58 protein-coding genes, 1 tRNA gene and 1 pseudogene (1 of these 60 running past the window's edge) are annotated in these 54926 nt (G+C 66.1%); 27 read left to right on the forward strand and 33 right to left on the reverse strand.

Annotated elements, in window-relative coordinates; translation table 11 throughout:
- Nucleotides 1–124: 124 nt before the first annotated feature.
- Nucleotides 125–265 (reverse strand): annotated as a pseudogene (locus D3D02_RS12625) (IS5/IS1182 family transposase); the annotation flags it as partial.
- A gap of 148 nt (nucleotides 266–413) precedes the next feature.
- Nucleotides 414–496 (reverse strand) — tRNA-Leu (locus D3D02_RS12630).
- Nucleotides 497–579: 83 nt separating this feature from the next.
- Between D3D02_RS12630 and D3D02_RS12635 the strand changes: the two genes are divergently transcribed.
- Nucleotides 580–888, forward strand: coding sequence for a transcription initiation factor IIB family protein (locus D3D02_RS12635; RefSeq protein ID WP_121570359.1), 309 nt, complete (start codon nucleotides 580–582; stop codon nucleotides 886–888).
- A gap of 24 nt (nucleotides 889–912) precedes the next feature.
- On the opposite strand, the gene D3D02_RS12640 is transcribed toward D3D02_RS12635, so the two are convergent.
- Nucleotides 913–1434, reverse strand: coding sequence for a phosphopantetheine adenylyltransferase (locus D3D02_RS12640; protein WP_121570360.1), 522 nt, complete (start codon nucleotides 1432–1434; stop codon nucleotides 913–915).
- A gap of 95 nt (nucleotides 1435–1529) precedes the next feature.
- A complete protein-coding gene (locus tag D3D02_RS12645) occupies nucleotides 1530–1955 on the reverse strand; it encodes a Tfx family DNA-binding protein (protein WP_121570361.1) in 426 nt (141 codons plus the stop codon).
- A 60-nt stretch (nucleotides 1956–2015) separates the two neighbouring features.
- Here D3D02_RS12645 and D3D02_RS12650 point away from each other — a divergent pair, with 60 nt between their 5' ends.
- The 3 genes from D3D02_RS12650 to D3D02_RS12660 are packed head-to-tail and all read left to right on the forward strand — an operon-like array spanning nucleotide 2016 to nucleotide 4782.
- Nucleotides 2016–2933, forward strand: coding sequence for an extracellular solute-binding protein (locus tag D3D02_RS12650; RefSeq protein WP_121570362.1), 918 nt, complete (start codon nucleotides 2016–2018; stop codon nucleotides 2931–2933).
- Complete coding sequence (locus D3D02_RS12655; protein ID WP_121570363.1) at nucleotides 2908–3717, forward strand: ABC transporter permease; 810 nt, start codon at nucleotides 2908–2910, stop codon at nucleotides 3715–3717. Before D3D02_RS12650 ends, D3D02_RS12655 begins: the two co-directional genes overlap by 26 nt.
- Nucleotides 3718–3720: 3 nt before the next feature.
- Nucleotides 3721–4782: an ABC transporter ATP-binding protein gene (locus D3D02_RS12660; RefSeq protein ID WP_121570364.1), complete on the forward strand. Its 1062-nt coding sequence runs from the start codon at nucleotides 3721–3723 to the stop codon at nucleotides 4780–4782.
- A gap of 47 nt (nucleotides 4783–4829) precedes the next feature.
- Here the strand turns inward: D3D02_RS12660 and D3D02_RS12665 are convergent, their stop codons facing one another.
- The 5 genes from D3D02_RS12665 to D3D02_RS12685 all read right to left on the reverse strand — a co-directional run bounded on the left by D3D02_RS12665 (nucleotide 4830) and on the right by D3D02_RS12685 (nucleotide 11565).
- Entirely contained in the window at nucleotides 4830–5900 is a 1071-nt protein-coding gene (locus D3D02_RS12665) for a tyrosine-type recombinase/integrase (RefSeq protein WP_121570365.1), read from the reverse strand.
- A complete protein-coding gene (locus tag D3D02_RS12670) occupies nucleotides 5890–6360 on the reverse strand; it encodes a DUF5805 domain-containing protein (protein ID WP_121570366.1) in 471 nt (156 codons plus the stop codon). Before D3D02_RS12670 ends, D3D02_RS12665 begins: the two co-directional genes overlap by 11 nt.
- 1443 nt (nucleotides 6361–7803) lie before the next feature.
- The gene (locus tag D3D02_RS12675; protein ID WP_121570367.1) at nucleotides 7804–9291 is read right to left on the reverse strand and encodes an MATE family efflux transporter; all 1488 of its coding nucleotides are present in this window, start codon (nucleotides 9289–9291) and stop codon (nucleotides 7804–7806) included.
- 228 nt (nucleotides 9292–9519) lie between these two features.
- A complete protein-coding gene (locus D3D02_RS12680) occupies nucleotides 9520–10617 on the reverse strand; it encodes a putative sulfate/molybdate transporter (protein WP_121570368.1) in 1098 nt (365 codons plus the stop codon).
- Nucleotides 10618–10878: 261 nt separating this feature from the next.
- Nucleotides 10879–11565 (reverse strand): TOBE domain-containing protein, encoded by a 687-nt coding sequence (locus D3D02_RS12685; RefSeq protein WP_121570369.1) that lies wholly within the window; start codon nucleotides 11563–11565, stop codon nucleotides 10879–10881.
- 146 nt (nucleotides 11566–11711) lie between these two features.
- Between D3D02_RS12685 and D3D02_RS12690 the strand changes: the two genes are divergently transcribed.
- Genes D3D02_RS12690 through D3D02_RS12700 form a run of 3 tightly spaced genes read left to right on the forward strand, consistent with a single transcriptional unit; the run spans nucleotide 11712 to nucleotide 14097 of the window.
- Nucleotides 11712–12617 carry a substrate-binding domain-containing protein gene (locus D3D02_RS12690; RefSeq protein ID WP_199723092.1) on the forward strand — a complete coding sequence of 302 codons (906 nt, stop codon included), beginning with the start codon at nucleotides 11712–11714 and terminating at the stop codon, nucleotides 12615–12617.
- Nucleotides 12618–12619: 2 nt separating this feature from the next.
- Nucleotides 12620–13336 carry an ABC transporter permease gene (locus D3D02_RS12695; protein WP_121570371.1) on the forward strand — a complete coding sequence of 239 codons (717 nt, stop codon included), beginning with the start codon at nucleotides 12620–12622 and terminating at the stop codon, nucleotides 13334–13336.
- Nucleotides 13333–14097, forward strand: a complete 765-nt coding sequence (locus D3D02_RS12700; protein ID WP_121570372.1) for an amino acid ABC transporter ATP-binding protein — start codon at nucleotides 13333–13335, stop codon at nucleotides 14095–14097. The genes D3D02_RS12695 and D3D02_RS12700 overlap by 4 nt, the downstream gene beginning before the upstream one ends.
- Before the next feature lie 69 nt (nucleotides 14098–14166).
- Here the strand turns inward: D3D02_RS12700 and D3D02_RS12705 are convergent, their stop codons facing one another.
- Nucleotides 14167–14871 (reverse strand): SOS response-associated peptidase, encoded by a 705-nt coding sequence (locus D3D02_RS12705; RefSeq protein ID WP_121570373.1) that lies wholly within the window; start codon nucleotides 14869–14871, stop codon nucleotides 14167–14169.
- A gap of 125 nt (nucleotides 14872–14996) precedes the next feature.
- Here D3D02_RS12705 and D3D02_RS12710 point away from each other — a divergent pair, with 125 nt between their 5' ends.
- Nucleotides 14997–15782, forward strand: coding sequence for a ribonuclease H-like domain-containing protein (locus D3D02_RS12710; RefSeq protein WP_121570374.1), 786 nt, complete (start codon nucleotides 14997–14999; stop codon nucleotides 15780–15782).
- 75 nt (nucleotides 15783–15857) lie between these two features.
- Nucleotides 15858–16541, forward strand: coding sequence for a dolichyl-phosphate hexose transferase (locus D3D02_RS12715; protein WP_121570375.1), 684 nt, complete (start codon nucleotides 15858–15860; stop codon nucleotides 16539–16541).
- A gap of 50 nt (nucleotides 16542–16591) precedes the next feature.
- On the opposite strand, the gene D3D02_RS12720 is transcribed toward D3D02_RS12715, so the two are convergent.
- Entirely contained in the window at nucleotides 16592–16795 is a 204-nt protein-coding gene (locus D3D02_RS12720; RefSeq protein WP_121570376.1) for a DUF5800 family protein, read from the reverse strand.
- A 117-nt stretch (nucleotides 16796–16912) separates the two neighbouring features.
- On the opposite strand from D3D02_RS12720, the gene D3D02_RS12725 reads away from it, so the two are divergent.
- Nucleotides 16913–17764 (forward strand): polymer-forming cytoskeletal protein, encoded by an 852-nt coding sequence (locus D3D02_RS12725; RefSeq protein ID WP_121570471.1) that lies wholly within the window; start codon nucleotides 16913–16915, stop codon nucleotides 17762–17764.
- Between the two features lie 152 nt (nucleotides 17765–17916).
- Nucleotides 17917–18840: a DUF4349 domain-containing protein gene (locus D3D02_RS12730; protein ID WP_121570377.1), complete on the forward strand. Its 924-nt coding sequence runs from the start codon at nucleotides 17917–17919 to the stop codon at nucleotides 18838–18840.
- Nucleotides 18841–18867: 27 nt separating this feature from the next.
- Here the strand turns inward: D3D02_RS12730 and D3D02_RS12735 are convergent, their stop codons facing one another.
- From D3D02_RS12735 to D3D02_RS20655, 3 genes are all read right to left on the reverse strand, one after another.
- A complete protein-coding gene (locus D3D02_RS12735) occupies nucleotides 18868–19554 on the reverse strand; it encodes a nucleotide exchange factor GrpE (protein WP_121570378.1) in 687 nt (228 codons plus the stop codon).
- Nucleotides 19555–19638: 84 nt separating this feature from the next.
- Entirely contained in the window at nucleotides 19639–20379 is a 741-nt protein-coding gene (locus tag D3D02_RS12740; protein ID WP_121570379.1) for a proteasome assembly chaperone family protein, read from the reverse strand.
- Between the two features lie 114 nt (nucleotides 20380–20493).
- Nucleotides 20494–20664 carry a hypothetical protein gene (locus D3D02_RS20655; protein ID WP_158599368.1) on the reverse strand — a complete coding sequence of 57 codons (171 nt, stop codon included), beginning with the start codon at nucleotides 20662–20664 and terminating at the stop codon, nucleotides 20494–20496.
- 153 nt (nucleotides 20665–20817) lie between these two features.
- Between D3D02_RS20655 and D3D02_RS12745 the strand changes: the two genes are divergently transcribed.
- Nucleotides 20818–21756 carry an RsmB/NOP family class I SAM-dependent RNA methyltransferase gene (locus D3D02_RS12745; protein WP_121570380.1) on the forward strand — a complete coding sequence of 313 codons (939 nt, stop codon included), beginning with the start codon at nucleotides 20818–20820 and terminating at the stop codon, nucleotides 21754–21756.
- Entirely contained in the window at nucleotides 21753–22289 is a 537-nt protein-coding gene (locus tag D3D02_RS12750) for a hypothetical protein (RefSeq protein ID WP_121570381.1), read from the forward strand. The genes D3D02_RS12745 and D3D02_RS12750 overlap by 4 nt, the downstream gene beginning before the upstream one ends.
- A gap of 56 nt (nucleotides 22290–22345) precedes the next feature.
- Here D3D02_RS12750 and D3D02_RS12755 read toward each other — a convergent pair whose 3' ends face one another.
- Nucleotides 22346–23908: a DUF790 family protein gene (locus D3D02_RS12755; RefSeq protein ID WP_121570382.1), complete on the reverse strand. Its 1563-nt coding sequence runs from the start codon at nucleotides 23906–23908 to the stop codon at nucleotides 22346–22348.
- 161 nt (nucleotides 23909–24069) lie between these two features.
- Between D3D02_RS12755 and D3D02_RS12760 the strand changes: the two genes are divergently transcribed.
- Nucleotides 24070–24471, forward strand: coding sequence for a transcriptional initiation protein Tat (locus D3D02_RS12760; RefSeq protein WP_121570383.1), 402 nt, complete (start codon nucleotides 24070–24072; stop codon nucleotides 24469–24471).
- Nucleotides 24472–24509: 38 nt separating this feature from the next.
- Here D3D02_RS12760 and D3D02_RS12765 read toward each other — a convergent pair whose 3' ends face one another.
- Nucleotides 24510–25859, reverse strand: a complete 1350-nt coding sequence (locus D3D02_RS12765) for a DEAD/DEAH box helicase (RefSeq protein ID WP_121570384.1) — start codon at nucleotides 25857–25859, stop codon at nucleotides 24510–24512.
- Between the two features lie 133 nt (nucleotides 25860–25992).
- Between D3D02_RS12765 and D3D02_RS12770 the strand changes: the two genes are divergently transcribed.
- Nucleotides 25993–26190, forward strand: coding sequence for a hypothetical protein (locus tag D3D02_RS12770; RefSeq protein ID WP_121570385.1), 198 nt, complete (start codon nucleotides 25993–25995; stop codon nucleotides 26188–26190).
- Between the two features lie 43 nt (nucleotides 26191–26233).
- Here the strand turns inward: D3D02_RS12770 and D3D02_RS12775 are convergent, their stop codons facing one another.
- The 3 genes from D3D02_RS12775 to D3D02_RS12785 are packed head-to-tail and all read right to left on the reverse strand — an operon-like array spanning nucleotide 26234 to nucleotide 28961.
- A complete protein-coding gene (locus D3D02_RS12775; protein ID WP_233560655.1) occupies nucleotides 26234–27013 on the reverse strand; it encodes an ABC transporter ATP-binding protein in 780 nt (259 codons plus the stop codon).
- Entirely contained in the window at nucleotides 27010–27894 is an 885-nt protein-coding gene (locus D3D02_RS12780; RefSeq protein ID WP_121570387.1) for an ABC transporter permease, read from the reverse strand. Before D3D02_RS12780 ends, D3D02_RS12775 begins: the two co-directional genes overlap by 4 nt.
- Nucleotides 27891–28961: an ABC transporter substrate-binding protein gene (locus D3D02_RS12785; RefSeq protein ID WP_121570388.1), complete on the reverse strand. Its 1071-nt coding sequence runs from the start codon at nucleotides 28959–28961 to the stop codon at nucleotides 27891–27893. Before D3D02_RS12785 ends, D3D02_RS12780 begins: the two co-directional genes overlap by 4 nt.
- A 254-nt stretch (nucleotides 28962–29215) precedes the next feature.
- Between D3D02_RS12785 and D3D02_RS12790 the strand changes: the two genes are divergently transcribed.
- Nucleotides 29216–30337 (forward strand): pyridoxal phosphate-dependent aminotransferase, encoded by a 1122-nt coding sequence (locus D3D02_RS12790; protein WP_121570389.1) that lies wholly within the window; start codon nucleotides 29216–29218, stop codon nucleotides 30335–30337.
- A 149-nt stretch (nucleotides 30338–30486) separates the two neighbouring features.
- Here the strand turns inward: D3D02_RS12790 and D3D02_RS12795 are convergent, their stop codons facing one another.
- A complete protein-coding gene (locus tag D3D02_RS12795) occupies nucleotides 30487–31662 on the reverse strand; it encodes a redox-regulated ATPase YchF (protein ID WP_121570390.1) in 1176 nt (391 codons plus the stop codon).
- Between the two features lie 249 nt (nucleotides 31663–31911).
- Entirely contained in the window at nucleotides 31912–33204 is a 1293-nt protein-coding gene (gene aglM / locus D3D02_RS12800) for a UDP-glucose 6-dehydrogenase AglM (protein WP_121570391.1), read from the reverse strand.
- A 270-nt stretch (nucleotides 33205–33474) separates the two neighbouring features.
- On the opposite strand from aglM, the gene D3D02_RS12805 reads away from it, so the two are divergent.
- Nucleotides 33475–34386 (forward strand): DUF368 domain-containing protein, encoded by a 912-nt coding sequence (locus D3D02_RS12805; RefSeq protein ID WP_121570472.1) that lies wholly within the window; start codon nucleotides 33475–33477, stop codon nucleotides 34384–34386.
- Between the two features lie 277 nt (nucleotides 34387–34663).
- Here the strand turns inward: D3D02_RS12805 and D3D02_RS12810 are convergent, their stop codons facing one another.
- Both D3D02_RS12810 and D3D02_RS12815 read right to left on the reverse strand, forming a co-directional pair.
- A complete protein-coding gene (locus tag D3D02_RS12810; RefSeq protein WP_121570392.1) occupies nucleotides 34664–34813 on the reverse strand; it encodes a rubrerythrin-like domain-containing protein in 150 nt (49 codons plus the stop codon).
- Nucleotides 34814–34923: 110 nt separating this feature from the next.
- Nucleotides 34924–35478 carry a class I SAM-dependent methyltransferase gene (locus tag D3D02_RS12815; RefSeq protein ID WP_121570393.1) on the reverse strand — a complete coding sequence of 185 codons (555 nt, stop codon included), beginning with the start codon at nucleotides 35476–35478 and terminating at the stop codon, nucleotides 34924–34926.
- A gap of 153 nt (nucleotides 35479–35631) precedes the next feature.
- Here D3D02_RS12815 and D3D02_RS12820 point away from each other — a divergent pair, with 153 nt between their 5' ends.
- Nucleotides 35632–35841: an HEWD family protein gene (locus tag D3D02_RS12820; protein ID WP_121570394.1), complete on the forward strand. Its 210-nt coding sequence runs from the start codon at nucleotides 35632–35634 to the stop codon at nucleotides 35839–35841.
- A gap of 21 nt (nucleotides 35842–35862) precedes the next feature.
- Here D3D02_RS12820 and D3D02_RS12825 read toward each other — a convergent pair whose 3' ends face one another.
- Complete coding sequence (locus D3D02_RS12825; RefSeq protein ID WP_121570395.1) at nucleotides 35863–36543, reverse strand: phosphoglycolate phosphatase; 681 nt, start codon at nucleotides 36541–36543, stop codon at nucleotides 35863–35865.
- A gap of 117 nt (nucleotides 36544–36660) precedes the next feature.
- Between D3D02_RS12825 and glpA the strand changes: the two genes are divergently transcribed.
- The 3 genes from glpA to D3D02_RS12840 are packed head-to-tail and all read left to right on the forward strand — an operon-like array spanning nucleotide 36661 to nucleotide 41029.
- On the forward strand, nucleotides 36661–38442 hold the full coding sequence (gene glpA, locus D3D02_RS12830; RefSeq protein ID WP_121570396.1) for an anaerobic glycerol-3-phosphate dehydrogenase subunit GlpA: 1782 nt from the start codon (nucleotides 36661–36663) through the stop codon (nucleotides 38440–38442).
- Nucleotides 38429–39691, forward strand: coding sequence for a glycerol-3-phosphate dehydrogenase subunit GlpB (gene glpB / locus D3D02_RS12835; RefSeq protein ID WP_121570397.1), 1263 nt, complete (start codon nucleotides 38429–38431; stop codon nucleotides 39689–39691). The genes glpA and glpB overlap by 14 nt, the downstream gene beginning before the upstream one ends.
- A 21-nt stretch (nucleotides 39692–39712) precedes the next feature.
- Entirely contained in the window at nucleotides 39713–41029 is a 1317-nt protein-coding gene (locus D3D02_RS12840; RefSeq protein WP_121570398.1) for an anaerobic glycerol-3-phosphate dehydrogenase subunit C, read from the forward strand.
- 63 nt (nucleotides 41030–41092) lie between these two features.
- Here D3D02_RS12840 and ileS read toward each other — a convergent pair whose 3' ends face one another.
- The 5 genes from ileS to D3D02_RS12865 form a co-directional block, all read right to left on the reverse strand.
- Nucleotides 41093–44224, reverse strand: coding sequence for an isoleucine--tRNA ligase (gene ileS / locus D3D02_RS12845; protein ID WP_121570399.1), 3132 nt, complete (start codon nucleotides 44222–44224; stop codon nucleotides 41093–41095).
- A gap of 83 nt (nucleotides 44225–44307) precedes the next feature.
- Nucleotides 44308–44841 (reverse strand): hypothetical protein, encoded by a 534-nt coding sequence (locus D3D02_RS12850; RefSeq protein WP_121570400.1) that lies wholly within the window; start codon nucleotides 44839–44841, stop codon nucleotides 44308–44310.
- 310 nt (nucleotides 44842–45151) lie between these two features.
- Nucleotides 45152–45610 (reverse strand): hypothetical protein, encoded by a 459-nt coding sequence (locus tag D3D02_RS12855; protein ID WP_121570401.1) that lies wholly within the window; start codon nucleotides 45608–45610, stop codon nucleotides 45152–45154.
- Nucleotides 45611–45764: 154 nt separating this feature from the next.
- Nucleotides 45765–46280, reverse strand: a complete 516-nt coding sequence (locus tag D3D02_RS12860; protein ID WP_121570402.1) for a bifunctional nuclease family protein — start codon at nucleotides 46278–46280, stop codon at nucleotides 45765–45767.
- Between the two features lie 89 nt (nucleotides 46281–46369).
- Nucleotides 46370–46984, reverse strand: coding sequence for a winged helix-turn-helix domain-containing protein (locus D3D02_RS12865; RefSeq protein ID WP_121570473.1), 615 nt, complete (start codon nucleotides 46982–46984; stop codon nucleotides 46370–46372).
- Nucleotides 46985–47088: 104 nt separating this feature from the next.
- Here D3D02_RS12865 and D3D02_RS12870 point away from each other — a divergent pair, with 104 nt between their 5' ends.
- Nucleotides 47089–47682: a GNAT family N-acetyltransferase gene (locus D3D02_RS12870; protein ID WP_121570403.1), complete on the forward strand. Its 594-nt coding sequence runs from the start codon at nucleotides 47089–47091 to the stop codon at nucleotides 47680–47682.
- Nucleotides 47683–47719: 37 nt separating this feature from the next.
- Here D3D02_RS12870 and D3D02_RS12875 read toward each other — a convergent pair whose 3' ends face one another.
- Both D3D02_RS12875 and D3D02_RS12880 read right to left on the reverse strand, forming a co-directional pair.
- Nucleotides 47720–48001 carry a hypothetical protein gene (locus D3D02_RS12875; protein ID WP_121570404.1) on the reverse strand — a complete coding sequence of 94 codons (282 nt, stop codon included), beginning with the start codon at nucleotides 47999–48001 and terminating at the stop codon, nucleotides 47720–47722.
- A 127-nt stretch (nucleotides 48002–48128) separates the two neighbouring features.
- On the reverse strand, nucleotides 48129–48479 hold the full coding sequence (locus D3D02_RS12880; RefSeq protein ID WP_233560652.1) for a hypothetical protein: 351 nt from the start codon (nucleotides 48477–48479) through the stop codon (nucleotides 48129–48131).
- A gap of 123 nt (nucleotides 48480–48602) precedes the next feature.
- Between D3D02_RS12880 and cdd the strand changes: the two genes are divergently transcribed.
- From cdd to D3D02_RS12895, 3 genes are all read left to right on the forward strand, one after another.
- A complete protein-coding gene (gene cdd, locus D3D02_RS12885; RefSeq protein WP_121570405.1) occupies nucleotides 48603–49067 on the forward strand; it encodes a cytidine deaminase in 465 nt (154 codons plus the stop codon).
- A gap of 57 nt (nucleotides 49068–49124) precedes the next feature.
- Complete coding sequence (locus D3D02_RS12890; protein ID WP_121570406.1) at nucleotides 49125–49943, forward strand: nucleoside phosphorylase; 819 nt, start codon at nucleotides 49125–49127, stop codon at nucleotides 49941–49943.
- 73 nt (nucleotides 49944–50016) lie between these two features.
- On the forward strand, nucleotides 50017–51207 hold the full coding sequence (locus D3D02_RS12895; RefSeq protein WP_121570407.1) for an NAD(P)/FAD-dependent oxidoreductase: 1191 nt from the start codon (nucleotides 50017–50019) through the stop codon (nucleotides 51205–51207).
- Nucleotides 51208–51398: 191 nt separating this feature from the next.
- Here the strand turns inward: D3D02_RS12895 and D3D02_RS12900 are convergent, their stop codons facing one another.
- Nucleotides 51399–51932 (reverse strand): Rrf2 family transcriptional regulator, encoded by a 534-nt coding sequence (locus D3D02_RS12900; RefSeq protein WP_121570408.1) that lies wholly within the window; start codon nucleotides 51930–51932, stop codon nucleotides 51399–51401.
- A gap of 192 nt (nucleotides 51933–52124) precedes the next feature.
- Between D3D02_RS12900 and D3D02_RS12905 the strand changes: the two genes are divergently transcribed.
- Nucleotides 52125–53042 (forward strand): NAD(P)-dependent oxidoreductase, encoded by a 918-nt coding sequence (locus tag D3D02_RS12905; RefSeq protein WP_121570409.1) that lies wholly within the window; start codon nucleotides 52125–52127, stop codon nucleotides 53040–53042.
- Between the two features lie 58 nt (nucleotides 53043–53100).
- The gene (rocF, locus tag D3D02_RS12910; protein ID WP_121570410.1) at nucleotides 53101–54006 is read left to right on the forward strand and encodes an arginase; all 906 of its coding nucleotides are present in this window, start codon (nucleotides 53101–53103) and stop codon (nucleotides 54004–54006) included.
- A 74-nt stretch (nucleotides 54007–54080) separates the two neighbouring features.
- On the opposite strand, the gene gyrA is transcribed toward rocF, so the two are convergent.
- Nucleotides 54081–54926: the end of a DNA gyrase subunit A gene (gyrA, locus tag D3D02_RS12915; protein WP_121570411.1), read on the reverse strand. 1710 nt of this gene lie beyond the right edge of the window; 846 of the gene's 2556 nt are visible here — the last part of the coding sequence; its start codon lies beyond the right edge, outside the window — the gene reads right to left on this strand; it ends in the stop codon at nucleotides 54081–54083.

A 54926-nucleotide genomic window follows, 5' to 3' on the forward strand; every position in this document is an offset into this window, starting at 1 on the left:
TTCTGTGCATCTGTAATTGCTTGCTCAAGTTCTTCTTCGGTCAAGTACTTCACCAACTGACCTCGCCGACTACTCTTCATCAAAATAGGAACGCTCTCTCAGGGCTCAACTCTTTCGCAGACCACTCCGAGGGGGCGAACACGTCGTATTCCAGTAGAAACTCGAACTCAAGATGTTCGAACAGCGGTACTGTCTCGGTAGCCGCCGCATTCAAGAAGTCGTCTACCGAAGCTACGTCTTGCAGGGCGTTGGTACTGCTGGACACAGTTTCCAAACCCTGCGGCCTCCCCTGGGAGGTTTTCTATGACACGCTCTTCAATTCGCAATCAGAGTCTCACGGCAGATTCCGTTATAGAACCGTGAAATAAACCACCGTGGTAAGACTTCTATGACACCCTCCTCGAAACTGAATATGCGCGGGACAGGATTCGAACCTGCGGACCCCTATGGGACAGCGTCCTAAGCGCTGCGCCGTTGGCCACTTGGCTACCCGCGCGCAGCCACATCTACACCGAAGGCCCAAATCAACCTGTCGCTCCGCGCGCAGGGTTCTTATGCAGTGGCGACGCACCCCAGTGTATGTACAGCGCCCGAGACCGCGTCGCCAACGAGGAGTGGCTGAATCGGATCGAGCGCGGTGCAGACCGACTGGAGCTCGGATCCGACGCGCGCTCGGTCGCCGCGGATCTGTTCCTCTCGGAGGCCCCCGAAGAAGACCGCTCCAAGCGTGCGATCGCGGCTGCGAGCCTCTATGCGGGCGCGCTGATCGCCGGCGAAGAACGATCGCAATCTCGCATCGCCGACGCGATGGACGTGACCCGGCTCAGCGTCCAACAGCACTGGAAGCCGGTACTCGAGTCTGCGGGGTTCCAACCGCCGTCGTGGTAGCAGAGGACGCAGAAACGCACACAATCAGGCGTCGGATCGCTCGGAGTCCTTGGTGCGCGGTTGCTTCGGGCCGCGGCCGTCCCGCTCCGGCGTGACGTTTCCGTGGCGGTCGATTTCGCCCTTGACGATGCGCGTCGACGAGATGCGCTCGCCGTCCTCGGCGCTGACGTGCTCGACGACCTCGATGTCGAGCGGGTCGTACCCGCGTTCCCGACGGATTTCGTTGATTCGCTCGCCCCCCTCGCGGGTCTCCGGGGACACGATGAGGATGTCGAACTTCTGTTCGGTGGCGATTCCGGTCGGCTCGGTCAGTTTGCGCACTTCGAATTCGCGGTCGTGGGCCGCGGCGAGCGGCTCTAATTCGGCGACGAGATCGTTCTTCCGGTCCTCGAACGACCTGACGTAGCGGTCGACGTGGCGGGTCTTCGGAGCGAGTTCGTCGCTCGTCAACCCGACGGTTACGTCGCCTAACTCGAACGCACGCTCGAAGAGCGCAAGGTGGCCGTCGTGGACTGGATCGAACGTCCCGCCCAGCGCGACGTGCATACGCGGCCGAGGTCCTCCCGGGACTTAAACTGGGCGGGTCTCCGTCGAGTCCCGGCCGCACCCGGCGATACACGCCACTGCACAGAATCCCGGTGTCAGCCGCTTTCGGCGAATACTTTCACCGTTCCGTCGCTCGTGAGTCCCACGTCGATCGGTTCGTCCAGCATATTCTCGCTGGCGACGTCGCCGAGCAGTCCGTAGAGATGCGCGTAGAGTTCGGGTCGGCAGTAGTCGACTTTGAGACCGGCGTCGTCGCCCTGCGCGTAGATCTGATCGACGATGTCCTCGAAGCACGTCCCCGCCGCGACGGTGAACTGCACCGGTGCGCGCAGCGTCTGGACGAGTTCCAGCGTTCGACGCGCCTTCTCGACGTTCGCCTCTGCGGCGCGTTCGATGGCGCTCACGTTCGCGTCCGTGGTCCCCAACGCCTCGGCGACTTCCTGCTGTGTCTTGCCCCGCTCGCGCCGCTCTAACACCTCGACCTGTCGCTCAGTCAGGACTGTCGAGTCCACGTTGGTCATACGAAGTCAAACAGATCTATTTGAGGTAAGTTTATTGGTTAAACATTAGATTTTGGACTGATGGTCGTCGCACCGCCGACTGGTCGGCGCTCGTTTCTCGCAGGGGCCGCGGCACTCCTCACCGGGACCGCCGGGTGCGCCGGCGTCGTCGGCCGCGACCGATCGACTGCGACCCCCGTCTCGATACTCGCTGCTGGGAGCCTGAACAACGCGCTGGAAAACGGGCTCCGTTCGAGCGTCGACACGCCTGTCCAGATCGAAGCCCACGGTTCCGCAGAGGTCGCCCGCCTCGTCGCGGAGGGACAGAAGAATCCGGACGTCGTCTCCGTCGCCGACGTCGCGCTGTTCGACGGCCCGATGCGACCCGACTGGTACGCCGAGTTCGCGACCAACTCCGTCGTCGTCGCTTACAACCCCGACAGCGACGGCGGGGAACGCATCGCTGCCGCCGGAACCGACTCGTGGTACCGTCCGGTACTCGACGGCGACGTCGAACTCGGGCGGACGGACCCGGACCTCGACCCGCTCGGCTACCGGGCCCTCTTCGTCCTCGAACTCGCGACGGAGTACTACGACACTGACCGCGACCTTCGCGATGCGATCCCGAGCCGCGACCAGATCTACCCCGAGACGCAACTCGTCAGCCAGTTCGAGACCGGGTCGATCGACGCCGCGATCGCCTACCGGAATATGGCAGTCGAGCGTGGCTACGACTACGTCGAACTCCCGACAGCGATCGACCTCAGCGATCCCTCTTACGCCGAACAGTACGCGAACGCAACCTACGAACTCCCGAGCGGCAAGGTCGTCGAGGGCGGGCTCATCAGCTACGGTGCGACGCTCCGAAGCCAGGCGTCAGCCGCCGCCGACGTCTTTCAGACCCACACGACCGGACCGTATCTCTCGGAGTTCGGCTTCGTGATCCCCGACGACTTCCCCACCTACACCGGCAATGTTCCCAGCGAAATCGCGAACTGACTCCGGCGTCGGACGGTTCGACTGGCTGTCGATCACGTTCGTGCTCGGCGCGGTCCTGCTCTGTTATTACCTCCTGCCGCTGGTCTCGCTCGTCGTCAGCCAGCCGCCCGACGTGGTGCTGCGCCGCATCACGCAGCCGGACATCGTCTCGGCGACGACGACCTCGATCGTCTCCGCGAGCACGAGCGCCCTCGTCGCGACGGTGTTCGGTCTCCCGCTCGCATACTGGCTCGCGCGCGCTGACGGGCAGATCAAGACGGTGGTGACTGCGCTCGTTGTACTCCCGCTCGTTCTGCCCCCGATCGTCAGCGGGATGGTGTTGCTGACGATCGTCGGCCCGGAGACGCTCGTTGGACGGCTGGCGGCCGCCAACGGACTGCCGCTGACTCGGTCGGTTGTGGGCGTCGTGCTCGCGCAGACGTTCGTGTCGTCGCCGTTCGTCGTCGTCACGGCGAAGGCGGCTTTCGAGAGCGTCGACCGAAGCCTGGAGTATGCCTCGCGGTCGCTCGGCAAGAGCCGCGTTACGACGTTCCGCCGGATCACGCTCCCGCTCGCGTGGCCGGGCATCCTCGCGGGCGTCACGCTGGCGTTCGCGCGCTCGATCGGGGAGTTCGGCGCGACCATTATGCTCGCGTACTACCCGCGGACGATGCCGGTGCAGATCTGGGTCTCGTTCACGACGCTCGGCCTGGACAACGCGTTCCCCGCGGCCGTCGTGCTGGTCGGTATCGCGGTCGCGACGCTCGTCGTCCTCAACGCCCTCGGACAGAACCCCCTGGAGTAATCGATGCTCGAACTGGACGGTCTCACGAAGACGTACGCTGGATTCGAGTTCGGCCCCGTCGACGCGACCGTCGGCGACGAGGTCCTCGCAGTGCTCGGTCCCTCGGGCAGCGGGAAGACGACGCTGCTGTCGGTGATCGCGGGGATCGTCGCCCCCGACTCGGGGTCCGTATCGCTGAACGGCCGAGCATTGAGCGGGCGCTCGCTCGAAGACCGCCGGACGGGGCTGGTCTTTCAGGACGGGGCGCTGTTCCCGCATCTGACCGCCCACGAGAACATCGGGTACGCGGCTACGAGTGACGATCGGATCGACGAACTCGCGACGCTGCTCGAAATACGGGACGTCCTCGACCGCAGGCCGGCGACGCTCTCCGGCGGCGAAAAACAGCGCGTCGCGCTGGCGCGCACTCTGGCGGCCGACCCAGATGCGCTGCTCCTCGACGAACCGCTTTCGAGCCTCGATGCGCCCATCCGCCGTCGACTGCGAAGCGAACTCCACGCGCTGTTCGACTCGCTGGACATCCCGGTCGTGTACGTGACGCACGATCAGCGGACGGCAACAGCACTGGGCGACCGTATCGCGATCTTCCGGAACGGTACGATCGAGCAGATCGGTCCGCCGTCGACCGTACTCCGAGAACCGGAAACGCGGTTCGTCGCGACGTTCACGGGGAACGAGAACCTCTTCGAGGGCGTTGCCACCGGCGACGCGACGGTTCGGGTCGGCGACGTCGAACTCCGGACGAGTGAGCCTGTTCCGGCCGAGTCGGCCGTAACCGTCTGTCTACACCCCTCGCGGATCCGACTCTGTGATCCGAGCGCCCGTCCAGCCGACGGCTCAGCGGTCCCTCCGACGAACGTGATTCGGGGAACCGTCGACGACTGGCTGAACGAAGGGACGGAATACCGTGTCCACGTGAATGCCGCCGAGACGTCGCTCGCGCTGGTGACGACCGCTCGTCCGCCTGCCTTCGATCGCCTAGCGATCGACGCCGGCGCTCCCATCCAAGTGGCGATTCCGCCGCAAGCCGTCCATCTGATCCCAACCGCCGAGGCCGGTTTTTGATATAGCGATATACAGTTTACGTGTGTCCGTTCAGACGACCCCCCAGCTCAGTACAGCGAGTAAATGTGCCGTTCGTAGGTCTCGCGGACCCGATCACCCCAGTTGTGGGTGTAGGTGTCGATGATGTCGCCCCCGACGTCGCCCCGAAGGTACTTGACGATCCCTCGATCGCCGGTTCGATCACGGAGATGCGTCGTGAAGAAGTGCCGAAAGTAGTGTGGGGTGACGTTCTCTTCCGCACCGCCGCCGGATCGGTGCCAGCCGGCGTCGCTCGCGTGTCCTTCGACGAGGTGATGGACCATATCGGGTGTGAGCCGACTCCCCCAACTTCCCGACGTACTGACGAACAACGGTTCTGCAGGCGAGCGCGCCGCCGGACGGATCGCGAGCCAGCGACGCAGCGCGACTTCGAGCTCGTCGTCGACGGGGATCACCGTCGAACGCTTCCGCTTGTTCGACGCCGTGCGCTCCTCGCCGGCGACGACGGCCCCGGCCGCAGGTTCGGCCGCGACGTAGAGCGACGGTCCACGGCCGTCGAGGTGCGGGCGCGACGTTACGATCCCGTTCGATACAGCGTCGATCGGTGTGTCGTCGTCGAGCGCCAGGTCGCGGAGGTCGAGATTACAGAGTTCCCCCACGCGCATTCCGGTCTTGAGAAGCGTCGTGACGACCGCGTGATCGAGGGGATGCGTGACCGTGGCAAGAAAGTCCCGCATATCGGGGAGTGAAATCTCCCGCCGTGAGGGGTTCGTGTCGATCCGCTCGTCCATCTCCTCTATCACGAGCGTCATCGGATTGGACTCGAACGCACCGACCTGCGCGAGGTACGCGTAGAACCGGTGGAGGTAGGAGGCGTACGTCGCGACCGTGCTGTCGGCGACGTCCGACCGCCGGAGCGAGTGGATCCACGCCATACAGTCGCGATGTGTCGCCTCGGCGACCGAGGTCCGTGACCCGCTCGGAGTCGTCGACGGATCGCTCAGGAAAGCCTCGAACCGACGGAGGACGCGCTCGTAGGCGTCTCGGGTCCGTTCTGACTTTCCGTGGTACGTCATATCTTGCAGGAAGTACGCGATCGGATCTTCGAGAGCCTCGCCCCCGGGGGTCTCAGCGCTCATTGTTCTCCTCCGCTGCGCCGGGTGCGAGAGCGTAGCCGCCGCGCCGCCCACTGTATCGCACGGCGTTCGACGCCTGTAACTCCTGGAGCGTCTCGTCGAGACGGCTCTCGATGTCGTCTGTTAGCGCCGCGAGGAGTTCGTCCCACGAGAGGTACTCGGCGGACGAGAGGACCCTGAGGACGCGACGTTCGAAGTCGTCTTCGGTGTCCTGTGTTGTTGGCCCGGTCTCGGAACCTGACCCCTGGGGTTCAGGCCCTCCGTTTGCCTCTTCACCGGGTTCTTCGTATCCGGGGCTGTTGGGGACCTCGAAGTCGCGGCGGCCTGCCTGCACCATCGTCCGAACGAACTCGCTTTGGCTCATCCCCAACTGCTCTGCGTGTTCTTTCCAGCGCTCTTTCTGATAGGTGGGAACGTACGTCATTACCGTCGCCCGCTCGGTGTCGACTTCCTCGGCAGCCATACCATTCCTGCGTTCGCCCCCCACTTCACTTTACTGTAGATACCAGAATAAGAGAGGTTAGATGTGTCTATGAGCGCGTCTTTTCGGGGCTGTAATCAAGTTATTTGTATTACTGCACTTCAAAATCCGCGATATGCTTGTATTTACACACCTAAATTATGACGTTCGTTATGGGTCTTATTTTTCGGGGGGGGGGGTAGGTCGTTTCCAGCAGAGACGGTCCAGCATCTGAAATTCTTGTTCTGTCGATACAACAGAATGCGCCCGAATCAGTCACTCGGATGCGCCGATCGGCCCCCGAAATCTGAATGGGTATCTTCGGCCCGCTACTCCGGGGGATCGCTGCCAAAGATCGGTCTCCCGAGTTCGGTTCGATATACCGACCAGATGCTGATGTGACTGTATCGTGCCATTGCGCTAGTCGAATATTCGAGTCAGCCGAAGTGGTGTTGACCTCGAAACTTTGGATACCTCGTTGCGTGGACGCACATACCCTCTGCGTCGGACGTTCGACAGCGGGACTAGTTCTCGACACGTGGCGAGCACCAAGGACCAACTGTGTCTCGTAGGCCTCTGCACGGGCAATCGCGCTGTCGATTACCGAGCCGCGCAACTGCTGCACCGTTCGTTCGATAGAGACGTGCTACTCGGTAGAAACAATCGATCGCCGTGACTGGTACACCTGGCCTCGACGACGACATACTCCGAGTACGATGGGTTCGAGAACGTCCCGTCATCCTGCTGAACCGTCCACTTCTCCACTCCCTGATAGTCGGACTCTCACTTGCAAAGCGTGAAACGCCGAACAGTGGCCGTGAGGACCTGACCGGACTGTATCGCTTCGTATACGCACCACCTCGATAGCAGACAAGCGGTACGTAACAGCCATCCTGTGAACGAGAGATCGGGTCGTTGTCAGGTATCTTTGATGGCTGTGTGTCGTGTGCTCGATCCTATTCCATACGGCGTCGCCCCGGAGTGGTCGGACGCACCACTGTCCTACGGCGCGCGATTCTGGCCGTCCTATTGGCCTGAAAGGACCTCGTACGTACGCGCGACATACACGGCTCAGGGGGCATTTTCGTACCGACTGCGCCTCTATCAGAGCGAAAGAGAACGAACGAAGTCTGATGCCGACGAAGGTTCCTCCCACGAGTTATTTGCGTCCTGGACTCGGTGCGGTGCAACTACGCTACGCGCAGACCACGCGCTACGCGAGGGGGCCGCTCCTCTGTAGCCTCCCGGGTCCACGCCTGTCTCCACACAGAGAATTGAGTGACTTTCATAACTAGATCTCGCACGATCTGTCCGTATTCTGTGGCCACTGTCAAGTAATAAACAGGATCCGCGTCCGTGTCCGAACGTGTAAACTTCATTCCGCTATATCAATATCGTGTCGACGCCTCCATTCGGCAGATCGGTTCTGGTCGTCTGCTAGATCGGCTAATCGTCGTCTGCTGGGATGTCGCGTCTCGGCTGTCCGCGGTCGACGACGCCGTCGGTCCACGTCCCGCGAAGGAAGTACGCACCCGAGAGCAGCACCATCAGGACGTTCGCCACGGCGATGCCGTACCAGACGCCTGTAGCACCCATATCGAACCAGGCCAAAAGGGCGTACGCCGGCGGGATGCGAAGCAGGATGAGCCCGACGATTCCGAAGATCATCGCCAGCCGGGTGCTTCCACTTCCACGGTAGGCACCTTGGACGACGTAGAACACGCCGAGGAAGACGTACGTCAGGCCAACGATCCGGAGGTACTCCGCGCCTGCAGCGACGACGGCGGCGGCCTCCGCACCAGTGATGAAGATGCCGACGATCGCAGCGGCGTTGAGGTAGACGAGCACAGAGACCCCGACGAGCACGCCAGCAGTGATCCCGGCGCTCGCGAAGACGGCCCGCTTCGCCCGGTCGGGCTGGCTCGCTCCCAGGTTCTGTCCGACGACCGTCTCTGTCCCGCGTGCGAGGCCGAGCGCGGGGAGCACGACGAGAGAGGTGACGCGGGTCCCGATCCCGAAGGCGGCGACGGCCTCAGCGCCCGCGAGCGCGACGAGCGCCGTGACGACCGTCACACCCAGCGACTGCGTACTCATCTCGACGCTCGCGGGCGCGCCGATGCGGAAGATCTTGCTCACCGTCTCGCGTGTCGGGACGAAATCCCGCGGCGTGAGGTGGATGCCGACGCGGCCCGAGAGCAACAGCCCGATCGCGATCACGGCCCCGACGCCCCGGGAAGCGATGGTAGCGATCGCGGCTCCCTGAACCCCGTACCCGGCGAAGCCCGTCGCGCTGTAGAGGTCCGCCTGAAGCGTAGTGAGGCCGGCGATCTCGAACAGGAGGTTGTTCTGGAACCCGAGGATGAGAAACGGGTCGATGACGACGTTGAGCACGACGCCGAGGAGCATCAGATACAGCGGGGTCCGCGTGTCACCCCAACCTTGCAGCAGCGACTGAAAGATGAAGAACCCGAAGACGAACGGGATCCCGAGAAACATCGTCCGCGTGTACGTGACCGAGAGCGCGAATACCTCGGTCCCGCGCGTCGCTCCGATCAACTGGAGCAACCAGGGCGCCAGCGCGTAGCCGATGATCGAGAACACGATAGAGAGGCCGATCACGAACGCGATAGTTTGGCCGGCGACTGCGTTGATACGGTCGAGGTTGCCCGCGCCCTTGTTCTGTGCGACCAGCACCGTCCCGGCGACCGTGAAGCCCGCCGCGAGCGTGATGATGAGAAACACGATCGCCCACGAAAACGAGAGCGCACTGACCGCGTCCTGTCCGAGTCGTCCGACCCAGAAGGTGTCTGCGAGGTTGTACGCCACCTGCAGCAGATTGGTGAGGACGATCGGCAGCGAGAGGACGAAAAGCGGCTTGATCAGGGGGCCGTCCGTGACGTTCACTGCACGGTTCGCTCCGGGACCTCCGCTCATCGTCTCACCAACGCCGTTCGGCGGCGCACCGTCGCACGCTTGCGCATCGATCGCGTACGGTCGGCGAAACCGCTCTTACTGCAGACGGGAGGCGCGAACAGATTCGTTCTTCGCACGTGTCCCCGAGAAAATCGAGACGCGAACTGGCGGACGACACTGAGACGAAATACTCGCTCAGCGAGTATAGCGGTTCCGTTCGGTGAGGAGCTATCGCTCGTGCACTCGAATTCAGTCGTCGTCGCGGAACCGCTTGCGCAACAGATACGCCGCAACCCCGACTACGAACGCGACGCCGACGTTCGTCACGACGCCGAGGACGCCGATGCCGACCGTGAGCGAAAGCGAGTCGGTTTCGAGGCCAGCACGACCGAGTTCGACGGCGATCACCGCGAGGACGACCCCGAGCATCGCCAGGGGGAACGCCGCGACCGCGCCCACGGCGACGACGGCCGCCAGCGCGTAGAGAACCCCGAGGATGAGATTTGCCCCCGCCGTCCGCGCGCCGAAGGCGTACTTGCCCGCGACGCCGCCGCTGCCGTGACACATCGGCATCGCACCCAGCGGAACCGCGAGGAGGTTCATCGCGCCCATACTGCTCGCGAGGTCGTCGGCGGAGACGTCCGCGTCGTAGTAATCCGAGAGCAGAAGCGACGTCGCGACGGCCGCGTTGCCGACGGTCATCGCCAACTGCGCGACAGTCGCGCCGATCGAATCCGACGAGAGTCCCGACGCACTCGGCAGGGCGAGCGCCGCGGTCGGAAGGTGCGGGACCGGGAGCCCGGTCTGTCCCAGTCCGATGCCGATGCCCACCGCGAGTACGGCCAGCGTGCTCGCCCGTCGCTGACCGATCGCGACGCTGATCCCGACGACGGCGAGTGCGAGGAGCGCGTACCAGACGCCGTCGAGGCTCAACCGGACTCCCGTTTCGAGGAGCACGAGCCCGACAGCCAACTGGACGCCACGAATCACTGGCTGGCCGACGTACCGTTCGATACGCGCGAGCGTCCCGGTCGCGCCGACAGCAAGGAGGATGCCCCCGGCGAGGAGCCCGGCGACCGCCAGTTCAGACGTCGTCAGCGAACCGGCGATGACGAGCGCCGCGAGCGCCTTCATCGGCTCGACCGATATCGGGAGCCCGTAATGGAGCCCCCAGACGACCTGAAAGACCGCAAAACCGAGCAAGAGCCGTGAAAGCGAGAGGTCGGTGAGCGCCGCGGCGGCGACGACGACCGGGAGAACCGTAACCGAATCCCCTAACGCCCCCGTGAGTTCGTGTCGGGAGAAATCGAGCCGGTTACTGTACTGCCCCCGGGCGAAGACGTCCATCACTTCGACAGAGTCGCTCGGGAAATATAACGTCTGGGTACGCTATTGTGATGCGAGAGGAGCTACGGACGTCGTTTATTCGATCGTTCTTCTCAGCACTCAAACTGACAGATACGATAGAAGATGAGTCACCGAAGTCCGTTCGGACGAACTCGCCGACGCTACCAATAGTTTCGGGATGAGCAGAACGTAACCGTTTCTGCTTATATCATAGGTAGTGGAATGGCTCGGTCTGAGCAACCAAGACCAGTCAGTCTGCAACTACGTCGAGATACCGCGCGTCGCAGTCGCCTTGAACGAGGCGACCACGTCGCTGCCGGGTTCCAGTCCGAGTTTCGCGCGGCTGTCCTCGGTGACGAGCGCCAAAAGCGGTTCGTCGGCACCGATGTCGATCGCGATGCGAGCGATGCGTTCCCCGGATTCGACGCTCTCGACGGTCCCGAGAAACCGATTCCGAGCGCTCGTGTGCTCGGGAACCGGCGTGTCCTCGGGATCGGTCAACGTCACTGCGTCCGCGCGGAGCGACAGTTGCACGTCGCCGTCGCCCTCGGGGACGAGCGCCCGCACGTTTCCGGCGCCGGTTTCGACGGTCACTAGTTCACCCTCGCGCTCGACGATAGTCCCCGCGAGGACGGTCTCGGCGATGTCGGCAACGCCCTCGAAACCCGTCCGCGTGCGTTCGAAGGCGGCGAGCAACTCTCTGGCCGTGTCCGTGAGTTCGCTCCCACCGCCTCCTGAACCGCCCCGCCGTCGTTCGACGAGCGACCCGAACGCCTCTTCGAGTTCGACGATGCGACGCTGGGCGTGCGCGTACGACCGCCCCAGCGAATCGGCAGCGTTGTTGAGCGACCCTTCCCGATCGATCGCCCGCAACAGGGCGACGTCGCGTGAGTCGAGCGTCACCCCGTCGCTGCCGATGTACGTGTCGAACGAAGGACGGACGTCCATACCGTTCGGTACGTGTTAGCGAGCAAAAGCGTTATGTCTCCCCTGAGAGAACGATGGTTGTATCTATGTCGGAACAACGTTCGACCGCGGACGATGGAAGACGATCTCGGCTCAGTGGGGCGACCTCTCGACGATCGTTCCTCAAGATGGGTGCCGTCGTGGGTGCCACGGGGCTCGCAGGGTGCTCACAGGTCACCGGCGGTGAGCAGAGCCAGCAGGCACAAGCAGACGTATCCGGTGAAACGCTCACGTTGACGACGACGACGAGCACATACGACACGGGGCTCTTGGACGCGATCCATACCGACTTCGAGGAGATGTACGGTGTGACCGTGGACGCGGTCGCCCAGGGGACCGGCGCGGCGCTGGAGTCGGCCCGTAACGGCGACTCCGACGTGGTGATGGTCCACGCACGGGGCCTCGAAGACGAGTTTATGCGCAACGGGTACGGGATCAACCGACGAGACCTGATGTTCAACGACTTCGTCATCGTCGGCCCCGAGAGCGACCCGGCCGGGATCCAGGGAATGGGTTCGGCGACCGACGCGCTCACGACGATCGCCGAGGCGGAGGCGGCGTTCGTCTCCCGCGGGGACAACTCCGGGACGCACACGAAAGAGCTCAATCTCTGGGACGCCGCTGGCACCGATCCCGGTGGCGACTGGTATCAGGAGACGGGCACCGGAATGGGCGAGGCGCTGAACATCGCTAATCAGCAGGGCGCTTACACGCTCTCGGACCGTGGAACCTTCATCTCACAGCGTTCGGAGATCGACCTTACCATCCTCGTGCAGGGACCGATCGAGGGCGGGCCGGAGATCCTCTCGAACCCCTACGGTATTATGGCAGTGAACCCTGGCGTCCACGACAATGCAAACTACGACCTGGCGATGGCCTACATCGGCTGGATTACCAGCCCCGGTGCCCAGAACGCGATCTCCGAATACACGATGAACGGAGAGCAACTGTTCTTCCCGGAAGCCATCTCCGAAGACCCCGACTTCCAACAGTACGTTCCGGAAGGCTGGAGTAGCAACTCGTCCGACGAGTAAGCGTGTCGCTCGAACCGGCGCTACTATCTCCGGCGCTCGTCGACTTTCCCTTCCGGGAGGGATACGTTCGGAGCATCATCTACGTCTCGCTGTACGTGAGCGGGATTGCGGTGGCGTTGAGTACGCTCTTTAGCATCCCTGTCGCCATCGTGATGGGTTTCACCGACTTCCCGGGCAAGCAGTTCGTCAAGTCGGTCATCAACACCGGGATGGGCTTTCCGAGCGTCGTCGTCGGGCTGTTGGTTCTCTTTATCGTCTCCAATCAGGGGCCGCTCGGCTCGCTCGAACTGATATTCACCAAAGAGGCGATGATTATCTCGCAGTTCGTGCTCGCGACGCCGCCGATCACGGCGATCAGCCTCGCGGCCATCACTGGTGTGAGCGAGAACGTCCGCGACGCCGCCCGCGCACTCGGCGGCACGCGTCTCGACGTCGCGCTCGTCGTGATCAAAGAGGCCCGATACGGCATCGCAACGGCTATTCTCGCGGGGTTCGGGCGGGCGATCAGCGAGGTCGGGTCCGTTCTCATCGTCGGCGGCAACATCACGAGCGCGAGCGGCATCTCCCAGACCAGAACACTGACGACCGCGATCCAACTCGAAGCCCGCCAAGGCCAGTACGACACCGCGATGGTCCTCGGCGCGGTCCTCCTGGGGCTCGTCTTGACAGTGAACGCTGTCGTCGTTCGATTCGGCGACGAGGGATCGGTGAACCGATGATCAGGCTCTCGAACGTTTCGCAAGCCTACGGCGAGGAAACCGTCGTCGAAGACGTCACGCTCTCGGTCGACCCGGGCGAAGTCGTCGCGGTTATCGGCCCGTCGGGCGTGGGCAAGACGACACTGCTCCGTATCTTGGCGTTGTTCACCAGACCGACTGCGGGAACAGTCGAACTGGACGGCCAGTCGGTCTGGTCGGCCGACGAAGACGAACGACTGCAGCTCCGACGCCGGGTCGGGACGGTGTTCCAAGAAGCGAGTCTGTTCGACGCCAGCGTGGCCCGAAACGTGGAGTACGGACTCCGAGTGCGTCAACCCTGGGACGATCGGCTTCGCGACACGCTGTGGTCAATCGTCGGCTCGAACGGAACGCCGAAGGCGGTGAAGCGATCCCTCGACGTGGTGGGCCTGAGCGACAAACTCGACCAGCAGGCCCGCTCGCTTTCGGGTGGGGAAGCCCAGCGTGTTTCCTTCGCACGGGCGTTAGCTTACGACCCGTCGTATCTCCTCCTCGACGAGCCGACTTCGGATCTCGATCCTCGGAACACGGGTGTGATCGAGGAGGCGGTTCTGGAAGCCCGCGACCGCGGCATCGGCGTCGTCGTCGCGACCCACGATATGCACCAGGCCGAACGCATCGCCGATCGAGTCGGGGTGTTGCTCGGCGACGGGTTCACCGAGATCGGCCCCACTGAGACGATCTTCGAGAACCCGACAGACGACCGCACCCAGCAGTTCATCTCCGGCGAACTCGTGTACTGACCGCCCGCATCCCTGCTGACCTCCGCCGTCTTCGACGGCGACCTCCACGCGCTCTCCGTTCTGCCCTTCTCAGACTGGCTCGATCAGCGCTGGGGCGTCGTTCGCGGGGCTGTTGACGCGCGTCGAGACCGGATACGCCTCCCACTCGTCGCCCGGAGACGGATCGAGGAGTTCGGCGGCTTCCTCGACGTCGCCGTGGAGCCACGTCGCCTCCTCGTCGGGGTCGAGCACGACGGCCATCCGGTGATGGAGGTCGGCGACGACGTCGTTCGGCTCGGTCGTGACGATCGTGAACGATTCGACGGCGTCGTCGCCGTCGGACTCGGAACCGCTCCCGCCGCCGAAATCTCCCAATCCTGTCTGGGTGTGTGACGGCTCCCAGCGCTCCCACAGCCCCGCCATCGCGAACGGCCGGTCGTCGGCGAACGCGACCCGGTAGGGCTGTTTCGCGTCTCCCTCCTGCACCCACTCGTAGAACCCGTCGGCGGGGACGAGACACCGGCGACGCTCGTAGGCCGCCTCGAAACTGGGTTTCTCTGCGAGCGTCTCCGCGCGCGCGTTGATCAGGTCGTTGCCGACGCCCTCGTCGTCGGCCCACGAGGGGATCAGCCCCCATTTGAACCGCCGAAAGCGATCCGGATCGTCGTTGGTGAGGACCGGCAGGGACTGCCCGGGCGCGCAGTTGTACCGCGGCTCCGCTGGCTCCTCGAACGTCGCGTCGAAGCGCGACGCCAGTTCTTCGGCGGGGGTAAAGAGCGTGTAACGACCGCACATACGCGTCGATGGGTGCGAGCCCTCAAAACGACCCCGGCCGTGTCGCCGCCGTTTCTGCTCCCTCCCCGAGGCACCGACCGCCGGCCCTCGAAGGGTTTAGGCGCCCGCCGCTCTCTCACCCGAGTATGCGTATCGAGAACAGTTTCGTCCCCGCGAGCGGGGTCGGCGCGAAGCGCGAGCGCTCGCTGTGGGAGTCCGGCATCCTCACCTGGGAGGAGTTCGACCCCGCACGCGCGCCGCTCGGCGAGAAGACGGGCGAACGAGTGGAGTCGTTCGTCGCGGAGGCTCTGGAACGACTCGACGACGGCGACGTGCGCTACTTCGGCGAGCAGTTCCCCTCCGGAGAGACCTGGCGGTTCTACGAGAATTTCCGCGACGACGCGCTCTTTTTCGACATCGAGACCACCGGCCTCGACTCCAGTCGGGAGAACGTCACCACCGTCTCGTTCACGCAGGGCGGCGAGACGACGACGCTCGTCCGCGGTGAGGACCTGACTGCTGCGGCGCTTCGCGAGCAGTTCCGCGACGCCCCGCTCGTCGTCTCGTTCAACGGCAAGCAGTTCGACGTCCCCTTCCTCGAAGACAACTTCGCGCTCTCGGTCGACGCGCCCCACCTCGACCTGATGTACTCTTGCCGCCGAATCGACCTGACCGGCGGCCTGAAGTCCATCGAAAAGCAGATCGGTATCGACCGCGACCGTCCGGACCTCTCGGGCCGCGATGCGGTCCGCCTGTGGTACCAGTACGAACGCGACGGCGACGACGACGCCCTCGACACGCTCGTCTCGTACAACCGCGACGACACCGAGAACCTCCAGAACCTCGCCGACGTCGTCGCCCGCCGCCTGCACGCCGACTCGCTCGGGGCTGTTGCGGACGAATCACCCGGAATCCCGGACCCGCTCGCGTAACTCTCTCTTCTCGGGTTCAAACGCTGTTTTTGGCGAACCTAAAAATACAAATACTCCGGACTGATACGATCGGTAATGAGCGAGTACACCTTCGACGATCTCGCGGTCGTGATGGGCACCTACAACGAGGAGGAAGCGATCGACACGGTACTGTCGGACATCGAGGAGATCACCGACGGCCGCGCGGAAGTCGTCTGCGTCGACAGTTCGAGCGACCGAACGCCCGAAATCGCCCGCGAGCACGGCGCGACTGTGATCGAACAGCCGCCGATGGGATACGGCTACGCCGTACGCGAGGCGGTTCTCTCGCCGGACCGTCCGGTCGTCGTCACGACCGACTGCGACGACACCTACCCGATGGAACGCCTCCCGCAGTTTCTGGACCTGATCAACGAGGGCTACGACGTCGTCTCCGGCGACCGCCTGTACTACGGCGCCGAGGCGATGCCCGGCCTCAACCGCCTGGGTAACGCCGCGTTCGCGGTTCTCGCGTCGGTGCTGATGGGCGAGCGCGTCCACGACACCACGACCGGGATGCGGGCGTACCGACGTGAACTCCTCCACGAGATCGAGTGGACCGAGAACACGGGGCTCTCTGCGGAACTGCTGATGCGACCGCTGATGCGCGGCTACGAGATCCGCGAGGAGCCGATCCCGTACCGCGAGCGCGCCGGCGAGACGAAACTCGACCCGTTAGGCGGCGGCGCGGCCATCGCGAAGTCGATCGTGAAGGTGGCGCTCGAAGAACGATTCGGGTGAGAACGAGGCGGCGGAGCGGTCGCGTCGCGGTCGCGGGGAAGTCGACGGACCTACGCTGACTGGAGAATGTCGGCGATCCGTCGGGGCTCGCCGCTCAGAGAGGGACTCTCCTCGACGATCTGAAGCACTTCGTGGTCCGTCACGTCGGGGTAGGACTTCTCGGTCGCCTCCTCGATCAGTTCCTTCTCTAGGCGGAATTCGGTCCCTTCGTAGACGACGTCGACGCCCTCCTCGTCGAACGAGAGTACAGTCATAGCTCCCCGTAATCGGTCCCGGAGTAAAAGCGCATCAGTCCGGCGGTGAGAACACGACCGCTCGTCGGACGATCGTCTGACGCGCCGTTTATTATGCCGGGTGTGTTGATGCGGAGTGTGGCACTCGGTCAGGACCCGTTCGACGCGCTTGAGATCCCCGACGGAACGACCGTCGAGGAGCACGATCTCGTTACCGACGGGGACATCGTGGTCGGCGGGCAGAGCACCGTCGAGTTCGGCGTCAGAGGCCGGAACGTCCTCGCGGGCGAGCGCGTCACCTTCGGCGGCGACATCGAGGCCGAGGGCGACTGCCGCCTCGACGTCTGGTGTGACGTCGCTGGCAACGTCCTCGTCGGCGAAGACGCCTACCTCGGCGAACGCGTCCACGTCAGCGGCCGGCTGATGGTCTCCGGCGACCTGGACATCGGCGACGACGTCGACATCGAGGAAGGGTTCGAGGCCAACGGCTGGATCGTCATCCGGAACCCGGTCCCGACGCTCGTCTTCTACTTCGTCGTCCTCTCGCAGCTCCTCCGTCTCGGTGAGAACGAGGCGGCCGACGAACTCGCGGACGCGCTCTCCGGCGACAGCGAAGACGACCCGCTCGTGATCCCGCGCGGGTCGACCGTCTCCGACGACGCCTGGCAGGCGTCGACGCCGGCGACGATCGGCGACGAGTGCCGGCTCCACGGCAACGTCCGCGCGGAGACGATCACGGTCGGGGAAGACAACAACATCTTCGGGAGCCTGCGCGCCCGCGGGGACATCACCGTCGGCGAGGGAACGCGCGTCCACGGCGACGTGACGACCCGAGACGGCACCGTCACGATCGCCGACGGCGCTCGCGTCCTCGGTGACGTCTCCTGCTCGGATCTCGAACTCCACGACGGCGGCGACGTCGACGGGACGATCCGCGCGTCCGGCGATATGCGACTGATCCGCTCGGACGGCTCTCGCGACGCCGAATAGCCGAACACTCGGCGTTTGGGCCGTCCCTCGCGACTCACATACCGCTTTGCGCAGTCCTTCGAGACCCGAATTCTGACCCACCGCTCGAAACTCAAACACCCCTTTGTGCCACCGGCGCGCCTTTCCGTCGGTCTGTCGTACTCGAACTCGAAATGGTATCGAGACGCACACTCGCGGCGCTCGCGATCGTCGCACTCGTCGCCCTCGCCGGGTGCGGCGCGTCGACCGGTGGCGGCGACGGCGGTGCGAGCGGAGGAGTCGAACAGGCGACGGAGATCGCAGCCGACACGGGCGCGCGGGCGACAGGCACGCCCGCAGCGACCCAAGCGCCAGAGGAGGCCGGCAGCGGCGCGTCGGGTGACGTCGCGATGCCGACCGACCGCGCGATAATCCGCACGGGCACCGTCGTCGTCGAAGTCGACGACTTCGGGGCCGCGCAGTCGAACCTCACAACGACCGTCGAGGGCTACGGCGGCTACGTCAGCGACACCCGGCAGGACCGCAGACAGATCGGCAACGAGACGTGGATCCGCGGCGAGATGGTGCTCCGCGTGCCGAGCGAGGAGTTCGACGCCCTCGTCGCGGACGCCCAGGGACTCGGCGAGGTGCAGTCCGTCGAGGTGAACTCCCGCGACGTGACCGACCAACTCGTCGATATCGAGGCCCGCCTCGAAAATCTCCGCGCCGAGCGCGACCGCCTCCGAGAACTCTACCAGCAGGCGAACGACACCGAAGACGTCCTCGCCGTCCAGCGCGAACTCTCGGACGTGCAGGGTGAGATCGAACGCCTGGAAGCGCGACAGCAGAACCTCCAGCGACAGGTCGCGTACTCGACGCTGACCGTTCGCCTCGAGGAACCTCGCCCGACGCCGAATCGCGTCGCACCCGACCGCTGGTACGATACGCCCGTGCTATCGGCGTTTATGCAGTCGGTCGACGGCGTCGTCATCGTCGCCCGCGCGGTCGTCGTCGGCTTCGCCTTCGCGCTCCCATACCTGATCGCGTTCGCACTGCCGGTCCTCGTCGTCGCCGGCCTCCTCTGGCGGGTCGGGCGCCGCTATCTGGCGACTGGATGATAAGCGACGGACCGCGACAGAACGGGGTTAGGAGTCGCTTTCGCCGGTACTCACGGTGACCTGTGCCTCACGGAGGACCGACCCGGCCATCTCGTAGCCCGGCTGGTAGACGTCGACGACCGTCCCTTCGGGCTGTTCGTCGTCGACGCGCATCATCACTTCGTGGCGCATCGGATCGACTGCAGCGCCGGGTTCGGGATCGATCGTCGTCACGTTCTCGTCTTCGAGGATTCGATCGAACTCTTCGAGCGTCGATTCGATACCCGGCCGGATGTCGGCGTCCTCGTCCTGGTCGAGCGCGCGGACGAGGTTGTCGCGAACGCTGACGACGCGACCGACGAAGTCCTCGGTCGCGCGCTCTCGAATCTCGTCTTCGCGCTTTTTGGCGCGCTTCTTGTAGTTCTTGAAGTCCGCCTTCGAGCGCTTCAGCGCGCTCTCGAGCTCCTCGACTCGCTCGGCTTTCGCTTCGAGGTCGGACTCGGCCTCGGCGACCCGCGACTCCAGCGCCGCGACCTCGTCGGCGAGGTCGTCATCGTAGTCGGCGACGCGCGAGGCGACGTCAGGAATCTCCTCGTCGGCCGCGGCCCCGGCGGCCCCGCTGTCGGGGTCGACTTCGCCGTTCGCGGCGGCGTCCGTGTCGACGGATTCGTGTTCTGCCTCGGCGTTCTCGGCGTCGGACGCGGCCGCACGACTCTCGGGGGACTCGTCGCTCATACCCGGAGGGAGTAGTCGGCGAGCCTTAAACGTGTAGAAAGGTGTCGTCCCAGCGCGCAGACCGCGGCGCAGAACGGCCGGCCGCTACTGGTACATTCCGATCGGGCGCGCCTGCGTGCTCTCCTCGCCGGCTTCCTGCATCCGCTTTGCGAGCCGGTCTTTTGCCTGCCGTATCTGCTCGGCGCGCTCGACGAGGTCGTCGACGGGAACGTCGAGCCCGGTGAGTGGCTCGATCCCCTCCTTGATCAGCACGCGCGCGGCCTCCGGGTCGGGGAACCGCGGATCCGACTCGACGACGAGCCCGACTGCCGTCCGTCCCGACTCGACGGCGTTGCTCAGGAGGACGCCCGTCGGTCCGGAGACGAGGCCGGTCTCGTGGGGGGCTTCGATCCCGACGTCGGCCACGATGCCGACTCCCTCGCCCGTCCCGAGGCCGTAGAGCGACGGAACGCTCCCTTCCTTCTCGCGGGGGATCCCCGAGAGATACAGCGGCGTCACCGAGAGCTCCTCGAACCAGCTCGCGAGACAGTCGGCGAGTTCGCCCGCGGCGTCCGGGCGAACGGGGACGTCGCTCTGGAGGACCAGCAGATCGCGGTCCTCGTCGGCGTAGATGCGGACCGGCGGCTGGAGTTCGGCGTCGTTCTCGCGATAGACGGCGACTTCGGGGATACCGTCGCAGTAGACGTTGGCGTAGTGCGTCATCTCGAACTCCTCGACGAGGTGGTCGGCAGCGATCTTCCCGACGAGTCCGACCCCGGGGAATCCCTCCACCATCGACGGTTCCGACAGCGACACGTCGTCTGTGAGCACGGCGATCCGAGCCATACTCCCCCAGACGACCCGGCCGGTGGTAAAACCGCTGGGCGATTGTGCTCGCGATACCGGAGCCCAGAAGTAATCGCTCTCGTCAGCGTGCTTGCACAAGACGGACGAGGAGAGTCACACCGGCCCTGCTGTCTGTGGCGGTCCCAACTCGTCGTCGGCGCGTTCCTCGACGGCGAGAAGTAACTGCGCGGCCTGCCGAAGCGCGAAGCGGACTTCCCTGTCGTCAGTGTCTTCGATCGCACATTCCACCGTCCTCCGGACTTTTGAAACTGTTCTCTGGTTCATAGTTTCCGTTATTCTCAGATGAACAGTAAATGTGATTCGACAGCACAGCGCACTGAGAACGACGACCAGATATAAATACGGCGAATAATCGCACGCGACCGCGCCGCGGATTGAACCGACACCCACAAGCGAGCGCGGGCAGATGACGAAGGTATGCAACCACTCGAGCGGTACGCGTCGCTCGTCGACGACTTCGACGCGTTCCGCGCGGCGTGTGAACGGCCGCTGCCCTCGGTCGTCCGCGTCAACACGCTGAAAGCGTCGATCGATCGCGCTCGCGAGGCGCTCGACGCCGAGGGCGTCGCCTACGAGGCGACCGACTGGCACCCCGGCGTGCTTCGTCTCGACGAGCGCGGCCCCGGTACGTCCTGGCCGTACTTTCACGGCTGGCTCCACGGCCAAGAGGAAGTCTCGGCGCTGCCCGCGCTCGCACTCGATCCACAACCCGGCGAGGTCGTCTGGGATGCCGCGGCGGCCCCGGGAAGCAAGACGACTCAACTTGCGGACCTGATGGACGACGAAGGCGTCCTCGTCGGCAACGACAACAACCTCGGACGGCTCTCGGCGCTTCGACACAACGCCGAACGACTGGGCATCACGAACCTCGTCGTGACCAATCAGGACGCTCGAAACTTCTCGTTCAAGCCGTTCGGCGACCGAACCGACGACCCAAAGCGCATCGAGGCGTTCGACAAAGCGCTCGTGGACGCTCCCTGCTCGTGTGAAGGCACCATCCGGAAGAACCCCGACGCGCTGGATCGCTGGTCGATGACCCACGTCGAGAGCGTCGCGGGGATCCAGAAGGGGATCCTCCGCCGCGCCATCCAGGCGACGAAACCCGGCGGCACCGTCGTCTACTCCACCTGTACGTTCGCTCCCGAGGAGAACGAGGCCGTGCTGGATCACGTCCTCGACGAGGGCGACTGTGAGATGCGCGAGTGGGACGCCCCGGACGGGTTCGAGACCGATCCCGGCGTCACCGAGTGGGACGGCGAGACGTACGACCCGTCGGTCGGACTGGCGCACCGAGTCTACCCGCATCGCAACGACACGGGCGGGTTCTTCTGCGCCAAACTGGAGGTGACGGCGTGACCGACGCCGACTCCAACGCCGACCCGCCGGAGAACGACGGTCAGCAGTTCGATCGGCTGCCGGCGACGGCCGACGAGCGCGTCGTTCCCGGTCGCCCCACCCGCGAAGAGGTCCTCCAGTGGTGGGACCAACGCTTCGGCGTCCCGCCGAAGACGTGGGACGGACACACGTTCTGGGAGAAAGGTAACGGCAAGATCTGGGCGTTCGCGGCCGACGTGGTCTCACCGATCGCGGTCGAGGGACTCGGCCTGCGGATCCTGCGGGCGCGCCAGGAACACTGGAAGCCCTCGACGAACGCCGTCCAGCGCTTCTGTCGCGACGCGACGGAGAACGTCGTCGTCCTCGACGGCGAGGAGGCCGCCTGCTTCGCCCGCGGCGACGACCAGGACCTCCCCCGCTGGGACGGCGACTGGGGCTACGTCGTCGCCGCCCACGAGATCGCCGGCGACGTCGAGCCGATCGGCGTCGGCCTGTATCTCCACGGCGAACTCCGCTCGACCGTCCCGAAAGGGCGGCGCGAGGACCTCGAATAGGCGAGACGAGCAGTCGCCGGATAGGCGAGCCAAGCTACTGCGACCCCGCCCCGAGACTACTTCTCCTCGATCGTCCCGCCGCCGAGTCCCTCCCACGCGACTCGGTAGCCGAGTCGCGCGAGGACTGCGGATGCGTCGGCGATGCCGTGGGGCTCCAGGACCGATTCCGCGTCCGCGAGCGACATCCCCGCGCTGATCTCCGCGTCGAGCGCCTCCAACACGTCGGGACGGATCAACGTCCGACCCACGCGCTCGTGTTCCGGGAACGAGACCGAATCGAGCGCGTCGACGCTCACACCGCGCTCCGCTGCCAGCGCGTCGAGGTCGATCACGTCGTCGTCGGGAACGAGTTCGTCGGGCAGCTCCGCCGCGGCAGCCGCGACGAGGTCGGACTCGTACTCTCCGAGCGCGTCGACCACGTCTTTGACGCGCACGCGTCCGGAGAACGTGACCACGCGGTGGTCGAGGGCTTCGATCTCCTCGCCGACGCCCAGCGACTCGTCGACCGCCACGAGGAGTTCGACGTCGTCGGCGACGCTCCCGAACTGATCGAGTTTCTTCTCGACGTACTCGGGCGTCCAAAAGCCCATCACCTCGAAGAAGACGCGCAGCGACGGGCTCGCGGATCCGCCGTCGCCGCCCGGCCGGTACTCGAACGCGAAGTCGGGGATCATCGCCCGCGCGCCCGCCGCGAGCGGTTCGGGCTCTCGAAAGAGGTCCCAGTCGAGATCCAGATTCGAAAAGCGGGCGGCGAAGTCGGCTTCCACGCCGCTGTCGTAGGTCGGCTCGGCGACCGGTTCGACGTCCGGGACCGAGACGCCTTCAGGACCGAGCAGCAGCTCGCGCTCCGTCCCGCGATCGTCGATCGTCGCCGCGAGCGACCACTCGGCGGCGGTCGCGACGCTCCGCAACAGGCGCGCGAACACGGTCCCGTAGCGACGCGTTCGACGGAAGAGCGCGTCCGGTCCCGTCACGACGAGTTCGCGCTCGGCGATCGGCTGGTCGGCTCCGTCGCCATCGTCGCCGTTCTCGCGCCGGATCTCGTACAGTAGCCCGAGTCGTTTGACGGCCGAGACGAGCCGTTTCGGGTCGGAACTCCGGATCCGGACCTCGGTCGCGTCGAACAGCGCGGTCTGCGCCAGCGAGAGGTTGTACTGCTCGACGAGCTGATCGGGGCTCCAACGCGAGTCGAACCCCGCGAGCACCTCGTTGACGTCGCGGTCGGCGTACAGCGAGTGCTCGACGGCCTCGACATCGGCCCCGAGTCTGTCTGCGGCCTCGGCCAGCGCCGCCCGTCGGTCGTCGCCGCTCACGACCGCGCCGGCGTCCTCGGAGGCCTCGAAGACGACGCGGCGGACGCGCTCGGGCGGCAGCGGCGCGCGCGTCTCGAACGTCGCCTCGCGTTCGAGCAGCGCGGCGAACCCCCGGACGAGTTTGAAGTCGTCGGCGTCGCGTTCGAGGTCGTCGAGCGCCTCGTCGAGGGCGTGACGCGGCTGTCCGACGTGGCCCTGGAAGACGCCGATGACGCGGGCCGCGAGCGGGCGGTCGCTCTGGCCCACGAACTGCGGGTGATAGCCGCCACCGGCCCGGGAGACCCGGAGGAGGTCCTTTCGCAGCACGCCGAGGGGTTCGAGACGGCGGGACAAGAGCGTGCCGCTGCGGCCATCGTCCCGTGCAGTCTCACGGCGGAGGTGTCGGTCCGTCCCGTCTCACGGCTGTGGCGTCGCCCCGAAGCACTGGAGGAGAAGACTCATACGCGCGGCCGAGCCTTGAGCGGACGATGAAGCGACGACCCGTCCTCCGAACCGGTGCGGGGTTGGTCGCGACGGTCCTCGGCGGCTGTCTCGGTGCCCCGCCGAGGGCGACGGGACCGCGTCACGCTCCCGACGCGCCCGCCGATCAGCCCCGACAGACCCCGTCTCGCCCCGATCTCGCGGTCGGGACGTTCGACTTCGAGGCGACCGACGACGACGCGCTCCGGGTCTTCGGGACGGTCGAGAACCGCAGCGGTGCCCAGCGAACTGCCACCGTCGCCGTCACGGTCCGCGTCGGCAGCGACGACCTCGAACGAGAGACGTCCGTCACCGTCGCCGCCGATGGGACCGCGAAGTGGGCGGTCACGTTCGACGTCGCCTACGACGAGTTCACGAGCAACGGCGACCTCAACGTCACGCTGGAGTAGGCCGCGGCTTCGAGGACAGCACGCAGCACCACTCGGCCCTACCGCCGTCTGTCTGCGACCCGTTCTTCGGCGGTCTCCTCGCTCACGACCTCGTAGAGCAGCGCGCGTCCGCCGTCGCGCTTGGGGCGGAGGACTCGCCCGAGCCGCTGGGTGAACTCCCGTTCGGAACCTGAGCCGGCGAGGACGACGGCGACGTTCGCGTCGGGGACGTCGACGCCCTCGTCGAGGACGTTCGCCGTCACGACCCGCGAGTACGTTCCCTCGCGGAAGCGTTCGAGGATCTCGCGCCGCTCTTTCGTGCCGGTCTCGCTCGTGATCGCCGGGAGGAGATACCGCTCGGAGAGCCGGTAGACGAGGTCGGTGTGTGCGGTGAAGACGATGACCCGGTCGTCGCGGTGGCGATCGAGGAGCCGCCCCAGCGTGTCGACTTTCGCGTCGGCGTTCATCATAATCCGCCGCGCGCGTTGCTTCGCGAGGAGCGCCTCGCGAGCCTTCGGGTCGGTGCCCGAGCGCATCACGAGCTTTCGGTAGTCCGAGCCGCTCCGCAGCGAGAGGTTCGAGCGTTTTAGGTAGTCGACGAACGTACCCTGGGCCTCGTCGTAGGCGTCGCGTTCGGTCGAGCTGAGCGCGACTTCGATCCGCCGGACCTCGTAGTCGGCGAGGTGTTCGCCCGCGAGGTCGTCGACCGACGCCTCGTACACTTTCGGGCCGACGAGATCCGCGACGACCTCGTGGGCGCCGTCGGGCCGCTCGAACGTCGCCGTCAGGCCGAGTCGTGCGGGCGCCGCGAGCAGGCGCGCGGCGTCGCGGTAGCCCTCGCCCCCGAGGTGGTGAACCTCGTCGAAGACGACGAATCCGAAGTCGCCGCCCACGTCTTCGGCGCGGAGATACGCCGAGTCGTACGTCGAGACCGTGATCGCCTCTCGTTCCTGTTGACCGCCGCCGAACTGCCCCACTGGGACACCAAACTCCGTTTCGAGTTCGCGTCGCCACTGGTCGAGGAGGTCGATCGTCGGCACGACCACGAGCGTCGGGACGCCGAGCGCGGCGATGGCGTCGACTGCGAGTACCGTCTTGCCGGCGCCGGTCGGGAGTTCGACGACGCCCCGCTCGTCGTTTTCGCGCCAGGCGTCGATCGCCTCGGTCTGGTACGGTCGGAGGTCGTACGAGTGCGACAGCGACAGCCGTTCGTCCGGGAGCACCCGATCTTCGAACGCGACGTCGCGCTCGCGGAGGGCTGTGCGAAGCTCTGCGTACCGATGGGCGGGCGCACGAGCGACGAGTCCGCGCTCGTCCCACGCGACGCCCGGCAGCGACTCGACGGCCCGATCCGACTCCTCGAGTCCCGACACCCGGACCGTGCCGTCCTCGAACCGCAGCGTGATCACGCTCGTTGGTCCGTCGTGATCGTATATATACTGTCGGCCGCGGCTGTGGTATCCGACTGTTCCGAGACAGCCGCGGCCGGTCCGTCCGCACCGGGACGGCGCGCTTTTCACCGTCGACGCGAGAGAACCCGGTATGACCGACGACTCCAGCGATGTCGAGGAAAACGAAACAGAACAGGCCGAACCGCTCGAGGAGACCGTCGCGCAGTTCCTCCGCGACGTCGACTCGGCGCACGAAGACTACGACCGTGGCTACGTCGACGCCGACGCGACGCTCTCGGTCGTGATGACGCACGTCGAGGAGCTCCGCGACGCGCACGAAAGTCAATAGCCGATCGGCGAAGACCAATAGCCGACCGGCCGCGTACCGCCTCTCAGTCCCCGATCAGCGTCCGGATCCGGTCGACGTAGTCCGCGAACGCGGGCTCGGTCCGTTCGCGCGGGCGGTCGAGATCGACGTCGACAATCTCGTTCACCCGACCCGGATCGGCGGCCATCACGACCACGCGATCCGAGAGCTTCACCGCCTCCTCGACGTCGTGCGTCACGAACAGCACCGTCTTCTCGGTCTCTGACCAGATCCGCAGCAGTTCCTCGTGGAGCATATCGCGGGTCTGGGCGTCGACGCTGCCGAACGGCTCGTCGGCGAGCAGGATCTCGGGGTCGACCGCGAGCGCGCGGGCGATTCCGACGCGCTGTTTCATCCCGCCGGAGAGTTCCTTCGGGTAGGCGTCGGCGAACTCCGCGAGGCCGACGAGACCGAGCATCTCCTCGACGCGGCTACTTCGTTCGGGTTCGGGAACGTCCTGCTCTTCGAGGCCGAACGCGACGTTCTCGCGGACGGTCCGCCACGGGAACAGCCCGTACTCCTGAAAGACCATTCCGCGATCGGTCCCCGGTCCGGTGACGGGGTCGCCGTCGAGTCTGATTTCCCCCTCCGTGGCCGCTTCGAGGCCGGCGATCGTCCGAAAGAGCGTCGTCTTCCCACAGCCCGAGGGGCCGACCAGGCAGACGAACTCCCCGTCGTCGACGGTGAAGTCCACGCCCGAGAGCGCCCGGACGCGCTGACGCTCGGACTCGTAGACCTTCCCTACCCCGTCGACGACGACTTTCGCGTCGTCGGAACGCGGATCAGCCGCGGACGGTTCGCTCAGTCCCGCCACGCCAACACCCTCCGTTCGACCCGGCGGAACGCCCCGTCGCTCACGAGGAACACCAGGCTGATGACGGCCATATACGCCACGCTCACGTCCGTCGCGAGGTTCTGCGCCGCGTTGATGATCTGAAACCCGACGCCCGGCGCGCCGAACAGTTCGGCGGCGACGACGATCATCCAGCACTGTCCGATACTCGTCCGAACGCCGGTCGCGATCGACGGCGTCGCGGCCGGCAGGATCACCTTGCGGATCATCGTCAGGTCGTCGTCGACGCCGAGACTCGCCGCGACCTCGCGGAGGTGCGTCGAGACGCCCTCGACGCCCGCGTAGGCGTTGTAGAAGTTGATCCAGAACGCGCCGATGCCGACGATGAACGCCGCGCCGCCGTGGCCGATTCCGATCCAGACGATGGCGAAGACGATCCACGCCAGCGGCGGGATCGGCCGCAGGAAGCGCGTGACGGGCGTGAGCGCGTCGTCGAGTCGGCCGCTCCATCCCATTCCGACGCCGAGCGCGATGCCGAGGACGCTCCCGACGACGAGACCCGGAAGGTAGTGCAACAGGCTCTGGAGCAGGTTCGCGGTGAGTCGCGTCGCCGGCAGCGACGCGCCGACGAACGGGACCGTGAACGTCGTCGGAGCAGTCAGTTCGACGACGAACGCGGTCGCGACCTCGACCGGCGAGGGGAGTAAATACGTCCGCCCGACAGCGAGCGCGGCCGCCTGCCAGACTGCGAGGAAGACAGTCGTCCCGACTGCGCCGTAGGCGAGGCTCGACACGTCGAACTCCGAGAGATCACCGAGCGAGTCCGCCTCGGCGGCCTCCTCTGGGGCCGCAGCCGGGTCCGACGCCGCGCCGGTTCCCGTTTCGAGGCTCATAGTGAGTCGTACACCCCGAAGTCGAACAGCTGGTCGTTCGAGAGCGCCTCGCTGGTCTTTCCGAGTTCCGCGGCGTACTCAGAGAAGATCTGCGCGCCCTCGGCGATCTTGTGCGGATCCGTGATGAAGTCGGAGGCGGGCGAGTCCATCGCCTGCCGCGCGGTTTCGACCGGCAGCGACGACTCGCCGATGACGGTGCTGGCGTGCTGGGCGGCCGCGTCGGGGTTCTCCGTGGCGAACGTCGTCGCACGCTGGTGCTGCTCGACGAACGCCGCCGCCTGCTCGGGGTTGTCCTCGCGGAGGCGGTCGTGCATCAGTGTGACCGCCGCGGGCTGGCCGGGCATAAAGTCGCCCGCCCACGCGATCGACTGGTACGGCGCGTCCCGGATCTCGGCGACCGTCGGTACCGGCTCCATAATCGAGGTGCCGTCGATCTCGCCAGCGAGAAGCGCCTGTCGGACCGGTCCCGCGCCGCCGAGCGCCGTGATGTTCACGTCGTTCTCGGGATCGACGCCGACGACCTCGGCGAGCCAGTAGCGGAGCAGGATGTCCGGAACCGACCCCGGCGGGAACGTCCCGAAGGTGAACTTTCGCCCCTGCTCTTCCTCGAAGCGTGCGAAGGCCTCCGCGCCCGAGTCGGCAGCCTCCCAGGTGGCCGCGAAGTCGTCGTGCGCCAGGATCTGCATCGCGTTCTGGATGTTCGCGGCGGTGATCTTCGCGGGGATGCCCTTGTCCATCACGATCATCGCCGGCACGACGCCGAACATCATCACGTCGAAGTCGCCGGTGGCGGACGCCTGGACGATGCTCGGCCCGTCGGAGAACACCTCACCGGAGACTGTCGCAGACAGTTCGTCGGTGTACCCCTCCTCGCGCATCACGAAGTACTGCATATCGGGGTAGATCGGCATATACGCGACGCGGATCTCGTCGAGGCCGCTTCCGCCGCCGGTCCCGCCCGCACACCCGGCGACGCTCGCGAGTCCCGCCGCCGAAGCGGCAGCGGTCGTCTGCAGGAAGCGCCGTCGCGAGACCGTCGATCGCTCGTTCGTCGGATCGGTCGTCATCTATCTGTTCCTAGCGCCCTACGTATAATTGAAGCGTGCACGCGGCGAACCTCGCACCCACGCTCGACGCTCGATGAGACCGATTTCGGCGGATTCGGTCGTCGCAACCGCCTCGTCCGTGACGGCAGAGCGAAACGGGTGGCGTCCGAGATACCAGACTATTCTGCCGGTATCGGGCTGGGGCCGTCCCCGGTCGAGTGGAACTCCCGGCCGAGGAAGCAAGACCTAACCCGGTGGCCGACGCGCCAGAGAGTATGACGCACTTTTCGGACCGAGTCGAGCAGGTATCGATCAGTGGAATCCGCGAGGTGTTCGAGGCCGCGAGCGAAGACGCGATCAACCTCGGATTAGGACAGCCGGACTTCTCCGCGCCGGAGCACGCCCGTGAGGCGGCCGCCGACGCCATCCGAAACGGCGAGGCCGACGGCTACACCGAGAACAAGGGGATGCGCTCGCTCCGTGAGGCCATCGCCGACAAGCACGCGCGCGATCAGGGCGTCGACGTCGACCCCAGCGACGTGATCGCCACCGCCGGCGGGTCGGAGGCGCTCCACATCGCCCTCGAGGCTCACGTCGACGCCGGCGACGAAGTCCTCATCCCGGATCCGGGTTTCGTCTCCTACGACGCGCTCACCCGACTCACCGGCGGCACACCCGTCCCCGTGCCGCTGCGCGACGACCTGACGCTCGACCCCGCGGCCGTCGAGGACGCCATCACCGAAGATACCGTCGCGTTCGTCGTCAATAGCCCCGGCAACCCGACCGGTGCAGTCTCGCCACCCGAAGACGTTCGCGAGTTCGCTCGCATCGCCGACGAGCACGACGTGCTCTGTATCTCCGACGAAGTCTACGAGTACACCGTCTTCGACGGCGAGTTCCGGTCGCCCATCGAGTTCGCCGAGAGCGACAACGTCGTCGTCGTCAACTCGGCCTCGAAGCTCTACTCGATGACCGGCTGGCGGCTCGGCTGGGTCACCTCATCTTCCGACCGGATCGAGCGGATGCTCCGAGTCCACCAGTACGCGCAGGCCTGTGCCGCCGCACCGTCGCAGTTCGCCGCCGAAGCGGCCCTCACCGGACCCCAGGAGCAGGTCGACGAGATGACGGAATCGTTCCGGCGGCGACGCGACCTCGTCGTCGACGGCCTCACCGACATCGGCCTGGACGTCCCGACGCCCGGCGGCGCGTTCTACTGTATGCCCGAGGTGCCCGAGGGCTTCGTCGAGGCGTGTCTCGACCGCGACGTCATCGTCGTGCCCGGCGAGGCGTTCGGCGAGCACGGCCGCGGCTACGCGCGACTCTCGTATGCGACCGACGAGGACGATCTGCGCGAGGCGCTCGACGTGATGGCCGAGGCCTACGACGCCGTCGTCTAACCCACCTTTCTTCGCCTCGGGGTCGCTTCCGGCGACTCGCTCGGCTAAAAAACTGGACGAAAAAGGCCGAGCGCGCCGCCTGGGCCGCGCACTCGGTGAACCGCTTTCCTCCTGGCACACCAACGCAATACGGCGACGCCCCCTGACAGCTACGACGCCGTGCTGACGATCTTTATGACGTCGCCCTCTTCGAGCTCGTAGTCCTCGGCGATTCGGCGCTTCGAGCGCGCGTCGACCGCGTGCAGGTACCCCTCGCCGATGTCGGTGTGGACCGCGTACGCGAGGTCCTTCGGCGTCGACCCGCGGGGGAGCAAGAACGCGTCGGGGAGCGTCTCGCCCGTCCCGTCGGTCCACTTCGTCTCGTTCTCGACGGGGTAGGCGGTCACCATATCGAGAACGTCGTAGACGGCGGTGTTGATCGCCTGCTGGACGCCGGTGCCGCCGTGTTCTGACATCACCTCGCGGATCGTTTCGAGGCCCTCTCGTTGGGCGTCGGAGACGTCGCCGACGACTTGGAAGTCGTCGTCGCCGGGGTGATAGCTGACCACCCCCGACTCCGCGGCCGTCCGGAGCGCGAGCTCGCCGTCGGCGGTCGATGGGATCACGGGCTTGTCCTCCTCGCGGAGGCGTTCGACGTTCTCCGGCGGCGCGACGTCGGCCTTGTTGGCGACGAGGACGATGGGCTTCGTCCGTTCGCGGACGTCGCGTGCGAGTCGCTCGCGGTCCTCGTCGGTCCACTGCTGTGGGTCGTCAGGGTACTCGAGCGCCCGCAGCGACGCGGCCACGTCGTACTCGGTGGCGCCGAACCCCGTCAGCATCTCCGTGAGCGCCTCGTCGATGTCGAAGTCCGGCGACCGGGACTTGCGAACTACCGTCTCCCAGTTGCGTTCGATGATCCCCGCGAGCCACTGTTCGAGTTCGGCCTCGACGAAGTCGGCCTCCTCGACGGGGTCGTACGTCCCGATCTCGACCGGTTCGCCCTCGGCGTCGGTGCCGCCGGCCGCGTCGAGGACGGCCAGAATGGCGTCGGCGTCGGTCAGGGTGTCGAGGAACTGATTGCCGAGGCCGCGCCCCTCGTGCGCCCCGGGGACGAGTCCGGCGACGTCGAGCAGTTCCACGGGGACGTAGCGGACGCCGTCCTCGCAGTTGCCGCAGCGCTCCTCACGGTCGAGACAGGGACAGCGCGTCCGAGCGTGGGTCACGCCACGGTTGGGATCGATCGTCGTGAACGGGTAGTTGCCGACGTCGACGTCGGCCATCGTCGCCGCCCGATAGAAAGTAGACTTGCCCGCGTTGGGCTTGCCAGCGAGCGCTAGCGAGAGCATATCGACGAGACGGGCGACGGCGGCAAGTAGGTTTCCGTCCGTCGAGTCGCGTTCCCCGCACCATCACCGCGAGCGGCGACGTTCCTGCGACACCGCCCGCGGCGAGGGTTTATATCCGATGCCGAGGCCACCCCCGCCGTGATCTGACCTTCGCCTCGCGTCGGACAGCGGTCGTTCGGCACGTCGACGCGAGCACAGAGCGACGCTAACGCGGGTGCCGACTGTTCGCCACTCTCCACCAGCAACCGCCTACACCAGCGATTCGTAGACGATGCCGTCGCGGCGCGTAATGATCCGACGACCGTCGACGACGACTGGCGTCGCCATCGCGTCGAACGCCTCGTCGAGGTCGGCGAACTCGGGCCAGTCGGTGACGACGAGCGCCGCGTCTGCTCCGTCGAGCGCCTCCGCCGGCGACCCGGCGTACTCGATCTCGGGGTAGCGCTCCCGGAAGTTCTCGGTCGCGACGGGATCGTAGCCGACGACCTCGGCGTTCGCTTCCAGTAGTGCGTCGACCAGCGGGATCGATCTCGAATTCCGAATGTCGTCGGTGCCGGGTTTAAACGCGAGACCCAGCACCGCCACGCGAGCGCCGTCGGGATCGACGTGGTCCCCGAGTAGATCGAGCAATCGAACGGGCTGGCGATCGTTCACCTCGACGGCGGCTTCGAGCATCGCCGGGTCGTATCCGACGTCGCGAGCGGCGGCGATGATCGCGGCGACGTCTTTGGGGAAGCAACTCCCACCCCAGCCGACGCCCGCGCCGAGGAACGCCGCGCCGATCCGGTGATCGAGGCCGATCGCCGAGAGCACCTCCTCGGAGTCGATGCCGTACTCCTTGCAGATGTTCGCGATGTCGTTCGCCAGGGAGATCTTCGCCGCCAGAAAGCCGTTGTTGGCGTACTTGATCATCTCCGCCTCGGCGACGCCCGTCTCGACGACTGGCGGGTCGCCGGCCTGCGCGACGAGCGGGTCGAACACGCCGCGGAGCGTCTCCGCTGCGCGGTCGGTCTCAGAGCCGAGGACGACCTTGTCGGGCGAGAGGAAGTCCTCGACAGCGCTGCCCTCGCGCAGGAACTCGGGGTTCATTCCGACGTCGAGATCGTCACCGAGCGTCTTGCCCGACTCCTCAACGAGGATCGGCGCGATCACCTCTTCGGTGGTCGTCGGCACGACTGTGCTCTTGGTGACCACGACGTGGTGGTCGTCCTTCTCGGCGAGGGCCGCGCCGAGCGAGCGCGCGCCGGCCTCCATAATCGAGAGGTCGATGTGGCCATCCTCCTCGGAGGGCGTCGGGAGCGCGAGGAAGGTCACGTCAGTGTCGCGGACTGCCGCGTAGTCGGTCGTCGCGCGCAGGCCGTCGCCGGCGTGTGCGGCGACGAGGTCGTCGAGCCCCGGCTCGTGAATCGGGGCCGCGCCGTCGTTGAGCGACGCGACGATTTCCTCGTCGATGTCGACGTTGACCACGTCGTGACCGACCTCGGCGAAGCACGCCGCGATCGTCGTCCCGACGTAGCCGCTGCCGACGATGCTGATTCGCATATCTGTGGGGATAGCGGCCGTCGGTTTCAATTTTCGCGTCTACGGTCGCGATCCCGCTCCGCGCCGCCTACGGGCCGAAGCGAAAGCCCGGAGTAGGGGGCCACCGAAGGGTGCGCTATGTCGAAAGAGCGAGACGGGTCGCGCGCAGCGAGCGAAACGTCCGATGTGGGGACGTCACGCGGAGCTACCGAGACGTCTCGGAGTCCCGCAGAGACGTCACACCAGGTCGCGACGTCGTCTTGGCTCGTCGTCTACCTGAAAGGCGTCTGTATGGGGGCTGCGGACGCCGTCCCAGGCGTCTCCGGCGGGACGATTGCACTCGTGACCGGCATCTACGAGCGGCTGATCGCTGCGATCACCGCTGTCTCGCTCGCGCGGATCCGCGCCGTCCTCCTCGGGGTTCTCCCCGGCCATCGCAACGACGCCGTCGGCGCGCTCCGCGCGGTCGACGCCGGATTCTTGCTCGTACTCGGAGCCGGAATCGCCACTGCGATCGTGACCGTCACCCGCATCGTCCACACCGGAATCGAAACGATGCCCGTGCTCACCTTCGGGTTCTTCTTCGGTCTGATCGCCGCCTCCGCGTGGGTGCTCTTCTCTGAGGTCGCTGTCGACACACCGGCCCGTGCGGCGGCCGCCGTCGCCGGGTTCGTCTTCGCGTTCGTCGTCTCCGGGCGAGCGGCCGCGACGCTCGGTGATGGACTCCCCGTGACCGTCCTCGCCGGTGCGATCGCGGTCAGCGCGATGATCCTCCCGGGCATCTCGGGGTCGCTGTTGCTCGTCATCCTCGGACAGTACGAGTATATGACGGGGACGCTCTCGGCGTTCGTCGACGCGCTGCTCGCGACAGTGACCGGCGGGCCTCTTGCGCCGCTGCGAGAGCACGGCGTCGTCGTCGTCGCCTTCATCGCGGGTGCGTTCGTCGGCCTGTTCACCGTCGCACACGCCGTTCGCTGGGCCTTGAACCGCGCCCGAACTGCGACGCTCGCGTTTCTCGTCGCGCTGATCGTCGGTGCGCTCCGTGCACCGATCGTCCGCACGGGCGAGCAGCTGACCGAACTCGGCCGCACCTGGACACCGACCGCGGTCGCGGCGTTCGTGGCGGCGGCAGTGGTCGGTGCGGTTCTCGTGGTGCTCTTGGAGCACTACACCGGTATCGCCGATATCGACGGCGACATCTGACTGCGGCGGACGCTCGAAGAGGCCACGAAGAGCGAACGGAAACGGGGCCGGATCGTGACTGACGACAGCAAGACACAGGATCCCCGACCGCGTCGGCGGTCGATCGCGGATACGCGAGCCCGATTCGATCCGGCCACCTGGGGGCGTCCGCGCGGTCGGGGGGAGGTTACCACTCGACTATGGGAGAAACGGCGAGCCGATGGTGTGTGGTGTCGCTCGACCAAACACGTGACACCAACCGTTCGGCACCGCCGCCGTCAGGATCCTGTCCAGTCGATCACTCCCGTGGGACCGCGATGTTCACCAGCGATTTGCTCCCACACTTCTCACAGACACCGCCGCTATCAACGCGAGAACCACACGCTCGGCACTCGTATCGACTCTTGTCGGGGTGGTAGGGGTCGACGCGTCCGTTGTATATCACCATATCTGGTACAGAATCACACGCACGGATAACTGTTGTCCTGATATGGCAAAAATGCCTTCTATAGAGTTATAATAAAATAATATATCGGACAGACGTGAAATATCTGGGCGCTATTTCTTAGCTGAGTGGAGGAATGTTTCAATTCTCGACGTCGCATCGACGGTTCGGAAGCCGGAACTCTCGAAGTACTCGACGGCGTCGGCGAGCCCGAAGCGTTCGCTCACCGGTGGGCCATCTTCGCCTGCGCCCGTCTTCGACCAGTCGAGGGTGATCACGCGACCGCCCGGGCGAATCACGCGTGCGAGTTCTTCGAGCGCCTCGTCGCTGGCGAACTCGTGGAACGTCATCGTCGAAAACGCGGCGTCGAGTTCGTCGTCGTCGAGCGGCATCGAGGACGCTTCGGCCGTGACGAATTCGACGTTGTCGGGCGCGCCCTTCTCCTGGTAGTGATCGTGCATCTCCGGTTGCACGTCGATGGCGTAGACCTTCTCGACGAACGGGGCGATCTCGTCGGTGAAAAAGCCAGTCCCGCTGCCGACGTCCGCGACGACATCGCCTGGCGAGGGGTCGAGTGCAGCGAGCAGTTCCTCGCGCGAACAGAACCGATAGCGGTCCGGTCTTTCCAGTGCCTCCGCCCGTTCGGCGTCGAACGTGTGGAATCCCATATCTGATACAGACGTGGAGCGGACCTAAAGGTGTGTTCGCCGGCAGATGCTTCGATATCGCAGTGACTTGTGGGGACGACCGCACCGGATCCGGAACGTTCCCACGCTGCCGTAGCAGACAAGATTAACAGGGTCGCGCGCAGACCCAGGGATATGTCACTGACACTCGTAACCCCGACCGAACGAACGTGTGAGCGCTGCGGCCGCACGGAGATCTGGGACGACGACGTCGGTTCGTGGCGTCTCGCCGTCGACGACGACGGCAATCCGCAGGCCATCGGTAGCCCCTACTGTATCCACGAGTGGGACATCAACGGGAGGTTCGTGCCGTTCGAGGACGAATCCAGCGCGGCGGAAGCCTGAGGCCTCGATCCCCGGTCGTGCTCACGTCGCCGCGAGCGATTCGAGAATCGACGCCGTGCCGTCGAAGTACGATTCCTCGACGACGACGTCCGCCGCGTTTTTGGCGGCCTCGTCGGCGTTCGCGACGGCGTACGACCGGCCGGCGACTTCGAACGTCGAGACGTCGTTTTCGCTGTCGCCGATGGCGACGAACTCGGTCGGATCGCGGCCGAGCGTCTCAGCGACGGCTTTCAGCCCCGTTCCTTTCTCGACGCCCGGCGTCTTGAGGTGGTAGGCGTAGCCGGTGTCGACGACTTCGAGGTCGAACGCCGCGGCTGTCTCTCGGAGGAGTTCCTCGTCTGCCGAGAGGTCGATCGCGATCTCCGTTCGGCGCCACTCGTTGACGGCGTCGAACGCACCCCACCCGAGGTCGCCACCGCGCTCGACGAACTCGGCGGCGGCGGCCTGTGCGCGCTCCCGATCGCCCTGATACGAGACCGCGTTGTCCGCGAGGACGACGCCGCCGTTCTCGGCGATCACGGTCAGATCGAGGCCGAGGTAGTGACAGAGGCTTACCGGGTAGGGGAACGCCTTCCCCGTCGCGAGGACGACAGGCGCGTCCCATACCGGGAGGTACTCGAAGACGCGCGGATCGAGACTTCCTGCGCTGTCCGTGAGCGTCCCGTCGATGTCGAGAGCCAGTGGCGGCGTATCGGTAGTCATTACCGCGGTTTGGGGGCGACGAGCAAAATGAGCACCGCTCGTTCGGTGCCAGTCCACGTCCGTGGGGACGCTCAGACACTACCCTAAAGTAGATGCCCTCCAAGATAGAACTGTGAAATGAGTAAAAGCTCTCGCGTCCTCGTGATCGGCGGGGGGTCGACGGGTTGCGGCATCGCGCGCGACCTCGCGATGCGCGGCGTCGACGTCACGCTCGTCGAGAAGGGGAACCTCACCCACGGGACGACCGGGCGGATGCACGGCCTGCTCCACAGCGGCGGCCGCTACGCCGTCTCCGATCAGGCGTCTGCGGAGGAGTGCATCCAGGAAAATCGCGTCCTGCGCCGGATCGCGAGCCACTGCGTCGAGATGACCGGCGGCCTGTTCGTCCAGCGCCCCGAAGACGCCGACGAGTACTTCGAGCAGAAACTCGACGGCTGTCGCGAGTGCGGGATTCCAGCCGAAGTGCTCTCCGCGGCGGAAGCCCGCGAGATCGAGCCGTACCTGGCCGAGGACATCGAGCGCGCGATCCGCGTTCCCGACGGAGCGATCGACCCGTTCCGACTCTGCGTCGCCAACGCCGCCGACGCTGTCGAACACGGTGCACGCGTCGAAACCAACAGCGAAGTGACCGACGTACTCGTCGAGGACGGCGAAGTCGTCGGCGTGGAGGTCGAACACGCCGCCGGGTCCGGCAAGTACGTCCACGGCCATCCGGGCGAAACCGAGAACCTTTACGCCGACTACGTCGTCAACGCCACGGGCGCGTGGGCCGGGCAGATCGGCGAGATGGCCGGCGTCGAAGTCGCGGTCCGCCCCTCGAAAGGCGTGATGACCATTATGAACGTCCGGCAGGTCGACACGGTCATCAACCGCTGTCGACCGAAAGGCGACGCCGACATCGTCGTTCCACACGAGACGACGTGCATCCTCGGAACGACCGACGAGGAGGTCGAAGATCCCGAGGACTACCCCGAGGAGGGGTGGGAGGTGGATCTGATGATCGACACGCTCTCGGACCTCGTGCCGATCCTCGACGAGGCGCGGACGATCCGCTCGTTCTGGGGCGTCCGCCCGCTCTACGAACCGCCCGAGGTCGGAAGCGAGGATCCGACAGACATCACGCGTGATTTCTTCCTGCTCGATCACGACGAGCGCGATGGGCTGCCCGGGATGGCCTCCATCGTCGGCGGGAAACTCACGACGTACCGGATGATGGCCGAGCAGATTTCCGACCACGTCTGCGAGAAACTCGGCGTCGACGCCGAGTGTCACACGGCCGAAGAGCCGCTGCCGGGGTCTGCGGACTTCTCTGTCCTCCGGGAGTGGATGGACGAGTTCGGCCTCCGATCGCCGATCGGCAAGCGGAGCGCCCAGCGCCTCGGGTCGCGGACGGACGAAGTGCTCGGCGAGTGGGACGGCCCCAACCCCACGGTGTGTGAGTGCGAGGCCGTCACGCGCGCGGAGATCAACGACGCCATCGACGACGCCGGATCAGAGCTCAACGCCGTGCGGCTCCGCACCCGCGCGTCGATGGGGAACTGCCAGGGGGCGTTCTGCTGTCATCGGATGGCGAACGAACTGTCGCCGGAGTACGACGAGTCCGTCGCCCGGAAAGCGCTCGACGACCTCTATCAGGAGCGCTGGAAGGGCGAACGCCACGCGCTGTGGGGTGAACAGCTCTCACAGGCGATGCTGAAGCACCTGCTGCACGCGACGACGATGAACCGCGACGGCGATCCGGCACAGACGGACGAGCCGGTCGACTTCACGGCGTTCGACGCCGGCCCGGACGGTGGGGCGGCGGCCAGGGACGGCCAGCGGTCGGAGGACGCCGTCGCCGACGGTGGCATCACGGACGAAACCAACGCGGGCGAAGGAGCAGCCGATGCCGATTCGTGAGGACGTGCTCGTCGTCGGCGGCGGCATCGCGGGCACGACGGCGGCGCTCGCGGCCGCGGAAACCGGTGCGGAGGTCCGCCTTCTCTCACACAAGAAGAGCACGCTGCGACAGGCTAGCGGCCTCGTCGACGTGCTCGGTGCCGTCGGCGGCGACGGTCCCATCGCGGACCCCTTCGAAGCCATCGAGCGCCTCCCCGACGGCCATCCCTACCGGGTCGTGGGCGCGGAGTCGATTCACGATGGACTGCGGTTCTTCGACGACGTCGCGGGCGACGTCTACGCGGGCGGCCACACCGACCGCAACGCCCTCGTGCTCACCCACGGCGGGACGATCAAGCCGACGGCGCGCTACCCGGAGTCGGTCGCGCCCGGGCTCGCGAGCGCGGCCGCGGACACGCTTCTCGTCGGCTTTGCAGGGCTGACCGACTTCGACGCGCCAGTGGCCGCGGACCATCTCGCAGCGACCGGCGTGCCCTTCGAGGTCGACGGCGTGACCGTCCGATTCCCGATCGAGTTCCGCGACGACGCGCGGACGACCCGCCTCGCGAAGGCACTCGACGCCGACGAGGATCAGGCGCGGAAGCGTCTCGCCGATGCGATTGCCGACGCCGAGACCGACCTCGATTACGACCGGGTCGGGTTCCCGGCGATGCTCGGCGACGACCACGCCGCGGCCGTCCGCGACGAACTGGCGGATCGGCTCGGCGCGGCCGTCTTCGAGATCCCGACGGGGCCGCCGAGCCTTCTCGGGATGCAACTCGAAGATCTCCTGTTCGACGCGCTCGACGACGCGGGCGTTCGAATCTCCGCTGGAAACCCCGCAGTCGGCTACGAAGCGGCCGACGGCCGACTCGAATCCGTCACCGTCGACCGCCGCGGCCAAAACGTCCCGTACCACGCCGCGGAGGTCGTCTTGGCCACCGGCGGCCTCGTCGGCAAGGGTATCGACTCGGACCGCGAGTCGGTCACGGAACCGATCTTCGACTGTCACGTCCCGCACCCGCCGGACCGCTACGCTTGGTCCGAAGACGACGCGTTCGGCGACCACGCCTTCGCGCGCTTCGGCGTCGTCCCCGACGACGACCTCCGGCCGACGGACGACACGGCGGAACCGCATTTCGAGAACCTCCGAGCCGCCGGTGGCGTTCTCGGCGGCGCGGATGTCGCCCGCGAGAAGTCCGCGGCCGGCGTCTCGCTCGCGACGGGCGCGTACGCCGGCCGACGGGCGGGCGAGGAGGCGACGCGATGAACGACACGGAGCGCAGATAGTATGAGCGACGCAGAAACCCCAGCCACGACAGAGCCAATCGACCCGACACGAGAACACGAAACGGACTTCGATCCGGTCTCGGTCTTCGACGGCGACGAGACGATGGACCTCCGCCCGGGCGCGGACAACTGCTACAAGTGCTCGGTCTGTGACACCGCCTGCCCCGTCGCCGAAGTCGACGACGACTTCCCCGGCCCGAAGTTCCAGGGGCCCGAGCAGTGGCGGCTCAAGCGCAAGGAGGGCGGGGAGATCGACGACTCGATTATGTCCTGTTCGAACTGTATGCGCTGTGACGACGCCTGCCCGTCGGGCGTGCCGCTCTCACAGATGCACAACACCGCCCGCGGGGAGTACGTCGACGAACAGATGGACAAACTCTCGCGGGAGTACGTCCGGAACCGCATCCTCGCGAACTACGGCACCCTCGCGCGACTCGGAAGCAAGGTGCCGCGGCTCACCAACCTCGTGATGGGCAACTCCCTCGTCCAGAAGATCAACGAGAAAGTCCTCGGCATCCCCTCCGAACGCGACTTCCCGGCGTTCGCGTCCCAAACCTTCCGCGAGTGGTGGCACGAGCGCGGCGGCGCGAACGTCGAAAACGAGGACAAGCGCATCGCGTACTTCCACGGCTGTTACTCGAACTACAACACCCCGGAAGTGGCGAAGGCGCTCGTCCGCGTCTTCGAGTCGTTCGGCTACGAGGTCGTCGTCCCGCGCCAGCGCTGCTCCGGCACGCCGATGTTCGCAAACGGGATGCTCGACGACGCCGAACGCGCCGCCGAAGTGAACGTCGGCGAGTTCTCGGATCTCCTCGAAGCGGGCTACGACGTCGTCGCCTCCTGTACGTCGTGTTCGATGTCGCTCCGGCAGGAGTATCCCGAACTGTTCGAGCTCTCGGGCATCGAGGAAGTCGCCGCAAACACCTACGAGGCGCTCGAATACCTCCGGATCCACGAGGACGTACGGGCCGCACTCGACGACACCAGTGTCGACGACCAGGCGCTCGCGTACCACGCGCCGTGTCACGCGCGCAATCAGGGGCTCGACCGTCAGGCGGTCGAACTGTTCCGCGATCTCGACGGCGTCCTGATCGAGGACGTCGGCGACTCCTGCTCTGGGATCTCTGGCACCTACGGCTGGAAGGAAGAGAAGTACGAGACGTCGATGAAGATCGGCGAGGAGATGTTCGAACATATGCGCGATGCGACGGGAGAGGTGGGGATGACCGAGTGTCCGACGTGTTCGATGCAGATGGAACACGGCACGGGCTACGACATCAAACACCCGCTGCAACTGCTCGAAGAAGCGCTGTGTTGAACGGGTCACGCGCGCGGCGCGAACGCGTCTCGCCCTGCGCGGGCGCTCTCGGTCGCTCGTCTGTTACGCGCCGACCGGTTCGACGCCGATCGTGACGGTCACGCCTTCGACGTCCCACTCCTCGACGAGCGCCCAGTCGCCGTCGGACGCCAGTTCCTCGCCGTCGACGAACTCGCGGGTCCGCGTCTCCTCGGCGACCACGTCGCGGTGGCGGTCGACGAATTCGGCGATGCGGTCGTCGGCGACGTCGACGTACGTGTCGATCTCGGCGTCGACGTCGAGTTCGAGTTGCTTGCGCATCTCCTGAATCCGCCGGACGACGTCGCGAGCGTAGCCTTCGGCCTCGATCTCGTCGGTGAGTTCGGTGTCGACGTAGACGGTGCCGTCGTCGAACGCGGCGCCCGAGATGTGCGCCGGCGGTTCGGCCTCGTACTCGACCATCTCGTCGGTGAGGTCGTAGGTCTCGCCGTCGACCTCGACGCCGGCTTCGACTTCCGCACGCGTCTTGCCCTGCACGGCCTCCATCACCTTCTGGGCGTCCGCGCCGAACTCCGGCCCGATGACGCCCATCTGGGGGTCCGCGCGCTCGACGAGTTCGTCGAACTCCGAGACGACGTCGATCGAGCGGGCGTTGACGCGTTCGGCGAGGAGATCCGAGAGCGATTCGACGGCGTCGGCGACGGCGTCGTCCTCGGTGGCGACGACGACCCGCTGGACGGGCCAGCGGAGCTTGCGGCCGCCCTGCTGGCGCGCGTTCGCGGCCGCCTCCTCGACGTCGCGGAGAACCGCCATCTGCCGTTCGAGTTCGGGGTCGCGCAGCGTCTCGTCGGCGGTCGGGTACGACAGCGCGTGCACGCTCGTCGCCTCGCCGTCGAGGTGCTGGTACATCTGCTCTGCCAGATACGGCGTGAAGGGCGCAAGCAGGCGAATCGTCTCGTCGAGGACGGTCGCGAGCGTGGCGTACGCGCCGCGCTTTGAGGCGGAGTCTTCTTCCTCCCACATCCGCTCGCGGATCGCCTTCACGTAGAAGCGCGAGACGTCCTCGGTCAGGAAGTCGAGCACCGCGTTGAGCGCGTCGCTGACCTCGAAGTTCTCCCAGGCCTCGGCGGCCTCGGCTTCGACGGACTGCAGGCGCGAGAGCACCCACTCGTCGACGACGGTGCGGTCGCCGTCGTCGAGGTCGGCCTCGGCGGGGTCGTAGCCGTCGAGGTCCATATACGGCAGCGGGAAGCGGAAGACGTTCCAGAAGATGTTGAGCGTCGACTGCATCTCGCCCAATCCGTTCCACTCGAAGGAGAGATCGACGCCCTGCTGGTCGTGACTGAGGAGGTACGCCCGCAGCGGGTCGCGGCCGGCGCGTTCGATCGCCTCCTCGGGCGTGACGATGTTGCCCAGCGACTTCGACATCTTGCGGCCGTCCTCGTCGTTGACGAAGCCGTGCATCATCACCTGCTCGTAGGGCGCTTCGCCGACCGCGGCGGTGCCCATTCCGAGCTGGGACCAGAACCACCCGCGGGTCTGGTCGTGGGCCTCGACGATGAAGTCCGCGGGCCACAGTTCCTCGTAGGCCTCGGTCTCGCTCGGGTAGTCGATGGTACCCCACGTCGCGACAGAGGAGTCGATCCAGACGTCGAAGACGTCCGGCACGCGCTCGTAAGTCGTCCCGTCCTCGGTGATCGTCAGCGGATCGACCGACGGGCGGTGGAGGTCGATCTCGTCGGGGTCGATGTCCTGATCTGCGCGCTCGGCGAGCTCCTCGCGCGTGCCCACGACGATCCACTCGCCGTCGTCGGCCTGCCAGATCGGGAGCGGAATGCCCCAGTAGCGCTGCCGGGAGATGTTCCAGTCCGGCGCGTCGGCGACGAAGTCGCGGAAGCGGTTGTCGCGCGCCCACTGCGGGTACCACTCGGAGTCGTCGATGTTCTCGAGCAGTTCGTCTTTGATGTCGGTGACGGTGATGAACCACTGGTCGGTCGCGAGGAAGATGATGTCCGTGTCACACCGCCAGCAGTGGCCGTACCGGTGGTCGTGCGTGCCCGAGGCGAGCAGCGCGCCCGACGCATCGAGGTCGTCGACGATCTGGTCGTTGGCGTCGCGGACGAAGGTGCCGGCGTAGTCGCCGGCCTGCTCGGTGAACTCGCCGCGACCGTCGACGGGAACGTACACGTCGAGGCCGAGTTCCTGCCCGCGAGCGAAGTCCTCTTGGCCGTGTCCGGGCGCGGAGTGGACGAGGCCCGTGCGGTCGGCTTCGACGTAGTCGGCCGTGTAGACCTGACCTGCGCCCTCGAAGTCGGCGTACGCGTTCAGGTGCGACTGGAGAGGGTTGTCGTAAGCCCAGCCGACCAGATCCTCGCCCTCGTACTCGTCGACGACCTCGTAGTCCTCGTAGCGGCCCTCCTTCAGGACGTCCTCGACGCAGGGTTCCGCGACGTAGAGGACTTCCTCCTCGCCGTCCTTCTCGGCGCGGACGGCCTGATAGGTCATCTCGCCGTCGACGGCGACGAAGGTGTTCGCCGGGATGGTCCACGGCGTCGTCGTCCAGATGACGAGACTTCCCTCTCGATCCTGCAGCGGGAACTTCACGTAGATCGACGGGGAGGTGATCTCATCGTACTCGACCTCGTTGGCCGCGATGGCGGTCTGACACCGCGGACAGTAGTTCACCGAGCGCTTGCCCTGCTCGACGAGACCGCGTTCGTCGACCTGCTGGAACGCCCACCAGGCGGCTTCCATATATTCGGGCGAGATGGTCTCGTAGGGGTCGTCCCAGTCCATCCAGACGCCGATCGACTGGAAGTCCTCGTCCATCGCCTCGCGGTTCCGCTCGGCGAAGTCCTTGCACTCTTCGATGAACGACTCGATGCCGTACTCCTCGATGTCGCGTTTGGTCTCGAAGCCGAGTTCCTCCTCGACTTTCACCTCGATCGGGAGCCCGTGCATATCGTAGCCCGGGCGGTCGGTGACGCGGTGGCCGGTCATCCGCTTGTAGCGGATGATGGCGTCCTTCAGCGTCTTGTTCCAGGCCGTGCCGAGGTGCATCTGGCCGGAGGTGTACGGCGGGCCGTCGACGAAGAAGAAGGCGGGGTCGTCGGCGTGGGCCTCCTTCGTCGCCTCGTAAGCGTTGGTGTCGTCCCAGTACTCCCCGACCGCGGATTCGACCTCCGCGGGCGTGTACTGGTCGTCGACTTCGTCCATACAGAGGGAGTACCAGCGAATGTATATGAAATCCGTGGAACCGCGGCGTACGGTCGGTTCTCCGAGTGGGCGGAGCGCGACGGTTACGACTCGGCTCGGACCGTCATCTCGGAACGTAGCGCGCCGGTCTCCTCGTCGTAGACGGGGAGGCGGACCCGCCGGGGCGTCGCCTCGGCGCTGTACCGAACGACTGTCGTCGCGATCACATCTTCGGATTCCGGTGGCATATCGAGTGCTTCCGGATCCCGCGACGCTCGCGCCATCGGCGCTGTCACCGTCCGCCAGCTGGTCCAGCCGAGTTCGCCGTACTTGATGGTCGGGGCGACCTGGTAGGCGTCGACCCGCGGCATCCGCACCTCGTAGAGCAGGATGAAGTTCGAGGAGTAGTCGGTGTTTCGAAGTTTGTTGTCGAACGTGCGTTCGTTCGTCGGATACTGATCTGTAAAAATCGCCGACACGTCCGACGGCTTCTCGGGAGCGAGCGCGGCGTGGCGGGTCGCGTCCCCGGACGCCGAGAGGCCGTCGGTGAGCCACGGTTCCGACGCGGGTGAAAGACCATCGTGGCGATGTCCATTACGACGCGGTCGCTCATCTCTCGGCGCACCGCGCCAGTGCATCCCGAGAGAGCGGTCATCGACAGGGCGGCGGCCGACGCGGTCGCCGAGAGGAGGGCTCTGCGGTTCACGGACGGACCTCCCGGGGGCATCAACATATTTCCGTGGGTCCGACCGTGACCGAATTGGGCCAGTCCGATGGGCGATGGGCTACTGCTCGCGCCGCTCTGCGGTTGTCACACCGATTGCACCGCGAGGCGAGCGAATGCGAGCCGAGCGGCCTTTTTCCCTCCAGGTTTTTGCGCGGTGGGTTCCCGCAGCGGCGCGACGCGCTGCGACGCGCCGCGAGGAAACCCACCGTGGAAAAAGGTGGCTAGAAATCAGGCAGATCGTCGGGCGCTTCGTACTCTGACTCCCAGGTGATGTAGTCGTCTTTCAGCACCTCACAGACGGTCTGTCCGAGTTCGGTCAGGCCGGCATTGATGCTTGAGACCGTCTTCCAGGAGGTGATCTCGGGGTGTAGTTCGCGCTCCTTCCAGTCTTCGGGGAGCCCCGGGGCGTGATACCCTACGCGGTCGGCGAAGTCGTCCCAGAAGAAGTCGAAGTGCGAGAGCATCTCGAGGTCGAGGACGATCGCCCACTCGTCGGCGGTCACGTCGGTCTCGGCAGACCACTGCTCGAAGGCGTCCGCCCACGCGCCGTCGCGGAGGAGTCCTTCGAGGTCCGCGCGCCGGTAGTCGGTGTCGCCGACGACGTCCGCGTCCTCGTACTCGTTCGGGTCGACGGCGTCTTCGAGTTCGGGCACCGGAGGGGTCTCGACGGTGAGGGTCATAGCGGGGCCTTCGAGTTCTGTCGGGATAAGGGTACGCGGACGGACCGATGCCCAGCAGACGGCCCGGGTGGCAGTCCCACTGTCGGATACGAACCTGTGGCATATGTTGCTACCCGGAGGGTGAGGAATCGATCTATACAGGTTCCTGACCGTGTCAGCGATCGTCGCCGAAGTCGTCAAGATCGTCGAAATCGTCGAAGTCGTCGGGCTCGTCGGGGACGTCCTCGTCGCGTCCCTCGCCGAAGTCGAACCGATCCGGCGGCTGTCCGGCTTCGTCGAGGACCGCGTCGGACACTTCGATCGGACAGTCGACGCGGACCGCGAGCGCGACCGCGTCGCTGGGACGCGCATCGAAGACGAACCGCTGGGGCTCGCCGTTGTCGTACCGCTCGGCGTCGATCTTCGCGTAGAAGGTGCCGTCGGCGATGTCGTCGATGCGGACCTTGTCGATCGCGCCGCCGAACTCGGTGAGCATCTCCACCAGGAGGTCGTGTGTGAGCGGTCGCTCGAAGGACTCGCCGGCGATGGCGAGTTGGATCGCCCGGGCCTGATCGGCCGTGACGACGATCGGCAACAGTTCGGACCGCGCCGCGACCACGACCGCGGGGATGTTGTCGCCGTCCGCGTCGACGCCGACGGCGATACCCTCGACCTCGCCCGGGTGATTCATACCTGCCTCTTGTAGGTCAGGGTACGAATACTTACGGGAGACGTTCTTCGGGGCAGGGGATCGAGGGTGCGAGCCGCGCCGTCGCGCCGCTATCGCTGGCGGACGAACCAGACCGCGAACCACGTGAGGAGGACGGTGAGCCCGCCGAGGAACACGAGTAGCCCTGGCGGGAACCCCGAACTGGCGGCCGTCTCGGTCGCGATCCGGGTCGATTCAGTCGTCTGGACGGACACGCCTCCGTCGGCCCCGCCGGTTTGCGCGCCGAACGGGAGGCCCTCGATCGCTACCTGCGCGAGGATGCTCGCGACCCCGACGACTGCGACGCCGCCGAGCAGTCGCTTGAGCGCCGCCGAGAGGCCGGCGGTTTCCTCGCCGTCGGCCGCGACGACCACGAGCGGGCGGTTTGCGGGCGCGTATACGTTCATCTCGCGGCCTTTCTCCGAGTACGCCGTGTCGACGACTTCGACGGCGCCAGCGTCTTCGAGCCGCTGGATGTGATACTGGACGTTCTGCAGGGACGTATCGACCGCATCCGCGAGGGCGGCGGGGTTGGTCGGCTCCTCGTGGAGCGTCGAGAGAATCTGCCGTGCGGTCCCCGAGGAGAGCGCCGACAGCAGGTCGTCGGCATCGTCGTCGTCGAGTCCGACGACGCGCGGCGAGGCGTCGACGTCGGGCTCGGACTGGGAGGGCAAGAGACGAGCCATCGTGCGCTCGTAGAACGCAGACCGATACAAAGGTGTTGCCTGTGCACCGTGGTTCGACAGACGGCTCCGCAATACACTTGCATCCCGGTGTCGTATCACCGAGTATGTACGTCCGGGACGCCAAAAATCGCGACGAGGTCTGGCTACTCGACAGGATCGAGGAGGCCGAAATCGACGATCCCGCGTTTCGCTCCCGGGACTACGTGATCGCGCTCGACGAGGAGTCCTCTCGTAAGGCCGGCTTCGGACGCATTCGCGTGCACAAGACGGAGGCCGGCAACTTCTGTGAACTCGCGTTCGTCTACACGCTCCCGCCGTGGCGACAGCAGGGCGTCGCCGCGCACGTCATCGAGCGACTCGTCGCCGAGGCGGGCGACGAAGGCTACGAGACGGTCTACACGTTCACGCGCCAGCCGTCGTACTTCACGCCGTTCAACTTCGAGCCGCTAGAGTCCAGCGACCTTCCCGAGCCGGTCGCGTCCCGGCTCGAAACGGTCAGAGCAGAGCGCGGCGACGAGGTCATCGCGATGCGCGTGCACGCGGATGACTTCACGGTCCCCGAGGAGTATCGCGAGCGATTCAAGAACGCCTCCCCGGCCGACGAACCCGAAGACGGCGAGGTCCCCGTCGAGGAGACGGCCGAGGACTTCGGGATCGATCCCGACGAAGCGACCTACAAGTACGACACTGGTAGCTGAGCCCCGTCTCGCCGAGCGGGGGGTGCCCGTTCTCGTCTTAGGTCCGACCGTCGAGGAAGTCGGTGCTGAAAACGAGGTACGCCAGGACCGTACAGAAGAGGATCGGCGGGAGGAGCGCGAACGCCCACAGCGGCTCGATTCCCCAGCCGAGGAGCAAGACGACGTTTCCGAGCCCGATCGCGAGAAACGGCGCGACGGCGAGGGCTGCTCGCTTGCGGTTTTTGTTCCCGGTCTCCGATTGGAGCGGCGCGTTCGGATCGAACTCCTCGTCGGTCGCCGCGGCGTCCGCGCGGTCGTCGGCCGACGTGGTTGAAGCCATACTGCGCTGTCGGGACTGCAGCGACAAAAGCGCCGCGCTGTCTCTCGCACGTAGAGGCCGCTCGTCAGCGTAGAGGCCGCTCGTCAGCGTAGAGGCCGCTCGTCAGAGATGGTCCTCGATGCGGCGCTTAGCGGTGGGCGTCCGGGTCTCCAGCGTCGGCCTCCGCACGGGAGGCGAGTTCGACGAGGCCGAATAGCACGGCGAGGACGAGCGTCGAAACGACGATCCCGTAGAGGGCGACCGCGCCGGGCGTCAGCGGAATCGTCACCGAGGTGCCCAGAACGGCCGCCTCGGAGGCCGACTCCGCGCCGTTACCGCCGACGAGCAGACCGACGCCGCCCGAAATCGCGACGATCGTCGCGCCCAGCGCCAGCATAATTCGTCGGCCGAGTCCGGGCGTCCCGGCGTCCGCCGTCTCGACGCCCGAGTCGGGCGCGTCGCCGCCTCCCTCGGCGTCAGTGTCTGTATCCGAGTGCACACGCTCGCTACGGCCGGGAGCGGCTTTTCACTTGCCCTTTGACGTGTCGACCGCTGACGGCCCTCGCGGACGGTCTCCCGCGGACGACAACGTACAAACGCCCCCCGGCCGAACCGCCGGGCGATGACAGACGACCTCGTCGAACGCGCTCGCGACGCGCTCGCAGACGCCTACGTCCCGTACTCGGAGTATCGGGTCGGCGCGGCGCTCAGAACGGCCGACGGCACCGTGTACGTCGGCTGCAACATCGAGAACGCGAACTACTCGAACAGCCTCCACGCCGAGGAAGTCGCGATCGCGTCGGCGGTCCGAGACGGCCACCGAGAGTTCGACCGGATCGCGGTCTCCTCCGGCGCCCGCGACGGCGTGACGCCGTGTGGGATGTGTCGCCAGACGCTCGCGGAGTTCGCCGACGCGGACCTCGAAGTCGTCTGCGACGAGGGCGGCGACGACACGTCGACGTACACGCTCGGGGAACTCCTGCCGAACACGATCTCGCTGGAGACGCTCTCTGCGGCCGCAGAGCAGCGGGAGAGAGAGGGTCAGCCCGACGACGCCGACGACAGCGGCGGCGACACCGATCAGTAGCGGGCTTTTCCCGAACCCAGCCGACAGTATATTTTCGATGCGCCCGGGAGAGTACCTATGAGCGACAGCGAAGACCCGAACGACGAGGTCCAGTATCACGTCGCCGTCGGCCCCGACGACGTCGCAGACAGCGTCCTCCTCCCGGGCAACCCCGAGCGCGTCGACAAGATCACCGCGCTGTGGGACGACTACGAGGAGCGAGCCAGTCACCGCGAGTACCGCACGGCCACCGGGGCCTACGAGGAGACGCCGATCTCAGTCACGTCGACGGGCATCGGCAGTCCGTCGGCGGCGATTGCCATCGAAGAGCTCGCTCGCGTGGGTGCGGACACCTTCATTCGTGTCGGGTCCTGCGGGGCGATTCAGCCCGAGATGGCGGTCGGCGACCTCGTCATCACCTCCGGTGCCGTCCGTCAGGAAGGCACCTCGAAGGAGTACGTCCGCGAGGACTACCCGGCCGTCGCGGACCACGAAGTCGTCGCCGCGCTCGTCGCCGCCGCCGAGCGGTTGGGCCACGACTACCACGTCGGGCTGACGATGAGCGCCGATTCCTTCTATGCGGGACAGGGTCGCCCCGGCTTCGAGGGGTTCCGCGCGGCCGGCTCGGAGACGTTGGTGCAGGAGCTCCAGGAGGCGAACGTGAAGAACATCGAGATGGAGGCCGCTGCGCTTCTCACCGTCGCGAACGTCTACGGGCTCCGCGCCGGGGCTGTCTGCTCCGTCTACGCGAACCGCGTCACGGGTGAGTTCCGAGCGGAAGGCGAATCCCGCGCGGCGGAAACCGCGAGCCTGGCCGTCCACCTGCTCGCGAAGATGGACGAGGCGAAGCGCGAGGCCGGCGTCGACCACTGGCACCCGGGGCTTTCCATCGAGTGATCGACGCTGCCTCCCACGTGAACCCGAGCCGCATTCCGCAGTTCCTTTATCGGATGCCGCCGCAGAAACGCCTATGAGTACGCAGGTCGTCGTCGTCGGTTCCGGCTACGCGGGTGCTGGTGCCGTCACGCGTCTCGAAGAAGAACTCGATCCGGGGACAGACCTCACGTGGATCTCAGAGCACGATTACCACCTCGTCCTGCACGAAGTCCACCGCTGTATCCGCGATCCTAGCGTCGAATCGAAGATCGCGATCCCGATCGACGACATCAAATCGCCGTCCACGGAGTTCGTCAAAGGCCACGTCACCGACGTCGACGTCGACGAGCGCGTCGTCGAACTCGAAGACGACGAGATCGAATACGACTACCTCCTGCTCGCGATCGGATCGAGCACCGCCTTCTTCGGCATCGAGGGGCTCAAAGAGCACGCCCACGAACTGAAGAGCCTCGACGACGCCCGGTCGATCCACGCGGACGTAAAGCAGGCCGCAGAGGAAGCCTCCCGCGACGACCCCGCGGAGATCATCGTCGGCGGGGCCGGCCTCTCGGGAATCCAGACGGCCGGCGAAATCGCCGAGTACCGCGACGAACACCGCGCCCCGATCGACGTCACGCTCGTCGAGGGCCTCGACGAGGTCTTCCCGGGCAACGACCCGGAACTCCAGGGCGCGCTCCGCAAGCGACTGGAGGATCTCGACATTGAGATCCTCACCGGCGACTTCATCTCGAAAGTCGACGACGAGGTCGCCTACCTCGGCGGCGGCGAGGACGAAGAGCCCGAGGAACTCGCCTACGACACGCTGATCTGGACCGGCGGCATCACCGGCCACGAGGAGGTTCACGGCGTCGATCTCGATCAGGACGAGCGCTCCCACCGCGTCTTCGCCGACGCGGACTTCCAGACCTCGGACGAGCGCGTCTTCGCACTCGGCGACACCGCGCTCGTCGAGCAGGGCCCCGACTCCGTCGCGCCGCCGACGGCGCAGGCCGCCTGGCAGGCCGCCGACGTCGCCGGCGAGAACGTCGCTCGCGCCGTCGCCGGCAAGCCGCTCAAGACGTGGCGTCACGACGACAAGGGGACGGTCGTCTCCGTCGGCGACGACGCCGTCGCTCACGACGTCAAACTGCCCGTCCTCGGGAGTTTCCCGGTGAGCGTCTTCGGCGGACCGGCCGCACGAAACCTCAAGAAGGCGATCGCCGCACGCTGGATCGCCGACGTCGCCTCGCCGCGCCACGCGATCGACGCGTGGGACAGTATGTGAGAACGGCTGCAGAGACTCTCTCTTGACCGGGGACGGGCTCCACCTCACCCGTCCGTTTTTCTCCTCGTACTCTCGCTTCGTCGCTGCTCGCGAGCAGCGGCGCTGTTCGGTGGGACACAGCGAAGAACGAGGAACCGAGAGGGTTACTCAGAATTGGAGAGAGCCGACGGAGTCGCAGCCGTGACGTACTCTCAGTGCGACGCTTCGCCGACGGGCGCGCGCATATCCTTGATGCGGAGGATGAGGATGTTGCCCGTGTCGTCCTTGCCGTCGACGACGCCCTCGATCACGAGTTTCGAGAGCGGTGTCGGACCGACAGTCACGTCGTCGCCTTCGTGGAAGTCACGGACCGAGCCCTGAACGTGGATCTCGGCGCGGCACAGTTCCGGGTGGTGGACCGACGAGAGGTCGATCTCGTCGACGTTGACGTTCTCGACTTCCTCGCCGTCGTGGAACAGCGGGACGAACGCCGGCTCGTCCATCTGGTTCACGTCGAGCGCCTCGTAGGCGTTCGCCGTCGGCTTGTAGCCACCTTTCGGGCCAGGTACGCCTTCGACGAGCTGGAGGGCTTTGAGGCTCTGCATCTGGTTCCGGATCGTCCCGGGGTTGCGGTCGACTTCAGCGGCGATGTCCTCGCCCTTTACCGCGTCTTCGCTCTCGCGGTGAAGGTTGATGAGTGCGGTCAGGATAGTTTTCTGACTGGACGTCAGCTCAATCGATGACATATCCAATCGTTCGCCGCATACGGTCTTAAATCCGGTGGATGGATGGATACAGTGTGAAACAGTCTCCCGATTTTCTTCCGATTCAGGCGCGTTCGTCACGTTTTTCTGCTCGTCCGACGCCGCCCCGTCGGCAGTGGGTCTCCCGCTGACCGATCCGGTACCGCTTTGTGAATCCTCGTTCGTGTGATCGGTATGGAAGATCAACGGATCCTCGTGACTGGGGGTGCCGGATTCATCGGCTCGAATCTCGCGAACCACCTGGCCGAGCGGAACGACGTCGTCGCCGTCGACGACCTCCACCTCGGGACGCCCGAGAATCTCGACGACGGGGTCGAGTTCGTCGACGCGAGCGTCCTCGACGACGACCTGCCCACCGAGGACGTGGACGTGTTGTTCCACCTCGCGGCGTACTCCTCGTATACGATGGCCGAATCCCACAAGCGCGAGGCGACCCGCGTGAACGTCGAGGGCTTCGTCAACGCCGTCGAGCAGGCCCGCGAGGACGGCTGTGAAACCGTCGTCTACGCCTCGACGTCGTCGATCTACGGCTCACGGACCGAGCCCTCCCCCGAAGACCTCCCGGTCGAGGCGCGCACCTGCTATGAGGCCTCGAAGCTCGCTCGCGAGAAGTACGGCGAGTACTTCCACCACCACTACGAGATGACGCTGGCCGGCCTGCGCTTTTTCTCCGTCTATCAGGGCTACGGCGGCGCCGAGGAACACAAAGGCGAGTACGCCAACACGGTCGCGCAGTTCGCCGAGAAGATCGCGAACGGCGAGCGGCCGAAAGTGTTCGGCGACGGCTCCCAGACGCGGGATTTCACCCACGTCGACGACATCGTCCGCGGTATCGAACTCGCGGCCGAGCACGAACTCCAGGGCGTCTACAACCTCGGCACCGGCGAGAGCTACACCTTCGACACGATGATCGGGATGATCAACGACGAACTCGGGACCGACGTCGACCCCGAGTACGTCGAGAACCCACTCGACGTCTACGTCCACGACACGATGGCAGACAGCACGAAGATGCGTGAGGCGACCGGCTGGGAGCCCCAGATCTCCTTCGAGGAGGGCGTCGCCCGCGTCTGTGAACCGTATCTGGAGTAAGCGAGGATCAGGATAGCAACGCCAGGCGTAAGGTGGCAGCGACGCCTACGGTCGACGTATGACGACCGTTCGTATCATCGGCGCGCCGACGGACTACGGCGCGAACCGACGGGGCGTAGATATGGGTCCCTCGGCGATCAGGTACGCCGGACTCGCCGAAGAACTGGAACGCACGGGAGTCGACGCCGTCGACGACGGCGACGTCCTCGCGCCGCACGCCGAAGAACGCGACCCGGACGCCGAGACGCTCCCCTCCGGACGAGCGAAGTTTCTCCGCGAAACCCGTGAAGTCGTGACGAGCCTCGCGGATCGCGTCGAGGGGTCACTCGCGGACGGCGAGGTCCCGCTCGTGCTCGGCGGCGACCACTCGGTCGCGATCGGTTCTGTGACCGGATCCGCACGCGGTGCCGAGATCGGTGTCGTGTGGTTCGACGCCCACGGCGACTGCAACACCCCGGAGACGTCGCCGTCGGGGAACGTCCACGGGATGCCGCTGGCGGCCGTCCTCGGCATCGGCGAGTTCGCCGACGTGGCGTGGGCCAACGCGAGCGGACTGCGCCCCGAAAACGTCGCGATCGTCGGGCTTCGCGACGTCGACGAGCGCGAACGCAAAGCGATCGCAGAGACCGACGTGACCACCTTCACGATGTCCGACATCGACGAACGGGGGATCACGAACGTCGTCGACGATGCGCTCGACGTAGCCACCACTGGAACAGACGGTCTCCACGTGAGCCTCGATCTCGACTGGCTCGATCCCCGTGAAGCGCCGGGCGTCGGGACTCCCGTTCGCGGCGGTGTCACGTACCGCGAAGCCCACTCGGCGCTCGAAGCGGTCGCCGACCGCGACTCTCTCCGCTCGCTCGAACTCGTCGAGATCAATCCGATTCTCGACGAACGCAACGAAACGGCGTCGCTCGCGGTCGAGTTGGCGGCGAGCGCGCTCGGAAAACAGATCCTCTGACGCTCTATGCGACGGCACCGCACACCGGATTTCCGGTGAACCGTCGGCGAGATGACCGCTCGCCCTGAACGCCGCTATTCGGCTTCGGTATCGGCGTCAGCGACGGCGTCGGCCTCGGCTTCGTCGTCCAGTTCGTCCTCCGCATCCGCTGCGAAGTGTACGTCGACGCTCGCGACGGCGTCGCCGGCGTCGAGATCCATCACGATGACGCCCATCGTGTTTCGGCCCACGATGGAGACGTCTTCGACGGGCGTCCGGAGGATCTGCCCGTCGCCGCTCATCACGAACAGGTGGTCGCCGGGGCCGACCGTCTCTAACTCACAGACGCGGCCGTTGCGGTCGTTCGTCTTGATGTCGATGAGGCCCTTCCCGTTCCGGGACTGTCGGCGGTACTGTCCGACGTCGGTCCGCTTGCCGTAGCCGTTCTCGGTGACGGTGAGGACCCACTCGTGGCGGTCGGGTTCGACGGCCGCCAGCGCGGCGACCTCGTCGCCGCCCTCCAGGTCGATCCCGCGGACGCCGCGGGCCGAGCGGCCCATCGACCGGACTTCGTCCTCGGCGAAGCGGATCGCCATTCCGTCGCGACTCGCGAGGATCAGATCCCGACTCCCGTCGGTGACTTCGACGTCGGCGAGAGCGTCCTCGTCGTCGAGTTTCGTCGAGATGATCCCCGTCGAACGGATGTTCTGGAACTTCTCGACGCTCGTCCGCTTGACGTACCCGTTCCGGGTCGCCATCGTGAGGTACTTCTCCTCCTCGGATTCGATCTCGGCGGTGTTGACGACGGCCGTGATCTCCTCGCCGTCGTCGAGATCGAGCAGATTGACGGCGGACTTCCCGCGGGCGGTGCGGGACATCTCTGGCACCTGATAGGTCTTCAGCTGATAGACCTGGCCGTGGTTGGTGAAGTACAGCAGATA

The organism is Halobellus sp. Atlit-38R (genome assembly GCF_003665925.1).
Classification (GTDB): Archaea; Halobacteriota; Halobacteria; order Halobacteriales; family Haloferacaceae; genus Haloquadratum; species Haloquadratum inordinatus.

Bases quoted from the DNA above. Each gene is read 5' to 3' on its own strand.
- D3D02_RS12635 (WP_121570359.1), top strand. From the start codon at position 580: ATGTACAGCGCCCGAGACCGCGTCGCCAACGAGGAGTGGCTGAATCGG.
- D3D02_RS12640 (WP_121570360.1), bottom strand. From the start codon at position 1,434: ATGCACGTCGCGCTGGGCGGGACGTTCGATCCAGTCCACGACGGCCAC.
- D3D02_RS12645 (WP_121570361.1), bottom strand. From the start codon at position 1,955: ATGACCAACGTGGACTCGACAGTCCTGACTGAGCGACAGGTCGAGGTG.
- D3D02_RS12650 (WP_121570362.1), top strand. From the start codon at position 2,016: ATGGTCGTCGCACCGCCGACTGGTCGGCGCTCGTTTCTCGCAGGGGCC.
- D3D02_RS12655 (WP_121570363.1), top strand. From the start codon at position 2,908: ATGTTCCCAGCGAAATCGCGAACTGACTCCGGCGTCGGACGGTTCGAC.
- D3D02_RS12660 (WP_121570364.1), top strand. From the start codon at position 3,721: ATGCTCGAACTGGACGGTCTCACGAAGACGTACGCTGGATTCGAGTTC.
- D3D02_RS12665 (WP_121570365.1), bottom strand. From the start codon at position 5,900: ATGAGCGCTGAGACCCCCGGGGGCGAGGCTCTCGAAGATCCGATCGCG.
- D3D02_RS12670 (WP_121570366.1), bottom strand. From the start codon at position 6,360: ATGGCTGCCGAGGAAGTCGACACCGAGCGGGCGACGGTAATGACGTAC.
- D3D02_RS12675 (WP_121570367.1), bottom strand. From the start codon at position 9,291: ATGAGCGGAGGTCCCGGAGCGAACCGTGCAGTGAACGTCACGGACGGC.
- D3D02_RS12680 (WP_121570368.1), bottom strand. From the start codon at position 10,617: ATGGACGTCTTCGCCCGGGGGCAGTACAGTAACCGGCTCGATTTCTCC.
- D3D02_RS12685 (WP_121570369.1), bottom strand. From the start codon at position 11,565: ATGGACGTCCGTCCTTCGTTCGACACGTACATCGGCAGCGACGGGGTG.
- D3D02_RS12690 (WP_199723092.1), top strand. From the start codon at position 11,712: ATGGGTGCCGTCGTGGGTGCCACGGGGCTCGCAGGGTGCTCACAGGTC.
- D3D02_RS12700 (WP_121570372.1), top strand. From the start codon at position 13,333: ATGATCAGGCTCTCGAACGTTTCGCAAGCCTACGGCGAGGAAACCGTC.
- D3D02_RS12705 (WP_121570373.1), bottom strand. From the start codon at position 14,871: ATGTGCGGTCGTTACACGCTCTTTACCCCCGCCGAAGAACTGGCGTCG.
- D3D02_RS12710 (WP_121570374.1), top strand. From the start codon at position 14,997: ATGCGTATCGAGAACAGTTTCGTCCCCGCGAGCGGGGTCGGCGCGAAG.
- D3D02_RS12715 (WP_121570375.1), top strand. From the start codon at position 15,858: ATGAGCGAGTACACCTTCGACGATCTCGCGGTCGTGATGGGCACCTAC.
- D3D02_RS12720 (WP_121570376.1), bottom strand. From the start codon at position 16,795: ATGACTGTACTCTCGTTCGACGAGGAGGGCGTCGACGTCGTCTACGAA.
- D3D02_RS12730 (WP_121570377.1), top strand. From the start codon at position 17,917: ATGGTATCGAGACGCACACTCGCGGCGCTCGCGATCGTCGCACTCGTC.
- D3D02_RS12735 (WP_121570378.1), bottom strand. From the start codon at position 19,554: ATGAGCGACGAGTCCCCCGAGAGTCGTGCGGCCGCGTCCGACGCCGAG.
- D3D02_RS12740 (WP_121570379.1), bottom strand. From the start codon at position 20,379: ATGGCTCGGATCGCCGTGCTCACAGACGACGTGTCGCTGTCGGAACCG.
- D3D02_RS20655 (WP_158599368.1), bottom strand. From the start codon at position 20,664: ATGAACCAGAGAACAGTTTCAAAAGTCCGGAGGACGGTGGAATGTGCG.
- D3D02_RS12745 (WP_121570380.1), top strand. From the start codon at position 20,818: ATGCAACCACTCGAGCGGTACGCGTCGCTCGTCGACGACTTCGACGCG.
- D3D02_RS12760 (WP_121570383.1), top strand. From the start codon at position 24,070: ATGAAGCGACGACCCGTCCTCCGAACCGGTGCGGGGTTGGTCGCGACG.
- D3D02_RS12770 (WP_121570385.1), top strand. From the start codon at position 25,993: ATGACCGACGACTCCAGCGATGTCGAGGAAAACGAAACAGAACAGGCC.
- D3D02_RS12780 (WP_121570387.1), bottom strand. From the start codon at position 27,894: ATGAGCCTCGAAACGGGAACCGGCGCGGCGTCGGACCCGGCTGCGGCC.
- D3D02_RS12785 (WP_121570388.1), bottom strand. From the start codon at position 28,961: ATGACGACCGATCCGACGAACGAGCGATCGACGGTCTCGCGACGGCGC.
- D3D02_RS12790 (WP_121570389.1), top strand. From the start codon at position 29,216: ATGACGCACTTTTCGGACCGAGTCGAGCAGGTATCGATCAGTGGAATC.
- D3D02_RS12795 (WP_121570390.1), bottom strand. From the start codon at position 31,662: ATGCTCTCGCTAGCGCTCGCTGGCAAGCCCAACGCGGGCAAGTCTACT.
- aglM (WP_121570391.1), bottom strand. From the start codon at position 33,204: ATGCGAATCAGCATCGTCGGCAGCGGCTACGTCGGGACGACGATCGCG.
- D3D02_RS12805 (WP_121570472.1), top strand. From the start codon at position 33,475: ATGGGGGCTGCGGACGCCGTCCCAGGCGTCTCCGGCGGGACGATTGCA.
- D3D02_RS12810 (WP_121570392.1), bottom strand. From the start codon at position 34,813: ATGGTGATATACAACGGACGCGTCGACCCCTACCACCCCGACAAGAGT.
- D3D02_RS12815 (WP_121570393.1), bottom strand. From the start codon at position 35,478: ATGGGATTCCACACGTTCGACGCCGAACGGGCGGAGGCACTGGAAAGA.
- D3D02_RS12820 (WP_121570394.1), top strand. From the start codon at position 35,632: ATGTCACTGACACTCGTAACCCCGACCGAACGAACGTGTGAGCGCTGC.
- D3D02_RS12825 (WP_121570395.1), bottom strand. From the start codon at position 36,543: ATGACTACCGATACGCCGCCACTGGCTCTCGACATCGACGGGACGCTC.
- glpA (WP_121570396.1), top strand. From the start codon at position 36,661: ATGAGTAAAAGCTCTCGCGTCCTCGTGATCGGCGGGGGGTCGACGGGT.
- glpB (WP_121570397.1), top strand. From the start codon at position 38,429: ATGCCGATTCGTGAGGACGTGCTCGTCGTCGGCGGCGGCATCGCGGGC.
- D3D02_RS12840 (WP_121570398.1), top strand. From the start codon at position 39,713: ATGAGCGACGCAGAAACCCCAGCCACGACAGAGCCAATCGACCCGACA.
- ileS (WP_121570399.1), bottom strand. From the start codon at position 44,224: ATGGACGAAGTCGACGACCAGTACACGCCCGCGGAGGTCGAATCCGCG.
- D3D02_RS12850 (WP_121570400.1), bottom strand. From the start codon at position 44,841: ATGCACTGGCGCGGTGCGCCGAGAGATGAGCGACCGCGTCGTAATGGA.
- D3D02_RS12855 (WP_121570401.1), bottom strand. From the start codon at position 45,610: ATGACCCTCACCGTCGAGACCCCTCCGGTGCCCGAACTCGAAGACGCC.
- D3D02_RS12860 (WP_121570402.1), bottom strand. From the start codon at position 46,280: ATGAATCACCCGGGCGAGGTCGAGGGTATCGCCGTCGGCGTCGACGCG.
- D3D02_RS12865 (WP_121570473.1), bottom strand. From the start codon at position 46,984: ATGGCTCGTCTCTTGCCCTCCCAGTCCGAGCCCGACGTCGACGCCTCG.
- D3D02_RS12870 (WP_121570403.1), top strand. From the start codon at position 47,089: ATGTACGTCCGGGACGCCAAAAATCGCGACGAGGTCTGGCTACTCGAC.
- D3D02_RS12875 (WP_121570404.1), bottom strand. From the start codon at position 48,001: ATGGCTTCAACCACGTCGGCCGACGACCGCGCGGACGCCGCGGCGACC.
- cdd (WP_121570405.1), top strand. From the start codon at position 48,603: ATGACAGACGACCTCGTCGAACGCGCTCGCGACGCGCTCGCAGACGCC.
- D3D02_RS12890 (WP_121570406.1), top strand. From the start codon at position 49,125: ATGAGCGACAGCGAAGACCCGAACGACGAGGTCCAGTATCACGTCGCC.
- D3D02_RS12895 (WP_121570407.1), top strand. From the start codon at position 50,017: ATGAGTACGCAGGTCGTCGTCGTCGGTTCCGGCTACGCGGGTGCTGGT.
- D3D02_RS12900 (WP_121570408.1), bottom strand. From the start codon at position 51,932: ATGTCATCGATTGAGCTGACGTCCAGTCAGAAAACTATCCTGACCGCA.
- D3D02_RS12905 (WP_121570409.1), top strand. From the start codon at position 52,125: ATGGAAGATCAACGGATCCTCGTGACTGGGGGTGCCGGATTCATCGGC.
- rocF (WP_121570410.1), top strand. From the start codon at position 53,101: ATGACGACCGTTCGTATCATCGGCGCGCCGACGGACTACGGCGCGAAC.